Source organism: Glutamicibacter sp. MCAF14, from assembly GCF_052114325.1.
In the GTDB taxonomy this organism is placed as follows: Bacteria; Actinomycetota; Actinomycetes; order Actinomycetales; family Micrococcaceae; genus Glutamicibacter; species Glutamicibacter arilaitensis.
In genome coordinates this window covers 167,894-214,270 of the sequence record NZ_JBFREO010000006.1, presented here as the reverse complement: position 1 = coordinate 214,270, position 46,377 = coordinate 167,894, and the positions used below count along the sequence as shown (strand labels likewise).

The 46,377-nt window shown below is 62.2% G+C and carries 39 protein-coding genes and 2 pseudogenes (1 of these 41 running past the window's edge); 26 read left to right on the top strand and 15 right to left on the bottom strand.

Annotated features, from left to right (window positions below; genetic code table 11):
- The first annotated feature begins 250 nt into the window (after positions 1-250).
- Positions 251-1,057 carry an MFS transporter gene (locus AB4Y71_RS14565; RefSeq protein ID WP_441721401.1) on the top strand — a complete coding sequence of 269 codons (807 nt, stop codon included), beginning with the start codon at positions 251-253 and terminating at the stop codon, positions 1,055-1,057.
- Between the two features lie 761 nt (positions 1,058-1,818).
- Here the strand turns inward: AB4Y71_RS14565 and AB4Y71_RS14560 are convergent.
- The 5 genes from AB4Y71_RS14560 to AB4Y71_RS14540 form a co-directional block, all read right to left on the bottom strand.
- The gene (locus AB4Y71_RS14560; protein WP_441721398.1) at positions 1,819-2,052 is read right to left on the bottom strand and encodes a hypothetical protein; all 234 of its coding nucleotides are present in this window, start codon (positions 2,050-2,052) and stop codon (positions 1,819-1,821) included.
- 25 nt (positions 2,053-2,077) lie between these two features.
- Positions 2,078-2,860 carry an HpcH/HpaI aldolase family protein gene (locus tag AB4Y71_RS14555; RefSeq protein WP_441721396.1) on the bottom strand — a complete coding sequence of 261 codons (783 nt, stop codon included), beginning with the start codon at positions 2,858-2,860 and terminating at the stop codon, positions 2,078-2,080.
- A complete protein-coding gene (locus AB4Y71_RS14550) occupies positions 2,853-4,181 on the bottom strand; it encodes an MFS transporter (RefSeq protein ID WP_441721393.1) in 1,329 nt (442 codons plus the stop codon). The genes AB4Y71_RS14555 and AB4Y71_RS14550 overlap by 8 nt, the downstream gene beginning before the upstream one ends.
- Positions 4,178-5,335, bottom strand: coding sequence for a zinc-binding dehydrogenase (locus AB4Y71_RS14545; RefSeq protein ID WP_441721390.1), 1,158 nt, complete (start codon positions 5,333-5,335; stop codon positions 4,178-4,180). Before AB4Y71_RS14545 ends, AB4Y71_RS14550 begins: the two co-directional genes overlap by 4 nt.
- Before the next feature lie 173 nt (positions 5,336-5,508).
- Complete coding sequence (locus AB4Y71_RS14540; protein WP_441721387.1) at positions 5,509-6,285, bottom strand: IclR family transcriptional regulator; 777 nt, start codon at positions 6,283-6,285, stop codon at positions 5,509-5,511.
- 82 nt (positions 6,286-6,367) lie between these two features.
- Here AB4Y71_RS14540 and AB4Y71_RS14535 point away from each other — a divergent pair, with 82 nt between their 5' ends.
- The 6 genes and pseudogenes from AB4Y71_RS14535 (at position 6,368) to AB4Y71_RS14510 (ending at position 11,662) form a co-directional block, all read left to right on the top strand.
- On the top strand, positions 6,368-7,825 hold the full coding sequence (locus AB4Y71_RS14535; RefSeq protein WP_441721384.1) for an aldehyde dehydrogenase family protein: 1,458 nt from the start codon (positions 6,368-6,370) through the stop codon (positions 7,823-7,825).
- 852 nt (positions 7,826-8,677) lie between these two features.
- Positions 8,678-8,980 (top strand): annotated as a pseudogene (locus AB4Y71_RS14530) (IS110 family transposase); the annotation flags it as partial.
- A 75-nt stretch (positions 8,981-9,055) separates the two neighbouring features.
- Entirely contained in the window at positions 9,056-9,922 is an 867-nt protein-coding gene (locus AB4Y71_RS14525; protein ID WP_441721381.1) for a site-specific integrase, read from the top strand.
- A gap of 45 nt (positions 9,923-9,967) precedes the next feature.
- Positions 9,968-10,321, top strand: coding sequence for a site-specific integrase (locus AB4Y71_RS14520; protein ID WP_441721378.1), 354 nt, complete (start codon positions 9,968-9,970; stop codon positions 10,319-10,321).
- The gene (locus AB4Y71_RS14515) at positions 10,318-11,001 is read left to right on the top strand and encodes a hypothetical protein (RefSeq protein ID WP_441721375.1); all 684 of its coding nucleotides are present in this window, start codon (positions 10,318-10,320) and stop codon (positions 10,999-11,001) included. The genes AB4Y71_RS14520 and AB4Y71_RS14515 overlap by 4 nt, the downstream gene beginning before the upstream one ends.
- Before the next feature lie 304 nt (positions 11,002-11,305).
- The gene (locus tag AB4Y71_RS14510) at positions 11,306-11,662 is read left to right on the top strand and encodes a DUF2695 domain-containing protein (protein WP_441721372.1); all 357 of its coding nucleotides are present in this window, start codon (positions 11,306-11,308) and stop codon (positions 11,660-11,662) included.
- A gap of 3 nt (positions 11,663-11,665) precedes the next feature.
- On the opposite strand, the gene AB4Y71_RS14505 is transcribed toward AB4Y71_RS14510, so the two are convergent.
- The gene (locus AB4Y71_RS14505; protein ID WP_441721369.1) at positions 11,666-12,340 is read right to left on the bottom strand and encodes a DedA family protein; all 675 of its coding nucleotides are present in this window, start codon (positions 12,338-12,340) and stop codon (positions 11,666-11,668) included.
- A gap of 347 nt (positions 12,341-12,687) precedes the next feature.
- Here AB4Y71_RS14505 and AB4Y71_RS14500 point away from each other — a divergent pair, with 347 nt between their 5' ends.
- The 4 genes from AB4Y71_RS14500 to AB4Y71_RS14485 are packed head-to-tail and all read left to right on the top strand — an operon-like array spanning position 12,688 to position 16,110.
- Positions 12,688-13,605 (top strand): ABC transporter ATP-binding protein, encoded by a 918-nt coding sequence (locus AB4Y71_RS14500; RefSeq protein ID WP_441721367.1) that lies wholly within the window; start codon positions 12,688-12,690, stop codon positions 13,603-13,605.
- Positions 13,602-14,357, top strand: coding sequence for an ABC transporter permease (locus AB4Y71_RS14495; RefSeq protein ID WP_013350211.1), 756 nt, complete (start codon positions 13,602-13,604; stop codon positions 14,355-14,357). The genes AB4Y71_RS14500 and AB4Y71_RS14495 overlap by 4 nt, the downstream gene beginning before the upstream one ends.
- Positions 14,294-15,508: a sensor histidine kinase gene (locus AB4Y71_RS14490; RefSeq protein WP_441721364.1), complete on the top strand. Its 1,215-nt coding sequence runs from the start codon at positions 14,294-14,296 to the stop codon at positions 15,506-15,508. Before AB4Y71_RS14495 ends, AB4Y71_RS14490 begins: the two co-directional genes overlap by 64 nt.
- Positions 15,505-16,110, top strand: a complete 606-nt coding sequence (locus tag AB4Y71_RS14485) for a response regulator (RefSeq protein ID WP_441721362.1) — start codon at positions 15,505-15,507, stop codon at positions 16,108-16,110. The genes AB4Y71_RS14490 and AB4Y71_RS14485 overlap by 4 nt, the downstream gene beginning before the upstream one ends.
- On the opposite strand, the gene AB4Y71_RS14480 is transcribed toward AB4Y71_RS14485, so the two are convergent.
- Positions 16,107-16,607 (bottom strand): DUF456 domain-containing protein, encoded by a 501-nt coding sequence (locus AB4Y71_RS14480; protein ID WP_441721360.1) that lies wholly within the window; start codon positions 16,605-16,607, stop codon positions 16,107-16,109. The genes AB4Y71_RS14485 and AB4Y71_RS14480 overlap by 4 nt on opposite strands.
- Before the next feature lie 205 nt (positions 16,608-16,812).
- On the opposite strand from AB4Y71_RS14480, the pseudogene AB4Y71_RS14475 reads away from it, so the two are divergent.
- Together AB4Y71_RS14475 and AB4Y71_RS14470 are read left to right on the top strand one after the other, a co-directional pair.
- A pseudogene (locus AB4Y71_RS14475) lies at positions 16,813-17,058 on the top strand (ABC transporter permease subunit); the annotation flags it as partial.
- A 72-nt stretch (positions 17,059-17,130) separates the two neighbouring features.
- The gene (locus tag AB4Y71_RS14470; RefSeq protein ID WP_441721358.1) at positions 17,131-17,925 is read left to right on the top strand and encodes an enoyl-CoA hydratase/isomerase family protein; all 795 of its coding nucleotides are present in this window, start codon (positions 17,131-17,133) and stop codon (positions 17,923-17,925) included.
- Between the two features lie 6 nt (positions 17,926-17,931).
- On the opposite strand, the gene AB4Y71_RS14465 is transcribed toward AB4Y71_RS14470, so the two are convergent.
- Entirely contained in the window at positions 17,932-19,491 is a 1,560-nt protein-coding gene (locus AB4Y71_RS14465; protein ID WP_441721355.1) for a long-chain-fatty-acid--CoA ligase, read from the bottom strand.
- Positions 19,492-19,682: 191 nt separating this feature from the next.
- On the opposite strand from AB4Y71_RS14465, the gene AB4Y71_RS14460 reads away from it, so the two are divergent.
- Positions 19,683-20,453, top strand: coding sequence for a VOC family protein (locus AB4Y71_RS14460; RefSeq protein ID WP_441721353.1), 771 nt, complete (start codon positions 19,683-19,685; stop codon positions 20,451-20,453).
- Between the two features lie 217 nt (positions 20,454-20,670).
- Here AB4Y71_RS14460 and AB4Y71_RS14455 read toward each other — a convergent pair whose 3' ends face one another.
- On the bottom strand, positions 20,671-21,270 hold the full coding sequence (locus AB4Y71_RS14455) for a GNAT family N-acetyltransferase (RefSeq protein WP_441721351.1): 600 nt from the start codon (positions 21,268-21,270) through the stop codon (positions 20,671-20,673).
- A gap of 95 nt (positions 21,271-21,365) precedes the next feature.
- Between AB4Y71_RS14455 and fdhD the strand changes: the two genes are divergently transcribed.
- The 3 genes from fdhD (at position 21,366) to AB4Y71_RS14440 (ending at position 26,208) form a co-directional block, all read left to right on the top strand.
- Positions 21,366-22,196, top strand: a complete 831-nt coding sequence (gene fdhD / locus AB4Y71_RS14450; RefSeq protein ID WP_441687686.1) for a formate dehydrogenase accessory sulfurtransferase FdhD — start codon at positions 21,366-21,368, stop codon at positions 22,194-22,196.
- A 57-nt stretch (positions 22,197-22,253) separates the two neighbouring features.
- Entirely contained in the window at positions 22,254-24,575 is a 2,322-nt protein-coding gene (locus tag AB4Y71_RS14445; protein ID WP_441721348.1) for an FdhF/YdeP family oxidoreductase, read from the top strand.
- Positions 24,576-24,726: 151 nt separating this feature from the next.
- Positions 24,727-26,208: a nucleobase:cation symporter-2 family protein gene (locus tag AB4Y71_RS14440; RefSeq protein WP_441721345.1), complete on the top strand. Its 1,482-nt coding sequence runs from the start codon at positions 24,727-24,729 to the stop codon at positions 26,206-26,208.
- Positions 26,209-26,281: 73 nt separating this feature from the next.
- Here the strand turns inward: AB4Y71_RS14440 and AB4Y71_RS14435 are convergent, their stop codons facing one another.
- The gene (locus AB4Y71_RS14435) at positions 26,282-27,169 is read right to left on the bottom strand and encodes an SPFH domain-containing protein (protein ID WP_013350201.1); all 888 of its coding nucleotides are present in this window, start codon (positions 27,167-27,169) and stop codon (positions 26,282-26,284) included.
- 132 nt (positions 27,170-27,301) lie between these two features.
- Here AB4Y71_RS14435 and AB4Y71_RS14430 point away from each other — a divergent pair, with 132 nt between their 5' ends.
- Positions 27,302-28,291, top strand: coding sequence for an aldo/keto reductase (locus AB4Y71_RS14430; RefSeq protein WP_441721342.1), 990 nt, complete (start codon positions 27,302-27,304; stop codon positions 28,289-28,291).
- Positions 28,292-28,313: 22 nt separating this feature from the next.
- Here the strand turns inward: AB4Y71_RS14430 and nirB are convergent, their stop codons facing one another.
- Positions 28,314-30,929, bottom strand: coding sequence for a nitrite reductase large subunit NirB (gene nirB, locus AB4Y71_RS14425; protein WP_441721340.1), 2,616 nt, complete (start codon positions 30,927-30,929; stop codon positions 28,314-28,316).
- A 358-nt stretch (positions 30,930-31,287) separates the two neighbouring features.
- Between nirB and AB4Y71_RS14420 the strand changes: the two genes are divergently transcribed.
- Positions 31,288-31,665, top strand: coding sequence for a nitrite reductase (NAD(P)H) small subunit (locus AB4Y71_RS14420; RefSeq protein ID WP_013350198.1), 378 nt, complete (start codon positions 31,288-31,290; stop codon positions 31,663-31,665).
- A gap of 323 nt (positions 31,666-31,988) precedes the next feature.
- Positions 31,989-32,432: a hypothetical protein gene (locus AB4Y71_RS14415; RefSeq protein ID WP_013350196.1), complete on the top strand. Its 444-nt coding sequence runs from the start codon at positions 31,989-31,991 to the stop codon at positions 32,430-32,432.
- A 183-nt stretch (positions 32,433-32,615) separates the two neighbouring features.
- Here AB4Y71_RS14415 and AB4Y71_RS14410 read toward each other — a convergent pair whose 3' ends face one another.
- Genes AB4Y71_RS14410 through AB4Y71_RS14400 form a run of 3 tightly spaced genes read right to left on the bottom strand, consistent with a single transcriptional unit; the run spans position 32,616 to position 37,616 of the window.
- Positions 32,616-34,106 carry an FAD-dependent oxidoreductase gene (locus AB4Y71_RS14410; RefSeq protein WP_441721337.1) on the bottom strand — a complete coding sequence of 497 codons (1,491 nt, stop codon included), beginning with the start codon at positions 34,104-34,106 and terminating at the stop codon, positions 32,616-32,618.
- Positions 34,103-36,238 (bottom strand): molybdopterin oxidoreductase family protein, encoded by a 2,136-nt coding sequence (locus tag AB4Y71_RS14405; RefSeq protein WP_441721335.1) that lies wholly within the window; start codon positions 36,236-36,238, stop codon positions 34,103-34,105. Before AB4Y71_RS14405 ends, AB4Y71_RS14410 begins: the two co-directional genes overlap by 4 nt.
- Before the next feature lies 1 nt (position 36,239).
- Complete coding sequence (locus AB4Y71_RS14400; protein WP_441721333.1) at positions 36,240-37,616, bottom strand: MFS transporter; 1,377 nt, start codon at positions 37,614-37,616, stop codon at positions 36,240-36,242.
- A gap of 471 nt (positions 37,617-38,087) precedes the next feature.
- Between AB4Y71_RS14400 and AB4Y71_RS14395 the strand changes: the two genes are divergently transcribed.
- From AB4Y71_RS14395 to AB4Y71_RS14370, 6 genes are all read left to right on the top strand, one after another.
- The gene (locus AB4Y71_RS14395; RefSeq protein WP_441721331.1) at positions 38,088-38,573 is read left to right on the top strand and encodes a nucleoside deaminase; all 486 of its coding nucleotides are present in this window, start codon (positions 38,088-38,090) and stop codon (positions 38,571-38,573) included.
- Positions 38,574-38,625: 52 nt separating this feature from the next.
- Positions 38,626-40,089, top strand: a complete 1,464-nt coding sequence (locus tag AB4Y71_RS14390; RefSeq protein ID WP_441721416.1) for an NCS2 family permease — start codon at positions 38,626-38,628, stop codon at positions 40,087-40,089.
- Positions 40,090-40,360: 271 nt separating this feature from the next.
- Positions 40,361-41,863 carry a xanthine dehydrogenase small subunit gene (locus tag AB4Y71_RS14385; RefSeq protein WP_441721329.1) on the top strand — a complete coding sequence of 501 codons (1,503 nt, stop codon included), beginning with the start codon at positions 40,361-40,363 and terminating at the stop codon, positions 41,861-41,863.
- On the top strand, positions 41,860-44,199 hold the full coding sequence (gene xdhB / locus AB4Y71_RS14380; RefSeq protein ID WP_441721327.1) for a xanthine dehydrogenase molybdopterin binding subunit: 2,340 nt from the start codon (positions 41,860-41,862) through the stop codon (positions 44,197-44,199). The genes AB4Y71_RS14385 and xdhB overlap by 4 nt, the downstream gene beginning before the upstream one ends.
- A complete protein-coding gene (gene xdhC / locus AB4Y71_RS14375) occupies positions 44,196-45,086 on the top strand; it encodes a xanthine dehydrogenase accessory protein XdhC (protein WP_441721324.1) in 891 nt (296 codons plus the stop codon). The genes xdhB and xdhC overlap by 4 nt, the downstream gene beginning before the upstream one ends.
- Positions 45,087-45,177: 91 nt before the next feature.
- Complete coding sequence (locus AB4Y71_RS14370; RefSeq protein WP_441721322.1) at positions 45,178-45,918, top strand: hypothetical protein; 741 nt, start codon at positions 45,178-45,180, stop codon at positions 45,916-45,918.
- Positions 45,919-45,972: 54 nt separating this feature from the next.
- Here the strand turns inward: AB4Y71_RS14370 and AB4Y71_RS14365 are convergent, their stop codons facing one another.
- Positions 45,973-46,377, bottom strand: partial view of an FtsK/SpoIIIE domain-containing protein gene (locus AB4Y71_RS14365; protein ID WP_441721319.1) — the 3' end only. The gene runs 4,050 nt beyond the window's last position; 405 of the gene's 4,455 nt are visible here — the last part of the coding sequence; its start codon lies beyond the right edge, outside the window; it ends in the stop codon at positions 45,973-45,975.

Below are 46,377 nucleotides of genomic sequence, written 5' to 3'. Positions count from 1 at the left end.
ACTGCGGATCGTCCGTGGATGGAGACCAGTCCCATGACGTCATCGAGTCGTTCGTGGGGTTGTGCCAGGACGATGGGCATCCCTTCCCTTCAGCCGTAGGAGGCCAGATGGATGCGGGCTTGGCGGGAGCCAAGGATATGCTTGACGTGTTCAGCGGTGTGGGATCTTAGGCTGTGGATGGACATGGCGGGCCTCCGCTCTTGCGGCTCTTGCGGTATTTCCAGTTAGAGCCCTGCCGCGATGCGTTGTCGTGGATGGTGCAGGTGCCAGGTTTGCCACGGGTACTATCGCGGAGTGTTCTTTCGACGGTACGCGCAATTCCCTCATATGGATACCCGACAGCATTATTGCGATGTTTGTGCTTCCTTCGCGCCCGAAGGACGCGAAGTGGCTTCCGGCAGCCGAGCGTGATTGGCTCGAAAACAAGCTAGCTGAGGAAACCATAGTGGAACAGTCCGAACGTCTACCCCTGATGAAAATCTTGTTGAGCCCTAAGATCCTTATCCTGGCACTCGTATACGCGAGCACTGCTGCTATCAGCCAGGGCCTGTCCCTGTGGCAGCCACAGATGATCAAGTCTTTCGGCCTGACCGATGTACAAGTTGGCTGGATTAACGCTGTTCCGTTTGCTGCGGCCGTGATCGTGATGCTGCTCTGGAGCCGATACTCGGACAAGACACGCAAGCGCGTAATGTCGACGGTCATCCCAATGTGCGTTGCAGCTGTGGGACTGATCTTCATTCCGTGGGCGGTCTCACTGCCATTGTTCATGATTGTTGTTTCTATTGTTCTCATGGGCACGTATGCCTCGAAGGGCCCGTTCTGGAGCCTGTCGACTGAGTGGATGGGTAAACGTGAAGCCGTTGCTGGTGTGGCCATGGTCAACGCTCTCGGTTCGCTGGCAGCCTTTGGAGGAAACTGGGTTATCGGTGCCATTCATGACAATACCGGCAGTTTCGGGCTGTCAATGTTGCCATTGATGATCCTTGGTTTTGTCAGCTCTGCAGTACTGATCATTGCCGCACGAGCTCAAGGTAAGAAGACTCTGAATGTGTAGCGCTAGATATCGTGTTTATGGTGCGACCCCAAAGTCCACAATTAACACCGAGGCCTATACACTGTTCGCCATCTGGGGGCTAAACCAGTCGAATCAAAAATTTGTGTCTCCGAAACTTGACCAGCTCACCTGAAGGCTCGTGCGTCGAGGGACATCTTTGGTTCCGTGGCCTGTAAATAGCTTTTGGGTTGGAGACGTAGGTCTCCGTGTTGTGGACCTTGAAGGGCGTTTTAGAAGCGTGTGGACCGTCGGCCAGATGAGCTGAATTCTTGCGCTATTGCGCTCAGTTATGGAGGCCGTGCATGGGCCACGATCACTCGTCGTAGGCGAACTCAGGTACCGCAGCTTGTGGCTTGTGTGCGGGCGGTCGTTTGGTTCCTGCTGTCCACGTGGGTGCAGGAAAAGCAGCGCAGCGGATAGGGCTTTTGCTGTGCACATGTGGGCAGGAGGCTACCCACGTAACCAGGAATAAATAATGGGTCGGCACTTACCGTGAGGTGAGTGCCGGCCCATTGCTGTGCGCTTGTTTAACTTTCGGCTGCTGGGGTCGTTTCGTTGGCTTTTTTGCGAGCCCGGCGACGGGACGGTGTGCCGATCTTGTTCAACTCGGTTTGCGTCCAGCCCTTCTTGAGTGCAGCGTTGAAAGCTTGCTTTTCCATAATTCTTAACACTCTCCGTCAAACGTTAAAAGGCCTCCTGACCAGATTTTTTGATCTGTTTCAGGAGGTCTTTTGTGTTGGAGTAGTTTAGGACTTACTCATCTAGGTTGTAGGTGCTTTGATCCGGTTGCTCATGGTGATGTGCAGGGTTCCCAGCAGGGGAGCGACGATCACTTTCAAGTCGTGGATGATCAGCACGTGTTCCCGATCGTCGAGATCTATGACGGCACGGATTCGTTCACCGCGCACCGCGAGAGCGACCACTTCGCCGAGATCGACGGGCCACAGAGCATCCCACTGCTGTAGGTGCGGGTGGTCGTCGGCTACGCGGGTCACGGCGTGATCGGCTGAGTTTGGAGGATCAGTACGCCCTGCCCAGATCGGCACCCACGCCGCGCGCGTTCCCCAGCTGCAGTGCCATGTCGGCCCGCAGCGACGAGACATCGGTCGCGGCGGTAATAAAGGTGAACCCCTGCTCGGCGCGCCGAGCGGCCTGCAGTCCGTCGGCGCAGTGTACGCCGGCGATCTTTCCGCGTTCCTTCGCAGCGGCGATCACACGGTCCAGCTCCTCGTCCAGAAGCGGCAGGATCGCGTCCTCGACCGGCACACGTGCGCCGAGCGCCAAGGAGAGGTCGTATGGCCCGACGTAGACGCCGTCGACCCCGTCGACGTCCAGGATGGCCTCAACCTCAGCCAGCCCCGACGCTGTTTCGATCATCGCGAGCACAGTGACCGACGCATCCGTCTCTGCTGGCGTCGCACTGAAGTGCGGCCCGAGTCGCATGGGACCGAAGGAACGAATTCCGCCTGAGGTTGGGTATCGGGCAGCCAATGCCGCCGTGCGAGCCTCGACGGCGGAGTCGATCAACGGGACGATCACGCCTCGCGCGCCCGCATCGAGCACCCGCCCGATCTCGGCGGCGCTGTTGGTCGAGACACGGGCGAACGGCACGGCGCCACCGGCCGCGATCGCGACCAGCGCACGTACCTGGGCGTCATAGCCGAGCAGGCCATGTTGGCCGTCGATGCACACGTAGTCGAAGCCAGCGCGGGAGATCTGCTCGGTCGCGACGATGGAGTCGAGCGTTACCCAGGCGCCCACGCGGGGCGCCTGGGTCAGCGCGGTCGAGAGCTGCTCAGACATCGAGCTCCTCGTTGTGGCGCACCTTCACGAATGCAACCGAGATGAATCCGACGACGGCGCAGAGCGCCACGAAGATCGCCACCGGGACCCAGCTGCCCATGAACGCGGCCAGCAGCGCCGTCGCGATGAGCGGAGCCGGACCACCCACGATCGCGGCGCCAAGCTGGTAGCCCACCGAGGCGCCCGTGTAGCGGATCTCAGGTGCGAAGTTCTCGGCCAGAACCGTGCCGATAAGCGAGCCGTAGGTCGGCCAGATGACCGCGAAGGAGACGATGATCGCGCTGCCCGCGAGCCACAGGTTACCGCTCGAGAGCATGGCGAGGTAGGGGAAGATGAAGATCGCCACGGCGACTGACCCGACCAGGAACACCTTCTTGCGCCCGATGCGGTCGGAGAGCCCACCATAGAAGAGCATGCTGCCGATGCCGAGGACCGAACCGACGAGTATGAACGCCAGGATTGACGCGAAGTCATAGCCGAGACCGATGGTGTAGGAGATCGAGAACGTTGCGAAGATGAAGAACGTGCTCGTCTCGACGAACTTCGCGCCAGTCGAGATCAGCACTTCACGCCAGTAGTGCTTCAGCACGGTCACGATCGGCAGCTTCTGCTTGGTGCCCTCGGCCCGCACCTTGCGGAACGAGGGCGTCTCGTCGATACGCGCGCGGATCCACAGGCCGGTGACGAGTAGCACGCCCGAAAGGAGGAACGGAATGCGCCAGCCGAAGCTTTCGAACGCCTCCTCGGGGAAGACGGCGCGCGCCGCGATCGTGACGATGTTGCCGAGCGCAAGGCCAGCCAGTGCGCCGATCTGCGGAACGGCGCCGTAGAAGCCACGGCGGTTCTTGGGCGCGTACTCGACCGCGAGCAGCAGGCCGCCGCCCCACTCGCCACCGAGCGCTAGGCCCTGCACCAGGCGCAGCAGCGTCAGCAGGATCGGCGCCATCACGCCGATCGCCGCGTACGAGGGCAGCACACCCATAAGCACCGTGGCGACGCCCATCAGGGTCAGGGTGATGACGAGCGTCTTCTTGCGCCCGATGCGGTCGCCGATGTGGCTGAAGATGACGCCGCCGATGGGGCGCACGGCGAAGGCCAGGGCGAACGAGCCGAAGGCCAGTAGCGAGCTGACTACGGGGTCTGCGCTAGGGAAGAATTGGGTGTTGAAGATGACGGTCGCCATCGTTCCGTATAGGAAGTAGTCGTACCACTCGATGGTGGATCCGACGGCACTGCCCCAGAGCGCGCGGCGGCGATCTTTGGCCGTGACGACGATTTCGGGCCTGTCGTTCGGCAGCTTCTCATCTTTAGTGGCGGTCATACTGTTTCCTTTGAAAGCGACGCGGATGCGTAGTTGGGGATGGCGACGAGAGGTTGCGACCCGGGAACGAGGATGGGACGCCCGACGGCACCCGTGCGCAGGTGCTCGATCGCCTCATTGGCGTCTTCGAGCGCGAAGGTCTGGTCGAGCAGGCGGTCGAGCGGAAGACGCCCTGCCTTGTACAGGCGCAGGATCTCTGGGAGCTGCACGGGCGTGTTCGACGATCCGTAGAGCGCGCCGACGATCCGGCGGTCACCCTGCACGAGCATGTTGATCGGGATCGAGAGCTCCTCGCCGGCCGCGCCAAGCCCGACTACGACTTCGGTGCCGCCGGGTCGCAGCGAGTCGAACCCGGCGCGGATCGTGGAGGGGCGGCCGATGGCCTCGAATACGTAGTGGGCGCCGTCTCCGGTGATCTCAAGCACACGCTCGGTAAAGTCCTCCGCGCTTGAGTCGATGGTGTGGGTCGCGCCGAGCTCGCGAGCCTTCTCGAGGCGCGCAGGCACAACATCCGACACGATGATCTTTGCAGCGCCCACCAGCTCGGCGGCGATCACGGCCGAGAGCCCGACGCCGCCAGCGCCGATGATGGCGACGGTCTTGCCTGTCAGGTCGGGCATACGGTTGAGAACGGTGCCCATGCCCGTGATGACGGCGCAGCCGACGATCGCTGCGATCTCCGAGGGGACATCGGCGTCGATTGCTATAAGCGACTCCTGGGAGACGACTGCGTGCTCGGCAAAGACCGAGTCACCCATGAGGTGGTGATAGCGCACGCCGTCCTTGCTGAGGCGAGTGCCACCGCGAAGCAGGCCGTTGGTCTGGCCGTGTACCTTGCCGAGAGTGCACTGCGCGGGCTTGCCCGAGAGGCAGAACTCGCATTCCCCGCAGCGCGGGCGCCACATGAGCACGACCTTGTCGCCCGGGGCGAAGGTGGTCACTCCGTCGCCGACCTGTTCGACGATGCCGGCGCCCTCGTGGCCGAGCACGATCGGGGTGCGAGCGGCGAGGGCGCCAGAGATGTAGTGCACATCGCTGTGGCAGACGCCGGCGGCCTCGATGCGTACGCGAACCTCACCTGGTCCGGGCAAATCGAGCTCCAACTCTTCGAGTACCAGCGGTGAGCCGGTCTCGTACATCACCATCGCCTTCATGCAGGCGCCTCCTTATTTCTTTGATCGGTGGAGCCTCATCGACTTCGATGCTTCGGTGCGAGGCGGGCTGCTTTGCCCGTGGCGCTGCGCGGCGATCGGCTCTCTGAGACGATCATCACAGTAGGCGGAGTGCATCCGTCATGTACAGCTCAAGTTCCGGTCAGCGGAACTGCTCAGAGGGAGTTGAAGGCGGGGTTCGCTCGGATACGACGGTTAAGCCCGAGGGTGGTGATGCGCACTGCGGGGGCGTACTGCAGCATGTCGGCCTGGCCCGCAGGGCCGGAGACCGATATCGCCGCGATCGGGGTGCCATCGCCGCGCAGGATCGGACAAGCGACGCATTCCACGCCGGGGTTCGACTCTTCGATCTCGTGGGCGTAGCCGTTGTTGCGCACGAGGTCCAATTGCCGTCGCAGGCTCGGCTCGTCGGGGACGGTGCCGGGGCCCAGCAGTTCGAAGGTTTCGGGGATAGCCATGTCGACGACCGCCTCGGCAGAATGCGCCAACACTGCCTTGCCACCCGCAGTCGCATAGGCGGGAACGCGCCCACCGACTCGCGAGCGGATCGCCATGTCAGCATCGTGACCGCGCAGGATCTCGACGTAGACCTGGTCGGTGCCCTTTAGCACGCTGAGCTGTACGGTCGTTCCGGTCGCCTGGCGCAGATCTGCCATCGCGGCCAACGCGAGCCGTCGCAACTCCTTCGAGCGCTGCACCAGCTCGCCCAGTTCGAACAGCCGGATGCCGACACGCACACCATTGTCGGCGCGCTCCAGGAAATCGACGGCGACCAGCTCGCTGATGATGCGAGAAGTGACCGACTTGGCGAGCCCGGACCGCCGCGCGATGTCGTTCACGCCCAGCGTCGGAAATTCCCCGCTGAAGGCGCCCAGTACTGCAGCGACACGGCCTATCATGGAGCGCGGTATGTTCCGCTCATTGGAACTCATGATTACAGTCTAGCCGGACATGTGCGTTCAATGGAGGAGTTGCGGTGAGACCGCCGCTTGCATGAACCAACAGGAGGACCAGATGACCGAGACTGACGCGCCCAACCTCACCATCGACCAGGTGGTCACCCGGGTCGCCGCCGCATCCGGCGTTTGGGCCGCGACGGCCTACGCCGAGCGTGCCCGTGTCATGCGTGCCATCGCCGATGCCCTCGACGCGGCGGGCCCCGACCTCATCGCCATTGCCCAGGATGAGACTTCGCTGCCACAGCCGCGCCTGCGGGGCGAGCTGAAGCGCACCACCTTCCAGTTGCGCATCTTCGCCGACGAGGTCGAGCGTGGTGCATTCGTCGACGCCCGCATCGATCGCCCCGACGCCACGTGGCCGATGGGTGCACCGCGACCCGACCTGCGCCGCATGTTGATTCCTATTGGCCCGGTGCTGAACTTCGCTGCCAGCAACTTCCCCTTTGCGTTCTCGGTGCCCGGAGGCGACACGGCAGCAGCGCTTGCGGCCGGCAATGCAGTGCTCGTGAAGGCCCACTCGGGTCATCCGCGCCTGTCGGATACCATGGCTGCGGTTATCGAGGAGGCCGTCGTCCAGGCGGGAGCGCCCGCCGACCTGCTACGCGTCATCCATGGTACGCAGAATGGCGTGGAGGCACTCGAGCACCCGGCGATCAAAGCGGCCTCGTTTACCGGATCGATTTCGGGTGGGCGCGCTTTGTTCGACATCGCGAACGCCCGACCCGAGCCGATCCCGTTCTATGGCGAGCTGGGCAGCGTCAACCCTGCGTTCGTCGCACCCTCCGCAGCGGCAAACCGTGCGACCGAAATTGCCGAGGACTACCTCGCGTCGATCACCGGCAGCCAGGGTCAGTTGTGCACGAAGCCGGGTGTGCTGTTTGTGCCGGCCGAGTCGGGGGTAGTGAATGCGCTGCGGTCGGCCGCCGCACCTGGCCCGGCGCCTCTGCTCAATGATCGGATCTCGCAGGGCTTCGTCGCGAGCCTGGACGCGCTGGCCGGCAATAACGCGGTCTCGGTGCTGCGCGAAGGCAAGGAGAGTCGCTCGGTGGAACCCGAGGCGACGCTGCTGCTCACGACCGTGGATGCCGTTCTGGCCGAGCCTGAGGCGCTGGTTACCGAAGTGTTCGGTCCGGTCGGTCTGATCGTCACGTACACCGACACCGTAGATCTCGAGCTCGTCGCCCGGGCGCTCGACGGCCAGCTGACAGCGACGATCGTCGCCGACGAAGTCGATACTGACCTGGAGCTGGCGCGCACGCTCGTGCCTGCGTTGGCCGATCGGGCCGGCCGCGTACTGTGGAACCAATGGCCCACTGGGGTCTCGGTCACCTACGCGCAGCAGCACGGTGGTCCGTACCCGGCGACCACCGCGTCGACCACGACCGCAGTCGGCACCGCATCCATCGCCCGCTTCTTGCGCCCGGTCGCGTTCCAGAACTTCCCGACGGCGCTGCTGCCGGAGGCTTTGCGTGATGATAACCCGCTGGTTCTGCCACAGAGCATCGATGGGTAACCCGTTTCGCACGCGGGTAGCTGACCCAGAGTTGTAGTCACTGGGGCCTTCCGTTCGAGTTCGACCAAGTTGAACTCGACGAAGGTCGCCAACTGGGTGACCGCGATGCTGGCCGGAATCAGGCGACTGATGGTACCGCTCCTCTGGTCCCAACCAACGCGACTGTAGTACTAGCTGCCGGAACACCGATGGCCGCTGGCCTTCCCAAGCCCCTCACACGGATGAGCCGGTGGCCATCACCTCGTTAACGACGGATCTAGCGGTGTAGCGGGGTCCACGGTCGTCGCCGTGCTTCGGGCCCTGGTCCAGGCTCTGTCGGGTCTGTTCCTCGGCTTCGGCGTCCTTCTTGTGGGTCCTTAGCTTGTTGGCCGTTTCTTCCGCCGAGGTGGTGGTTGTGCGGGCCGGCGTCGTCCTCACCGACCTGCGCCCCGCCGGCCAGGCCGAGACCCTGCCCGGCCTCGGCCCACCCGGTGAGGGACGCAACCTCGGGCCAACCCTGGATGCCGTGGCAGCCCGCTTTGGGGTCGGGAGTATCGGCCTGGGATACGGCGGCATCGGAACGCCCCGTCGTGGCAGATGCGCCTCGCCCTGCTCTCCCGTTACCTTGTTGATAGCTCCTCCATCAGAGGATGATAGGAGTTGTCGGCCAACCAGTCCCGGCATGGTGTCTTGCCCCTGTCTTCAATGATCCGGGGGGGTGTGTTGCCACCGGGGCTGGAAGGCAGCGAGGTGATTGCTAATCAGGGGCACGACGCCAAGCATCTTGGACGTCAGTCGTAACGTGGGTGTAAGACTTCGCTACCGGTCGCTGGCCGACTTTGAACACCGTACTAGTTCAAAGGAGCGCTAGTCATGGAAACTACTGATGTCGAGATCTTCCTCGGTTTGGACGCCGGGAAAACCGATCATTGGGCCTGTGCCCTGGCTGCGGACGGCACCAAAATCTGGAACAAGACACTGCCCAATGACGAAACCAAACTCACCAGCATTTACCACGAGCTCTCCGCACGCGGTGCCGTGCTCGTGGACCAGCCGGCCACCATCGGTGCACTGGCCATAGCAGTAGCCCAAGACCTGCGAATCAGCGTTGCCTACCTGCCCGGGCTGACGATGCGCCGCATCGCAGACATGTATCCGGGCACCGCGAAGACCGACGTGTTAACCGAACTACCCAAACTCCACTGAGAAATCTATAGATCCAGAGGCGGGCATCGGCTAGGTTCTGATCCCATGAACAACAAGGAGAATGCCCCACGGATCCTCTCCGAGCTGGCGGTGCCATTGTCCGGAGCACTGGTAGCGACCGGGGAACCCTTCGAGCCCTTCCGACTGATCGATGATTCCGGGGAAACCATCGAGCCGGCATCGGCCTACTTCGCCGAGTTGCTCGCCTGCGGCCGATCGGCCAAGACTCTGCGCTCCTACGGCATGGACCTGATGAGGTGGTTCAGGTTCCTGTCGGCGCTTCGGGTTCAGTGGGACCAAGCGACGCAGGCCGAAGGGCGTGACTTTTGCCGTTGGCTGCAGATGGTCCGCAAGCCAGTACGCCCGCATTGGCGACATCCCGAGGACGGCGTCATCACGATGCCCGGCCCATCTTCGCCGGCGGAGCCGACGCTTGCCGCTTCGGGAACAACACTGCAGGGCGATCGGTACGCCGCCGTCACGGTGGCGCATTGCGAAAGCGTGCTGCGCAGTTTCTACGATTTTCATCTGGAGGCCGGTACCGGTCCGATGCTCAATCCTTTTCCCCTGGCACGCTCCAGGGCCGGCACCCGGGCGCGGGTACCGCAAGGCCCGACGGAGGCGTTCGGCGGGAAGCGTCACGGCCGTTATCGATCCAAGGTCGTCATTCGGGCGCCCAAGGCGATTCCCGATGAACAATTCGACCGATTGTTTGCGGCGTTGAGCTCCCACCGAGACAGGGCGCTGGTGGCATTCTGGGTATCGACTGGGGCTCGGGCCTCGGAACTGATAGGTGCCACAGTGGCCGACGCCGATCCCGGACAGCAACTGATCACCGTGGTCCGCAAGGGCACCGGTGCATTGCAGCCATTGCCCGCGGCCCCGGACGCCTTTGTCTGGTTGCGCCTCTAACAGGCTCAGGTCCAAGACCTGGTTCCGGCTGGTCAGGACGAACCCTTGTGGTGGACTTTGCGCCGCCCCTTCAGGGCCTTGACCTATGACGCGGCCCGGGCCATGTTCAACCGGGCGAATGAATCATTGGGCGCGCATTGGTCGTTGCACGACCTGCGTCACACGGCTGCCTACCGAATGGCCCGCGATCCGCAGGTTCCATTGACAGACGTGCAATGGGTACTTGGCCACGCGTTTTTATCAACCACCCAACGCTACCTGAACCCCGTGACCGAGGATGTCATTGCCGGGGTGCTGGCCTTCCACTCCCGGCAGCTCAGGCATGGCCAGGGCCCCACCCCGGCCCCGGATTACCGGCCGGAGAGCCTGGAAGTCCTCTTTGGAAAGGACCCCTCATGAGCGGGGACGAGCTGTTGACTAGTGTTCAGTCAGAGAACCAAACGGCCCAGGGCCCAGCCACGGCGGGCAGGACGCCCCCGCGCACAGCGAATCAGCTGAAGGCGGGGTTTCCCGCCCGGGTTCAGCAGACCTCGTGGCCTTCGACCTGCCTGGACCGCACGGCGGTAATTGAGCGAGTCCTCGCTGCCCCGTTCAAGTTGAATAATACGACCAGTCAGAACTACCGAAGGAAAGGGGTGCTGGCAGTGCTGGGATGGCTCTCGACGTTCCCCGGCGAGACATGGCAGCAGCGTTGGGAGGTCAGCGGGGCCGAAGAGGCCAAGGACTGGCGGGAGCTGTTCACGGGCGATTGCGCCGATGGCCCGCACGGTTCGCAGCCACCGCATTTGAGCAGCGGGCTATTGATGTTGATTTGCGCCGACGTCATCCGTCCGAGCCTGCTCTGGCTCCTGAGCTTTCCGCCGGCTCGCCGGAACTTGGCCTTCGAGATGGCCCGCACGCGCGATGCCGTGACTTTTTCGGCCATGAACGACACCTGCACCACTGAGCAGGTGGGACTGCTCGGGCCGTTCACCGCGGTCGAATGCATCGATGGAGTGCACGGCACGGTCGATCATGGAATCGAAGGATTTCAGCAGATCCGCGCGGGTATGGATCAACCGCACTGGCAGGTCCGCTGATGTTGCCGCTTGTGGGGTCCCGGCAAGGTTGCCATCCCGCAGGCCTTCGGCCAGTGCGGCAAGCTGTTGCGAAATGGTGGTGAGCGTCTCGGCGTCCATGGCGCGGCCCTTCCCGGCGTGATCTTGGCCAACGTGGTCAGTTGAATCATCGCACATGTTGCCCCCGGTGCTGGCGGGGACGTTGTCCACACTCCGCCTCTGCGGCCGGGAGCACAGCCGTCAAACGGTCGAAGATCGAAGCAAGCGGCTAGGCGGGCAGGCACCCGCTGAGACCGAAGAACCACGAAATGACGAGGAGTCCACCATGGAAACGATGCCGCAACCGGCCGACCACGAATGCCTTGCCTGCTTCCTCTATCGCGCCCTGAGCACGCATGGATGCGACGGCACCCATCTCTTCTTGCTGGCCTATCGCGATGCGACTGCCCCGCGGGCCACCGCCTTGGAACGGAAGATGCAGCTGCTGGGCGGATACTGCGACTGCGAAGTGCTGGCCAATGCCATCCGACCGATCACGCGCGAGGCGGACAAGGCCTTGGAAGACGACGTGGATCTTGTCTGCCAAGGAGTACGCCGCGGCACAACCCAACCTTGTGAACATTGGTTGATGCGCCGCGGCGTGCAGTGGGGCGGAGGACAGTTCCGCCGGAGAAGTGCTTGAAAATCAGTCTTCGATGGTCTTGCTCTTCGGCTTGCGGGCCTTGAGCAGTTCAACACCGATAGGGATCAACGAGATGAGGACGATCAGGATGAAGATCAGGTCGATGTTCTCTTCGATCCAGGTGAATTGGCCCAGCCAGTAGCCGAGCAGGGTCACGCCAATGCCCCACAGGGCGGCACCAATCAGGTTGAACATCACGAAGGTCTTGTGGTTCATCTTGGCAACGCCGGCAATGACTGGGACGAAGGTGCGAACAACTGGAACGAAGCGTGCCAGGATCACTGCGCGGCCACCGAACTTCTCGAAGAAATCGTGGGCGCGTTCCACATTGGCCTGCGAGAAGAAGCGGGAGTCGGGCTTCTTGAAGATCGCTGGGCCGGTCTTCTTGCCGATCATGTAGCCGGTCTGGTCACCCGCGAAGGCGCAGACGAAGATCGCCAGGCAGAACAGCCACAGCGGAATGTGGATGGTGCCGGTGGCGATGAGCATGCCCACGGTGAACAGCATTGAATCGCCGGGCAGGAAGAATCCAACCAGCAGACCGGTCTCGGCGAAGACGATGCCGCAGACCAGCAGCAGAACCCAAGGGCCGAGCGCAGGGTCGTTCAGGAAGACCGCCGGGTTCAACCAGTCGGGCAGGAACGCCGCGCCCATGGTCGGGGTCGCATAATCGGTCACAAGGGAAAGAAACAAAGAATGATCTAGCACAGCAAAAATCCTACGGGAATACGCTGTGAGTTTCCCAGATTGCTATCCGTAGAGTCTGGTAGGGGATAACCCGATCACAAGGACAGAAATTTCCAATTTGTTCCTTGACCCGGATGGATCATGGCTTTTCGCAGCGAAGGATCGGAGCGGGGATCTAGCATCGAGAAATCCTCAGTTGCCAAGCTCACAACTAGTTCCAGCGCAATAAACGGCATGGTTGTTTCGGTGCAACTAGTTTCCGCCCATGACAACGGTCATGGGCAATACATGACTTTCTGCTCTTCTGAGCACCGGGCAAAGACGGAAGACTATGAGTCATGGAAACGCTGATCAAAACCGACGCAGTTTCGCTGAGCGGATTGAAAAAGACATTCTCTACTCCGCGCAACAAGGTCGAAGCCGTTAAGGGCATTGACCTCCAAATTCAAACGGGGCAAATCGTGGCCTTCCTGGGTCCGAATGGTGCCGGAAAAACTACTACTGTGGACATGATCCTTGGACTGACCCAGCCCACCGCGGGATCGGTGAAGATCCTCGGGCTGGATGCACACCAGGCTGTCTCCTCGGGACGGGTCTCCGCAGTGCTGCAAACCGGTGGCCTGCTTCGAGACATGACGGTCCAAGAAACGGTCAAAGTCATTGCGGCCATGCACCAGCAATCTGACCGAGTCGACGCAGTGATAGAACGAACCGGACTGGCCAAGATCGCCAAACGTCGTGTGGGCAAATGCTCCGGTGGCGAGCAGCAACGCATCAAGTTCGCGCTGGCGCTGCTGCCTGACCCAGACGTACTGATCCTCGATGAGCCCACCGCGGGCATGGATGTGATGGCCCGCCGCGAGTTCTGGTCCACCATGCGAAGTGAAGCGACTAGCGGCCGGACAGTCATTTTTGCAACTCATTATCTGGAAGAAGCACAGAACTTCGCTGAACGTACTGTGCTGATGAGCCAAGGCAAGATCGTCGCGGACGGGGCAACCGAAGAACTGCGCAAGCTGATTTCTGGACGTACAGTCAGCGCCTCCTTCCCCTCGGAAGAAATTGCCGAGCAGGTGGCAAGGGCTCACCCATCAGCAACGATCGCCGAGCGCATGGGGCCGCGGTTCTCCTTCCAATGTCTTGATTCCGACAGTCTTGCCTCCTTCATCCTGCAGGAACATCAAGGCTATGACCTTGAAATTTCTGCACCTAGCCTCGAAGACGCATTTATACAGCTGACCAAGGACGCATCATGATGAGCACCTATATTCGCGTGGAATTCGCCCGGCACTTCCGCGATGGATACAACCTGATTTTTGCCTTACTGCTGCCGGCTGCCATGTATATCCTGTTTGGCAATATCCCCAGCTACACAGAATTTTCTCTGGGCTCCGGAAACGTCAAGTTCTATCTGATGATTTCCATGGCAGCCTATGGTGCTGCGGTCAGTACGGTGGCTATCGCAGGCACCGTGGCAACCGAAACCATGCAGGGATGGGGTCGCCAGATAGCACTGACCAAGATGCCACCAGCGATGTTCGTGGGAAGCAAAATGATTGTCGCTGCCACCGTCGCCGGAATTTCGGCGGCCATCGTCTTCGCCTTGGGTGCGGCTACCGGCGCCGAAGTGGTTGAGGACTGGATCTGGGCTGCAAGCTACTTGATCATCCTGCTCGGAGCAATGATCTTCGCCTGCTACGGCATCGGCGTGGGAATGCTGTTCAAATCCGAATCAGCGTTGGGCTTGGCCTCAGGGCTGATGGTGTTCTTCGCTTTCTTCGGCAATGTCTTCATGCCATTGGAAGGTGCAATGCTGGACGCTGCTCGCTTCACACCGATGTTCGGTTATGTAGCCTTAGCCCGTTACCCGCTGTTGAAAGATATGCCTCAAGGAGTTGAGATGGCGCCGGATCCATTATGGATGCCAGCGACTAACCTAGTGGCATGGGCAATTATCTTCGTCGTGTTCGCGGTGATCGCCACGCGCAAGGCCAAGGCTCGCCAATGAGCCAATGCCCGCCCAATGGCAACGGCGCCAGCCAGGAAGCATGCGGCTTGGATGATGACCAGAAATTCTGGGATCGCCGTGGTTGGCTGGTGGCCGGTGTCTGGGTGATCTTCCTGGTCTTCCCGATCATGGATTTGCTTGTCGAGGACTATCCGTTGTCCACCCGAATTATCGGGCTGGGGCTGGTAGCCCTCTTTGCAGGCGTCTACTTGCAGTCTTATGCGAAGTTCTCCTGGACCATCGGACGCGGAGGAACAAGCACCCGCCGGGCGCACGTGAATTTTTTGATTCTCTGCGTCATTATCCTCGTAGGCATCCCGGTCACCGGGTTGACCGCCATGGGATTGTTCCCGTTCATCACTTCCTATGCGGCGTTCTTGCTGACCAGGAAGTGGTTGATTGGCACGTATGCAATTGTATTGGTACTCAGCTTTGCCTTGCCATTGGCATTTGGACGATTCCTCGATGCAATCTTCCTGATTGGCCTGAACATCGTGCTCATGGTGGTCTATGCGATTACTGTTGCCGCAATTTCCCGCTCAGCGTCGGCCGAGAAGATCCGCAGTGACTACCTGCTGGTGGCAGAACAAGAACGCGTCGCCAGGGATGTCCACGATGGCATTGGGCATTCGCTCACGGCCCTGAACCTCAAAGCGCAGCTGGCCCTGCGATTGCTTGATGAAGAAGACTATGGTCAGGTGCGCGGGGAACTGGAACAGCTTAGCGCCTTGGCGGTGAATGCCCTGGATTCGGTGCGAACTACGGTGCAGGGGTTGAGCCGCCAGGACCTTGCAGCGGAATTGGCCGAACTGCAGCAGGCCTGCACGGATAATAATCTTGAATTCACGGTGGCCGGCACCGCAGAGCAGATTCCCCTGACATTGCGTTCGCATATCGCGTGGATCCTGCGTGAAGCAGTCACCAATGTGCTGCGCCATGCACACGCCAGCACTGTGGTGATCCACATCGGTTCAACTAGAGTCAGCGTGGATGACGACGGGGACGGGCTGCAACCAAATGCTGTGGGACATGGCATTCGCGGGATGCAGGAAAGGGCCCGGCAATTCAATGCCAGCTGCAGCGTCGGGGCTTCTCGACTCGGCGGAACCAGCGTACAGGTCGTCTATGCCGATAAGGGGAAAACACAATGATCCGGGTCCTGATTGCCGATGACCAGCACCTGGTGCGCAGCGCTCTGGCTGCCCTGCTGAATCTTGAAGAAGGCATCCAGGTAGTGGCTGAATGCGCAGATGGGGATGAAGTGTTACCGGCCCTGACCGGCTACCCAGTGGATGTCGCGCTGCTGGATATCCAGATGCCGCGGCAAGATGGCCTGCGCACGGCAGCAGAACTTAAACTCAGCCATCCTGAGGTCAAAGTCCTGATTTTGACGACCTTTGATCGTCCTGGGTATTTCCGCCAGGCCTTTGAATCGGGGGCCCACGGATTTTTGGTCAAGGATTCCCCACCGGCGGAGCTGATCGCTGCCATCCGCAGGGTCCATTCCGGCGACAAAGTAGTGGACCCGCAACGAGCCATGCGCAGCGTAGGCGCCGAAGCAAACCCCTTGACTGAGCGTGAACGCGAAATACTGGGGTTGGCCGCTGCCGGAGCGCCGGTGTCGCAGATCGCCTCAGGCGTGCATCTGTCGGCGGGTACTGTACGCAATCATCTATCTAATGCGATCGGCAAAACCAATACGGCCAATCGGATAGAAGCGGCCCGCCGGGCCCGTGAGATGGGATGGATCTAGCGCGTCACGAAGTGGGTGATCAACCCGATCACCCAGATGGATGAGGCCAGCAGAACGCAGCCGAATTCAACCACGATGCCCAGTCCCATGGCCTTCAACGCAGCCCAGGAAGAGCCGAACGCGCCGGAGAAGTCGCGTCGGCGCACGCTTTCGCCAGCGAACAGTCCCACCGCGAATCCGACGAACATGCCAACGATCGGAATGAGGAACGCGCCGATAATGGCACCGAGGACTGCAAAGAGTATGGAGCCGGTGGGAACCTGATGTTCCTTGAGCTTTTTGCCGGTCAGAATTGCCGAGGCGGACCAACCCAGCAAGGCTACTGCCATGCCCAGTCCGGCTGCCCACCAGGAAGCGGCCGAGCCCAGCAGCCAGCCCCAGCCCAGCAAGGCGCCGATGGCTAATAGCGAGCCGGGCAATACCGGGAAAATGGTGCCCAACGCTGAAACGACCAGCAAGAGCCCAGCGACGATTGTGTAAATGATTTGTGCGTCCACATGCTCAGTTTCGCACATGTAGGTTCGCGCAAACCCATCTTGCAGGTTTCGCCACCGGTTCATGTTCTGCAGATTCAAACTTGTCGGATTTCGCCGGTGCGGTGATCGGCCATGCTGATAGGCAACGGCCAGATCACTACCGTCAACAGCGCGCCATTGAGCAAGCTGGCCTCCGGATTCGTAATGGGGTTGCCACTGGCCGCACTATGCGCTGACCGGTGTGGGCATGGAATTGGATGCAATTGCCGCGGTAGTCATCGGCGGAACACTGCTGATCGGCGGGATGGGCTTCATCCTTGGCTCGGTGGTCGGCGTAATGGTGCTGGGGCTGATCCAAACCATCATCACCTTCGAAGGAACTCTCAGTTCCTGGTGGACCAAGATCGTCATCGGCGTACTGCTGCTGATCTTCGTGGTCCTGCAACGGGTGCTTTCGCTGCGACGCACCTAGCTCCGGAGGTATTGCAAACTCCTTGATTCGCGATAGATTGCCAATGACGCATGAAAATCGGGGAGGATCCGAATGGGCAAGGACCAAGAAGCACAAGTGGGCGTGAGCATTTCCGGATCTGTTGCCACGGTACTGCTGGATAACCCGCGCCAGTTCAACGCGCTGACCAAGGACATGTGCCTGCATCTGGTGGGTGCCTTTGCGGGCTTGGCGACCAACGAAACGGTGCGCACCATCGTGGTTCGCGGTGCCGGGGCGAACTTTTGTGCTGGCATCGCCATTGATGACATGGATCAGGTGCTCTTTGACCGGGATTCTGCAGGGGAGCTGATCAACCATTTCGACCTGCTGGACAAGACCATTTCCAGCTGCGCGAAAACCACCATCGCGGTAGTGGAGGGCAATTGCTTTGGCGGGGCCTGGCAGCTGGCCTCGGCCTGCGACATCCAGCTGGCATCCGATGATGTGCGCATCGCGATCACCCCGGCCAAAATCGGTCTGGTTTTCCCGCGTCCGGGCATCGAGCGCTTGGTGCGTACCGTGGGGGAGCACCGGGCCAAGTACCTGCTGTTCTCCGGAGCGAAGATTTCCATTGCCGAGGCAGAACGCTGGGGCATGTTCACCAAGGTGGTCGGCAGCGGGCAATTGGAAGCGGAGGTTGCTGCCCTTGTCCGGCAGGTCGCCGCGAATTCGCCGTATTCCATTGCCCGCACCAAGGAAGCGATCAACCTGCTCTGCCAGGGTGAAGCAACCGAGAGCTGGTGGGAAGCGATGTGGGAGGAAAACGGGGAGAACGCGGATCTGGCCGAAGGCAGATCCGCGTTCTTGGAACGTCGCGCCCCGAACTACGGCGGTGCGGGCGAATAGCGTTCGCTAGGCATCCTCGGCAGTGAACTGGGCAACCAGTTCGCGCTTGAGGATCTTACCGCTGGGGCCCAGCGGGAATTCCTTCACAATCTCGATGAGCCGCGGGTACTTGTACGCGGCCATCTGCGCGCTGGCCCACGCCACCAGCTCCTGGACTGACAGCGTGGAGCCAGATTCCAGGGTCACCGAAGCGGCAATCTCCTGGCCGTGGGTTTGGTGGGGCACCCCGTACACCGCGGCATTGGAAATCTCCGGATGGGAGACCAGCACCTCTTCGATTTCACGCGGGTACACGTTGTAGCCATTGCGCAGGATCATGTCCTTGGTCCGGTCCAGGATGCGCAGGTAGCCATCCTCGTCCTTGGTCCCCAGATCCCCGGTGCGGAACCAGCCATCAACCACCGCTTCGGCAGTGGCTTCGGGCCGGTTCAGGTACCCGGAGAACAGGTTGTGCCCGCGGATGACCAGCTCGCCGAGCTCCCCGCGCGGCAGCAACCGGATCTCATCGGCGCAGGCTGGGTCAGCGATCTCCACATCCACGCCCCAGACCGGTGTGCCGACGGTGCCCGGCCGCGGGTCGACGCCTACATGGTTGAAGCAGGCTACCGGCGAGGTCTCGGTCAGCCCGTAGCCCTCGTGGATGCGCGCGCCGAAGCGCTGCTCGAACGCGGCGAGGATGGAGACCGGAAGCGAAGCGCCGCCGGAAATGGCGTAGCGCAGCTTTTCTGGCATCCCGTCGCGCTGCTTGCCGGCTTCGAGCAGGGCCACGTACATTGTCGGCACCCCGAAGAAGACATCGATTCCCTCATCCAGCAGGAGCTGGAGGGCACCGGTGGCGGTGAACTTGGGCAGCAGCATGATCTCGGCGCCCACCCGCAGCCCGGTATTGAGCACGCAGGTCTGGCCGAAGGTGTGGAACAGCGGCAGTCCGCCGAAGAGCTTGTCGCCGCGGCGCAATTCCATGGTGTTCAGCAACGTGGTGTGGGTCTGCTCGATCAAGGCCAGGTGCGTGCCCAGGGCCCCCTTGGGCTTGCCGGTGGTGCCCGAGGTGTACAGGATCGTGGCCAGGTCTTCGGGGCGGCGCGGCAGGTAGGTGCCAATCGGCGCGGCGTGCCGGGCGAGGTCTTCGAGCCGGATGGTGCCCGCTTCCTCCGGGGCCAGCACGCTGAGCACCGGAACCCCGGAAGCAGTAGCCCCCGACGCGCCCTCGGCGAGCAGCGGTGCGGCGCAGATCAGCAGCTTGGCTCCGGAATCCTCCAGGATGTAGGAGATCTCGCGCGCCTTGAGCAGCGCGTGGACCGGTACCGCCACGGCGCCCAGGGCCAGAACCGCGTAGTAGGCGCGGGCGAAGTCCGTGACGTTGGGAATGAGCAAGGCCACCCGGTCGCCCGCCTCGATGCCTTGGGCTTGCAGGGCTCCGGCGTATTGCCGGGCTTGCTCCCACAGCTGCTCATAGGTGGTGCTGCGGCCATCGACGGTGATGGCGTTCAGGTCTCCATACCGGGTAGCCCCTTCGGCAAGGATGGCCGCCACTGAAACAGTGAGATTGGATGTGGAAACGCTCATGGGGAACTCCTCGGATGGGCCAGTGGGGATTTGTGTGCTATGTCACATTAAAGCATAATGGAACTACGGTTCATTCCGAGGGATTGAGTTTCGTAATATCTTGGTCAGCAGCAAAATTTCCGTTGCTGATCTGAATAAAAAGGACATAGACTCAGCCCAAACGAGCTGGATGAACTGTGGAATGGGGAGCGATGCCGGCACCAAGGGAGCCACGGGCCGAGCCGTGCTGGGTCGATTTGATCACCAGCGACGTGCAGGGTGCCGCCCGGTTCTACACCAAGCTTTTCGGGTGGGAAGTACGTCAAGAGGCGCCAAGCGACGACGAGGGATTCGCCGAGGTCTACCTTGACGGGGCAATGGTCACGGACTTCATCGCCAATGACCCGGATTCCGAGGTGGATGACGCCTGGACCACCTACCTGAATGTGACCGATGTGCACGCTGCCGCCTACGCGACCAAGCTGCACGGCGGCAAGGTCTACCTCAAGCCCATCGAGATTCCCGGCCAGGGAACCATGGCGATCATCGGGGATCCAGCGGGTACCGGAGTCGGGCTCTTCCAAGCATTCCAATCAGCGGACACCGCCGCAACCCTGGCACTTGGCACGCGCATCTGGAGCGAGCTGCATACCAAGCACTTCGAGGCTGTGGCCCGCTTTTACCGGATAGCCTTGGGCTGGTGCCTGTCCCCGGTCTCGGACACCGACGAATTCCGCTACCATACCTACGGCCAGGGATCCGAGGCGGTGGCTGGAATCTTCGACATCTCCAGCTATCCGGATTCCAAGTCCGGATGGCGCGCCTACTTCGCGGTTCAGGACGCCGATGCAACTGTGGCGCTCGCCGAAAAGCTCGGGGGCACGGTCATCCACGAAGCCCATGATTCCTACTTTGGCCGCATGGCCGTGCTCGGCGACCTGACAGGCGCCGAATTCGCCATTATCCAGCCTTCGCAGAAGTAGCTGGCGACAGCGCGGTTCGGGTTGCAGTGCGCTTCCACAGATACGGGGTGGTGGAGGAAACCTTTACCAGTCCTTGGCGCTCCAGTATCGGACGGGAATACTCGGTGCTGTCGCTGTGCACATACCGGATGCCCCTAGCCTCCGCGCTACGTGCCCGGGCATCGACCAGAGCCCGGTAGATGCCGCGGCCGCGGTATTCGGGCAGTACCCCGCCTCCTCAGAGGCCTGCGAATTCGGTTTCTGCGACGGGTTCCAGGCGGCCCGCGCCGGCCATCTGCCCATCGGCCCACGCAACCCACAGTTCCATGCCGTCATTTCTCGCCATGCGCGAAACCAGCGCTTGGGTTGTCGCCGGATCGTAGGGTTCGCCGAATGCCCGGTCGACCACGCGGCACATTTCTTCAATCTCATCCGCACTGCTCGAACGCCGCAATTCCACACCTGCAGGAGTGATTCCATCGCTGAACAACGCCTGCAGCGGCCCGATCATGATCGATTCGGTCTCCTGGGCAACGAAGCCCAGCGAGTGCAAGCGCTCGGCCAGCCCGGGTGCGTAGTCGTGTCCACGGGTTTTGAATTCCACCTTGGAGATCTGCGGTTGCGCCGCGAAACGCTCCAGCGCCGGACCGGCCAGCTGGGCTAGCGTCTGCGGTTCGCGCCCGGTGAACCGCGGGTAGGTGATGAAGCCACGCCCATTGGCAAAGTTTGCCAAGCGCAGCGGACCCAGCTTGCAAACGGATAGGGCGCCGGAAGTCTCGGCCTCGGTCCGCAGCTGTTCATCGTAGAGCCGCAGATAGCGCTCGAGAGTGGTGTCCATCTGGATAGTTTGCGGTTGCTACCCCGCCCGCGTTGCCAGCGGGGCGGCAACGGTGCCACACTCAGGGGAGTTGAGTAGCTGTCGAGGAGTAGTACATGGGCCGTAAGATCATCCGCCGCCGGGTAATTCGCGCAACGCGCGATGGCGGCTGGCGCCCGCGCGAGGAGAGGCTGGCCGGCGAGGAGCCATTGGAGATCCGCTTCGGGTACACCTCGTACACCACCTCGATGCGCACCCCGGGCGACGACTTCGACATGGTGGCGGGATTCCTGGTAGGCGAGGGAGTGATCCGGCAGGCCGACCAGCTGGTCTCCATGCGCTACTGCGCGGGCACCGACGAGGAGGGCAACCAGACTTTCAACGTCATCGAGGTGCAGCTCGGGCCCGGAGCCACGCCACCGGATCTGGCCGCCGCGCGCAATGTGGTGACCAGCTCGGCCTGCGGTATCTGCGGTACCAATTCAATCGACGAGGTGCGCAAGAAGGCCGGATTCGAACTGGATTCCGGCACCGGCATCATCGAGCTGGGAACCCTGCTGGATTTGCCCGATACCCTGCGCGAATCGCAGCAGCTGTTCTCCTCCACCGGGGGAGTGCATGCGGCGGGGCTGTTTTCGGCCACCGGCGAATTGCTGATCCTGCGCGAGGACGTGGGGCGTCATAATGCGGTCGACAAGGTGATCGGCGCGGCCTTGCGCGCCGGGATGCTGCCACTGCATGATGCCGTGCTCCAGGTTTCCGGGCGGGCCTCCTTCGAGCTGGTGCAGAAGGCGGCCATGGCCGGAATCGGGCTGCTGACCGCGGTCAGCGCGCCCTCTTCGCTGGCCGTGGATTTGGCCGAGGAAGCGGGCCTGACACTGGCAGCATTTTCTCGCAACCACAGCGTGAATATTTATACGCATGCACATCGCGTGATCAAGGCGTAGCCTAGTAATATGTGAGCTGGATATCAGTACCAGCCGCGCAACCCAGAGGAGGGTCTCATGCATCGTTCGGCACCTAAGAAAGACATCAACGAAGATGATCTGAAAGTCAGCGAGCCAGCCCATGCCGCTGCGGGCCTGAAAGCCGTCATGGTTTCGATGGAGCGCGGCTTCAGCCAGGCAGGGGCGTCGCGCACCCTGCGCTCAATGCTTCGCGTCAACCAGCATGACGGCTTCGACTGCCCGGGCTGCGCGTGGCCCGAATCCATTACCGAGCGGCGCAAGCCTGCCGAATTCTGCGAGAACGGTGCCAAGGCCATCGCTGAGGAAGCCAGCGCACGCACCGTGACCCCGGAATGGTTCGCGCAGCACTCCATCGCGGACCTGCAGGACAAGACCGAATACTGGCTGGGATCCCAAGGCCGGATCACCTCGCCGATGATCATCCGTGAAGGCGAAACCCACTACACCCCGATCAGCTGGGCGCAGGCTTTCTCCACCATCGGCGAGCACGTCAACGCCACCACCCCGGACAAGTGCGTGTTCTACACCTCCGGGCGCACCGCCAATGAGACCGCGTTCATGTACCAGCTGCTGGCCCGGTCCCTGGGCACCAACAACCTGCCGGACTGCTCGAACATGTGCCACGAATCCTCGGGCACGGCACTGAACCCGACCATCGGCATCGGCAAGGGCACCGTCTCGCTGGAAGACTTCGAGCACACTGATTTGATCTTCGTCATCGGGCAGAACCCGGGCACCAACCACCCGCGCATGCTCTCGGCATTGGCCGATGCGCGCAAGCGCGGCGCCCGTGTGGTCGCGGTGAACCCACTGCCCGAGGCCGGTTTCTTCGGCTTCAAGGACCCGCAGACCGTGGGCGGCATGCTGGGCAAGGCCGATCCGATTTCCAGCGACTTCCTGCAGATCAAGGTCGGCGGAGACCTGGCCCTGTTCCAGGCCTTCGGGCACCTGCTGCTCGAGGAAGAGAAGAAGCATCCGGGAACCGTGGTGGATCATGAATTCATCGCCCAGGTCACCGACGGCTTCGATGCCTACAAGGACGCCCGTGCCACCTTGGACTGGGAAGCAACCGAAGAAGCCACCGGGCTGACCCGCACCCAGATCACCGAGATCGCGATGCTGCTGGCCAAGTCCAAGGCCACCATCATCTGCTGGGCGCTGGGACTGACCCAGCAGCCGCACTCGGTGCCAACGCTCAAGGAAATCATCAACCTGCTCTTGCTGCAGGGCAACTTCGGCAAGCCAGGCGCCGGTGCCTGCCCGGTGCGCGGGCACTCCAATGTGCAGGGCGACCGCACCATGGGCATCTGGGAGAAGCCAACCGAGAAGCTGCTTTCGGCGCTGGATGCCGAATTCGGCATCGACTCCCCGCGCGCCCACGGCTACGACTCCACCGAAGCGCTGCACGCCTTCGAAAAGGATGAAGTGGATGTCTTCGTCTCCATGGGCGGAAACTTCGCGCTGGCCAACTCGGACACCGAAGCGCTGGAGGCGGGCATGCAGCGCACCAAGCTGACCGTGCACATCTCCACCAAGCCCAACCGCTCGCATGTGGTGCACGGCAAGACCTCGCTGATCCTGCCGACCCTGGGCCGCACCGACAAGGATGACAAGCATCCTGGCGGTGCCCAGTTCCTCTCGGTGGAGGACTCGATGTCGGTCATCAAGTCCACCCGCGGCCGGCTCACCCCGGTCTCCGAGCACCTGCTGGCCGAGCCGGTCATCGTCGCACGCATGGCCCAGGCGATCCTGGGCGATGGGCATCCGGTGGATTGGCGGGCGATGGCCGAGGACTACGACGTGATCCGCGACCACATCGAGCGCGTACTGCCCGGCTTCGAGAACTTCAATAAGAGGGTGCGCGACAAGAACGGCTTCGTGCTGCCCAACCCGCCGCGCGATACCCGCTCATTTGCCACCGATATCGGCAAGGGCCGCTTCACTGTCTCCGAGTTCGAGGCGCTGGAGGCTCCCGAGGGCCACCTGATCCTGCAGACCATGCGTTCCCACGACCAGTACAACACCACGTTCTACGGGCTTGATGACCGCTACCGCGGGATCAAGGACGGACGCCGGGTCATCCTGATCAACCCTGAGGACCTGGCCGATACCGGCTTCGCGGACCGCGAGCTGGTGGATGTGATCTCGACCTTTGCCGGAACCGAGCGTCGGGCCAACCGCTTCCGCCTGGTCTCCTACCCGACGGCGAAAGGCTGCGTAGCGGCCTACTATCCGGAGGCCAACGCGCTGGTGCACCGCGACCTTGTGGCCCGCGAATCGAATACCCCGGGCTTCAAGGCCATGATGGTCCGCTTCGTGGAACACACCCAGCAGCCGGGACGGACCCTGGATAGCTAAGGAAGGCAAGCGCTTGACGTAATGCAAGTCGCAGCGGCAACCGCTCAACCTGTTGTTCACCAGGCGTACTCTTGCGAGAGAATTGTCAGTGGCGCGCTCCACCACACCTTGTGGAGCGCCGATCTGCAGTCCACCGAAGAGGAAATTCCCCATGAGTGCTGCCCGCAGCCAACCCGCTGAGAGCATCAGACCCGAGGACGAACGCCTGTCCGCGCCGAAAACCGTCGCCTATGGTTTCCAGCATGTGCTGACCATGTACGGCGGAATCATCGCCCCGCCGCTGGTAATGGGAGGCGCCGCGGGCATGGACACCGCCCAGATCGGCGTGCTCGTAGCCAGCTGCCTGTTCATCGGCGGCTTGGCCACTATCCTGCAGACCCTGGGCATCCCGTTCTTCGGAGCCCAGCTGCCACTGGTCCAGGGCACCTCCTTCTCCGGGGTAGCCACTATGATCGCGATCCTCAACGGCGGCGGCGGCATGCCTGCGGTCTTCGGTGCGGTGCTGGCCTCCGGAGCCATCGGCATCGTGATCGCCCCGTTCTTCGCCAAGCTGCTGCGCTTCTTCCCGCCGGTGGTTACCGGCGTGGTGATCACCATCATCGGCGTCTCGCTCTTCCCGGTCACCGCTGACTGGGCCATGGGCGGCGCGGCTGCCGGAGATTCCTACGGTTCGCTGAAGAATATTGCGCTGGCCGCCATGACCTTGCTGATCCTGCTGGCCCTGTCCAAATCCGGCATCCCGGCGCTTTCGCGCCTATCGATTCTGCTGTCCATTGCGCTGGGCACCGCGGTGGCCGTCTTCATGGGCATGGCGGACTTCTCCCAGGTGCTCACCGGCGACATTTTCGCCGTGCCGACCCCGTTCGCCTTCGGCGTCCCGGTCTTCGAGCTCGGCGCCATCATCTCGATGATGATCGTCATCCTGGTGACCTATACCGAAACCACTGCAGACATGCTTGCGGTCGCCGAGGTCACCGGTTCCAAGGTGGACTCGCGCCGCATCGCCAATGGCTTGCGTGCTGACATGCTTTCCTCCACTGTGGCTCCGATCTTCAATACCTTTACCCAGTCCGCGTTCGCGCAGAACGTGGGCCTGGTGGCCATTACCGGTGTGAAGAGCCGCTTCGTGGTTGCCGCCGGCGGCGGCATCCTGGTCATCCTGGGCCTGCTGCCAGTGCTTGGCCGCGTGGTCGCTTCCATCCCATCCCCAGTGCTCGGTGGCGCCGGAGTGGTGCTGTTCGGCTCGGTAGCCGCTGCGGGCATCCGCACTTTGGCCAAGGCCAAGGATGACAACATGAACATGCTGATCATCGCGACCTCGCTGGCCTTTGGCTGCATTCCGATGGTGAAGCCTGACTTCTACGCCCAATTCCCGACCTGGTTCGGCACCATCTTCCAGTCGTCCATCTCCTCGGCCACCATCATGGCGGTCCTGCTGAACATCATCTTCAATGAGCTGAACTGGGGCAAGAAGGAGACATCGCTGCGCAGCGTCTACAAGTACCAGCTGGCTGGCTTGGAAGACGGCGACCGCCTGATCGACGGCAAGCTGTACGACTCGAAGGGCCTGGAAATCCAGGTGATTTCCGAGCAGCAAGGGCATGCCGGAGACCGTCCGATGCCGCAGGGCTAGCATCCTGGATGCGCTCTGAATAGCCAAACGCCCCCGTTCAATGAACTGGGGTGTTTGGCGTTGAGCGCTAAGGCTAGTTGGATTCTTTTTGCTTATCACCGGTCATGGTGATCGGCTGGACTCCGGAATTCGGGAAGCAACCGATGGGGCTCTGGCCGGACTCGGCAACGATATCCAAGCATTTGGAAGTCAAGGTCTCGTTGGTCAGCGAGCGTTCCAGGATCTTGTTGGCTTCGGCTTCCGCCGTGCTGGTCTGCTTGCGCTGCTGGGCCACGCGGGTCTTGGCCGTTTCTGCCTGCAATTCATTGATGCGGTTCTGCGTAGGCTCATCGAAGTTGATGATCGGCAAGGTGACCGAGCGGATCTCGATCTGGGTCTTGACCTTGGCCTGCATCTTCTCCTGGACAGACTTCGCCAGTCCTTCAAGATCCTGCCCGCCGCTGGCTGAATCGCCGTATTCCAGCGGATCATAGGTGGCCATGACTTCGTTCAGCGAGGCGCGGAAGTTGCGGTCAACCAGGTTCGACTGGATACCCTCAAAGGTGCGGTAGTCCAAGAATACGTCCATGGCATCGTCGGTCTTCAGCTGCCACTGGATCGAGGCGTCAACGTCAGCTCGTCCGTTGTTCCCCAGGCGAACCGGGATGGCGCTATCACCGGTGTAGACGTCGTTCTGCACCGAGCCGTCTAGTTTCTCGACCTTTTCCCATGGCCATTTCAGGTGGAATCCGTTGCTCACCACGGACGTCGGCTTGCCCAGGGCAACCTTCACGCCGACGGTACGCGGCTGAACGATGGTGGTGCATGCGATGGCCAGCACAATCAGTGAAACGATGAAGATGCTGATGCCGGTGAAGCGCGTGGAACTGCGGTTCTTGTTTTCTGGCTTCATGGCTTTGCCTGCGGCCATGACGATCAGTCCGATGATGGCGCAAAGAACTGCAACGATGGTGAGAAACATGATCTCCTCGATAGTGTGATGGTATCCGATATTCTATCGTTTGGATAATAGATAACCAACTTGGGCTGCCAATGCGTTGAGTTGATTAGCCATCACGCGGTTTATCGCGTCGCGGGTACTAGACTCATGGGTATGGAATACACAGAACTTGGACGTACCCACCGCAATGTGTCGGCCATCGGTCTGGGTACCTGGCAGCTCGGCGCTGACTGGGGCTCGGTTGATGAAGCAGCCGCACTTGCAGTGCTGGATGCCGCTTATGAATCCGGCGTGACCTTCTTCGATACCGCGGATGTCTATGGTGATGGCCGCAGCGAGCAGCTGATCGGCAAATGGCTGCAAGCCAACCCGGATGCCGGGGTCACCGTGGCCACCAAGATGGGCCGCCGCGTGGAGCAGCTGCCGGAAAACTACAACATGGATGCATTCCGCGCCTGGAATGACCGTTCCCGCAAGAACCTGGGAGTCGACACCCTGGACCTGGTCCAGCTGCACTGCCCTCCGACCCCAGTGTATTCCACCGATGCGATCTACGACGCGCTGGACACCATGGTTGAGGAAGGCCGCATGGCCAACTACGGCGTCTCGGTGGAAAAGGTAGACGAGGCCCTGGCCGCGATTGCCCGCCCGAACATCGCCACCGTGCAGATCATCATCAATGCCTTCCGCCACAAGCCGCTGGAAACCGTGCTTCCGGCAGCCCGCGAGGCAGGGGTGGGCATCATTGCGCGTGTACCGCTGGCCAGCGGCCTGCTGACCAACCGCTACACCTTGGACACCGAGTTCGCCAAGGACGACCACCGCAACTACAACCGCGACGGCTCGGCCTTCGACGTGGGCGAGACCTTCTCCGGGGTGGACTACGCCACCGGACTGGAAGCGGCCGGCGAATTCGCCAAGCTGGCTGCCGCTGAAGCGAACGATGCAACCAGCGCCCAGGTGGCCTTGGCTTGGCTGGCTGCCCAGGACGGGGTGAGCACCATCATCCCTGGAGCCCGCAACGCACAGCAGGCCCGCTCCAACGCGGCCGCCGGTTCGCTGAAGATCAGCGAGGGCTTCAACAAGTCCGTGCGCGATCTCTACGACGCCAAGCTGCGCGAACAGATCCACCCACGCTGGTAGCAGCGCGGGTGGGAATCCGTTCCTAGCTTTGCGGCGCCCCGACTGGGATGCTGGCACCTAGTGCCACTGGCTCGGCGGGGCGCTGCTGTCCGCGTTCGGAAACATATTCCAGCTCGGTGTCCGGCGCCGCCGTATTCACGAACGAGCGGAAACGCTTGAGCTTCACCGGGTCAGCCAAAGTTGCGGCCCACTCATCCTGGTAGTTGGCCACGTGGGCTTCCATGGCCGCCTCCAGTTCTTCGGCCAGCCCGAGGGAATCCTCGATAACCACCTGCTTGGCCCGCTCCAATCCGCCATCCAGATCCTGCAGCCAATGCGCGGTACGCTGCAGCTTGTCGGCGGTGCGGATGTAGTACATCAGGTAGCGGTCAATGTACTTGAACAGCGTCTGCTCATCCAGACCGCCCGCGAGCAGCTGGGCATGGGCGGGGTTGGCGCCGCCATTGCCTCCCACATAAAGGTTCCAGCCATCGGTCGTGGCGATCACGCCAATGTCCTTGGCCCGGGCTTCGGCGCACTCGCGAGCACAGCCCGAAACACCCATCTTCAGTTTGTGCGGTGCACGCAACCCCCGGTAGCGCAGCTCCATCTCGATGCCCAAGGCAGTGGAATCGAGCATGCCGTAGCGGCACCAGGATGAACCGACACAGGTCTTCACATTGCGCAGCGACTTGCCGTAGGCCTGTCCGGACTCGAATCCTGCGTCCACCAGTTCCCGCCAGATCTGCGGCAACTGCTCCAGCCGTGCACCGAACATGTCGATGCGCAGGCCGCCGGTGAGTTTGGTGTACAGCCCGTACTTCTGCGCCACCGCGGCAATCACGCCGAGCTTTTCCGGGGTGATTTCGCCGCCGGGGATGCGCGGAACCACCGAGTAGGTGCCATCCTTTTGCATATTGGCCAGCACGCGGTCATTGGTATCCTGCGCGCCGGCCAGTCCTGCATCCATCGGGTGCACACTGGTCTGGGAGGAGAGGATGTTGGCGATGACCGGCTTGCAGATATCGCAGCCCTTGCCCGTGCCAAAGCGCTCCATCACCTCGCCGAAGGTCTGCAGTCCGCCCACGCGGATGGCTTCGTAGAGTTCCGGGCGGGAGAAGGAGATGTGCTCGCACAGAGCAGTGGAAACCTCTGCACCGTCCTTGAGCATCTGCGCTTCCATGAGCTTCTTGATCATCGGCACGCACGAGCCGCACTGGGTGCCAGCCCGGGTGCAGGCTTTCAGGCCGGAGACAGTGGTCACCGGCGCTTCGTCCTCGAAGCAGCCGCATCCGGAGACCGCATCGCGGATTGTTCCGGCGGTCACTGAATTGCAAGAACACAGCACCGCGTCATCGGGCAGTTCGCCCTCGGGTGCTTCGCCGCCCAACGCGCTGAGGTAGGCGCCGGGTTCGCCTGGCAGTTCGCGACCGAGCAGTGGACGCAAGGACTGGTACGGGGTGGCATCGCCAACGAAGATGCCGCCGAGCAGGGTCTTGGCATCGGCAGAAACCACAAGCTTCTGGTACAGGCCGCGCGGAGCATCGGCGTAGACCACTTCCAGCGCGCCTTCGGAGCGGGCAAAGCCATCGCCGAAGCTGGCTACATCCACGCCGGAGAGCTTGAGTTTGGTAGCGGTATCGAAACCGGCGAATTCGGCCTGTCCGCCAGCCAGCTGCTCGGCGACGATTTCCGCCATGGCATTGGCCGGGGCCACCAGGCCGATGCAGAATCCGTCGTAGTTCGCGACTTCGCCGATCGCCCAGATGTGATCGATGTCCGTGGCACAATGCGAGTCGATGACCACGCCGCCGCGAGGCCCCATGCCGAAGCGCGGTGCCTGGCTGCCGGCCTCGTCGAGGGCCGCGTTGTAGTTCCGGATCAGCTCATCGCGAGGACGCACGCCGATCGAGACGACCACCATATCCGCATCGATGGTGCGTTCATCAGCCATCAGCACGCCGGTGACCGCGGTGCCGCCATTGTCCTGGCTGGTGAGGATTTCCTGCGGGAAAACACCGTTGTGGACGGTGAACCCGGTTCGCTCGATGAGCCGGCCCATGGCCTGGCCGGCCCCTTCATCCAGCTGGGTGCCCATCAGCCATTTGCCGCCATCAATGACGACTGCTTCTGCACCCAATGCCTGCGCCCCAGCGGCCGCTTCCAGCCCGAGCAGCCCGCCACCGATGGTAGCCACCACCGGGGTACGGCCCAAGGAAGCTGAAAGTTCCTTGACCTTCTGCGCGATGGACCAGACGTCTTCCAGCGTGCGGTACACGAAGGTATGTTCGTTGCCGGCAATCGGCAGCGTGGCCGCGTTGGAACCGGTGGCGAGCACCAATTCGTCATAGTTGAAGATGCGTCCATCAGCAGTGGTAACCGTGCGCTTGGCACTGTCGATAGCCACGGCCTTGGCGTTGGTCTCCAAGGTGACGTGCTCCGCTTCCCACAGCTTCGGATCGCCAAGGGTCAGGTCGACCCCGGGGTTAGTCAACGCCCGGGAGAGCGCCACGCGGTCATAGGGAAGATGAGTTTCCTCGGTCAGGACCGTAATGCGCAAATCTTGAGGAGCGCGGCTGGCCAAGGCTTCGGTGAAACGGTGAGCTGCGGGGCCGCCGCCGATAACCAGGATGTTGCGTGCATTGTGTGGAGTACCCATGATCAATTTCGACTTTCGCTGGGAAACGGTGAGTTTCAGGCTGATGAGACCACTGTAGAAAGTGCGTTTTGCGCAGCAATTACCCTTGTGTTTCGACCTGAGCAATTCTCTCCACCACCGGCTGAAGGCCAAGTGAAGCGACTGAAACATTCTCGAATTATTTGGAAGGAAAGCGCGTTGCAAAGAGCCAAATGGCCAACGAAAAACATTGGAATTTCGGTTGGATCACGGGCTCACCATGCTCAATTTTGCTGTTAGACATGCTTTACGGACTGGCAACCGCCAGAAGCATTCGGCGAAACATGGCGCTTCTAAGCTCGATATATCAGCAAACACCAACCACGAAGGACTTACGGTCATGAGCACGCAAATTGCAGAAATAACTCGTGAAGCGACTTTGAGCCTGGCTCCGCTTTGCCGCAGCGCAGAGCTGGAACGCGGATGGGGAGAGGCCCTTTGGCTTGAAGGCACCCAGCTGGCACTGTTCCGCACCGAGGAAGACGCGTTCTACGCAACCTCGCACCGCTGCCCCAGCACCGGGGCGAAAGTCATGGCCCGAGGCATCCTGGGGGACACCGTGGTCGAGTCGGTCCACGTGGCCACCGTTGCCTGCCCGCTGCACAAGGAAGTGTATCGACTGGACACCGGGGAATGCCTGAACGCCGATTCGCTGCCGTTGCCCGTGCAGCGGCTCATGGAAATTGAAGGACAGCTATGGATGGAGCAGACCAAATGAGCCTGAAAACAGATCAAGCCATCGACGTTGAACATTCGGCCTGGCAGGGCTGGTACGAGCTCCAAGAGGAGACGGAACTGCTTGCTGCGAGCTAGAGCCGGTTACCGCATTTTCCAGCGTTGGCGTGCAAGAATAATAGAACTCGCATCATCAATTCATCGTAGGGACGAAAGCACATGGCTTTCGTCCCTACGATTTTGCGTTTCAGACGCAATCGCGCAGAAAAGCGGTGCCGACGGTGGATTGGAAATGCAAAAAGGGAAAAGGTCGTCATCACCTACGATGTAAGTACTGGAAAAATTGCGGATGAGTAGGTCAAAACGATGACAGACGAAGAATTCCTAGCAGTGCTAGCTGCGCATAAAGACTCGACTTCCGAGCAGGTATGGAACGCCGTAGTTGCCCGCACCGAAAATGATTGGGTTGGCGATCTGAATTGGGAAGCGAAGTCAGATAACGCACAAGATTTTGACAACTTCTTGCAGAAAGCATTTGCGGGTATGCCTACGCCACCCCGGCTCGAATATGTAGAGACTCTGGTAACGAACTACTCATTTTCAATTGCCGATGTTCCTGGCTCCGAGAACAAAGCCATTCGCGCGATCGAAATTTGCTATGAAAAGATGATCGCGGCAATTTCGAAATCCATCGGCGAATGCGTCATTCCGCTAGCTGAATCACCTGATACAGATGTCGAAGTTTCAGAAGTCGAACACGAGTTGACTCGTTTCCAGCGCTGGACCAAAACGCCGAAATTCCTTAAATAGAGTTGGCTGGGCAACTGGCTCGAGGCTAGTTGCTTACCAGCAGGCTTATACGCAGCTCCGATAATTCTGCTCTCCATGATCGCGGCACTGGCCAACGTTTGATGCCACCTACGATTTTGCGTTTCAGGCGCGATCGCGCAGAAAGGCCGCCAGCTCGCTAGGAGCCGGCCGCCAGCAGAACCATTACGCCAGGGCAGGAGCCTTGGCCAGCAGCTCCTCAATCTTTGATTTGCACCCGCCGCAACCGGTGCCCGCACGGCAATTTTCGCCTACCTGCGCTACGGTTGCGCATCCAGCGCCCACCGCGTGGGCCACCTCGCCGTAGGTGGCACCGGAACACCGGCACAGCTGGTCTTCATCACTGGGGATCGCCGAGATTTGCTCTGTTGCCGGATCATCCAACCGCAACAGGCTGGAGCGGTCTTCAGGCAAGGCGGTGGCCCGTTCATAAGCCAGCACAAGTTCGGCACTGGTTTGCGGCAGTCCCATGGCAAGGAATCCGGTGACCGCATCCTGCCGGGTGACGATCTTCAGATACCGTCCGCGCGCAGGATCCGCATAGATTGTTGCCTGCAGATCGGTATCGTCCCAATAACCGGCGCTGATATCGCCGGCAGCGGTCAGCTCGATGCCTTGGCCCTTGAGCATCAATACATTAGAAGCAGAGAAGTCCGGGGCAGCAAGCGGTTCGGATGCCCCGGAACCAGTAAGCTGCAACAGTTGCTGGGACAACCATGCGGCCTGAGCCCATCCCGGGGCCAGCAGTCCAACCGGCGGCTGTCCGGCAACTTCGGCACAGTCGCCGAGGGCGAAAATTCGCTGCTCGGTATCGGCGCAGAGGAATTCATCGGTCTTAATACCGCGGCCCACCGGCAATCCGCAGCCCGAGGCCAGCTCTGTTCTGGCTCTCACGCCCGTGGAAATGAGCAGGGCATCTGCCTGGATCAGTCCGTGGGTGGAAGTCATCAGGCCAGTGAAACCTTGTGCATCTTTTTGAATGCCACTGGCCTTCGCACCCGGGATCACCTCGACACCTGCTTCACGCAGATTACGGGACAGCAACGCCCCTCCATCTGCATCCACGACGCGTCCCAGCGGGGCCGGACCATGATGCACCAGCACCGCCTGCGCCCCAGTACGCGCAATGGCCAAGGCCGCCTCGATGCCCAGAACACCGCCGCCGAGAATCAAAATGCGCTGGCCCAGCTCGATCGATTTGCGCAGCTGGTGGGCGTCATCCACCGTACGCAGGGCAAAGACTCCGGCTGGCAGTGAAGCATCAGCATGCGGATCGAAGTTCAGGCCGTTGAGCGTGGGGATCACGGTTCGGGCGCCGGTGGCGAAAACAAGCCGGTCGTAGGACACATAGTCGTTGCCGCCCAGATGGATCCGGCGCCGTGAGCGATCGATGCCGGTAGCCTGCACGCCCAAGCGTACTTGGACCCCGGCATCGGCCAAGCGCTGCGGATCCACCATGCTAAGGTGTTCGAACTCGGCGGCTCCGGCTGCCAGTTCAGCGAGCAGCACGCGGTTGTAGGCCAGGTGGTTTTCGGCGCTGATCACCGTTATTTCGCAGTGGCCTGCTGCTGCCGCGGGCAGCAGCCCTTCAATGAGGGAAGCGGCGACGGGGCCGAATCCGATGATGGCGATGCGTTGCGGGCGTTGCTCGTTCATTGTTCCTCTTTCACAGCGCTCAGCGAAACATGGGCGTGCTTGAATTCCGGCATCTTGCTGTGCGGATCGACCTTCGCCTCGGTCAGCAGGTTTGCGGTACCTGAATCCGGGTAGTGGAAGGGCAGGAAGACTGTGTCCAGCCGGGCATCGGAGCTCAGCAGTGCGCGGGCGGTGACTTCACCGCGTTCATTGCTGATCACGACCTTTTGCCCTTGGGCAATCTGGTGGGCCAAGGCTGTGGCTGGATGGATTTCCAGCAGTGCTTCCGGTGCCGCCTTAGCCAGCTCCGGAACCCGGCGCGTCTGGGCGCCGGATTGGTAGTGCTCAAGCAGGCGGCCGGTCACCAGCGACACCGAGGACTTGTCCATCCGGGGTGCTGGTTGGAAATAGACAGGTACCAGCACGGCACGCTGGTCTTCATGGGCAAAACCCTCAAGGAACAATCTCGGGGTGCCATTGCGGATACCTGGCTGGGCCTTCACGTCGGTGCCTGCAGGACATGGCCAGTAGATCGCTGCCCCGGCATCAAGGTCATCCCAGTTCACCCCCGAGTAGTCGGAGAGTCCGCCGGCCGAAGCTAATTTGAGTTCTTCAAAGACTTCTTGGGCATCGGGGGAGAAGCAGCCTGGGGCATCCAGACGCTGGGCGAGCTGGGAGAAGATCCATAGTTCACTGCGCGCATTTTCCGGTGCCGTCAAGGCTGCGCGGCGGCGCAGGATCCGTCCCTCCAAATTGGTCATGGTGCCTTCTTCTTCAGCCCATTGCAGTACCGGCAAGACCAGATCTGCTTGGGCTGCAGTCTCTGAGAGGAAGAAGTCGCAGACCACCAGGAAATCCAGTTTGGTCAGGGAGCTGGCCACGCGTGAGGCATCGGGTGCGGAGATCACCGGGTTAGCCCCGTGGATCAGCATCATGCGCGGACCGCGAGGGGTGCCGAGCGCATCGAAGAGTTCAACGGCTGGAAGCCCGGGACCGGGGATGGCCTCGGGCTCAACACCCCAGACACGGGCTACATGCGCGCGGTGTCCTAGGTCGGTGATCTTGCGGTAGCCCGGAAGCTGGTCGCACTTTTGCCCGTGCTCCCGTCCGCCTTGCCCGTTGCCCTGGCCGGTGATGGTGCCGTAGCCGCCGGCCAGGGTGCCAGGCAGGCCCAGCAGCAGCGCGAGGTTGATGGCGGCGGTGACCGTATCGGTGCCGTTGGAATGCTGCTCGATGCCGCGGCCGGTGAGTATGTAGACCGGTTTGCCGCCGGCCTTCGCTTCGCTGGCCGCTTGGGCCAGAGCCCTGGCGGTGTGCCGGATCTGCTCGGCAGGAACACCGGTGATGCGGGCCGTTCGCTCCGGCCACCAGCTGGCCAGTGAAGCTTTCAAGGAGCCGAAACCATTGGTGCGGGCGGCCAGATAACTGGTGTCGGCCAGGGATTCGGCCACCAGTACGTGAGCCAAGCCCAGCAGCAGCGGAAGATCGGTGGCCGGGGTCGGCTGCAAGTGCCAGCCGGCATTATCGGCACAGAGCTTGGCTGTGGCAGAACGCCGCGGATCAACCACGATCAAGCCGCCGTTTTCCCGGGCCCCGGTTAGATGCCGGACAAAAGGAGGCATCGTATCGGCCACGTTGGAACCGAGCATCAGGATCATCCCGGCCCCATCCAGATCGGCCAGCGGGAAGGGCAATCCCCGGTCCAAGCCAAAAGCTCGGTTGGTGCCGGCAGCGGCCGAGGACATGCAGAACCGGCCGTTATAGTCGATGCGCGAGGTGCCCAGGGCCAGCCGTGCGAACTTGCCCAGCTGGTAGGCCTTTTCATTGGTCAGCGAGCCGGAGCCGAAGACCGCTAGCGCGTCGGCTCCGGATTCAGCGCGGATGCCCAATGCCTTGCTGGCCACCAGATCCAGCGCTTGCTCCCAATCAATCGGTGCAAGGCTTCCGTCGGGTTGGCGAAGCAGCGGTGTTTGCAGGCGTTCTGGGTGATCCAGCAGTTTGGCAGCGCTATAGCCTTTTCGGCACAGCGCCCCGCCATTGGTCTCGAAGTCCCGTCCCTTCAAGCTCACCGGTTCGGTGCTGTGCTCTGGCTGGTTGGGTTCCAAGGTGATGCCGCACTGCAAGGCGCAATATGGACAGTGTGTGTCGGTCATGTCAGACTCCGTGCTGGGCGAAGCGGGTGCCTGGGCGTGCGTAGGTGAACCACGCGGTGGCCATGAGCATCAGGTAGGCAGCGATGAAGATGATGAATGCGGTGGTGTAGGCGCCAGTGCTGGAGATGGACAGGCCCAAGGCCTGGGGAATCAGGAAGCCGCCGTAGGCTCCGATGGCCGAGATCAAGCCCAAGGCCGCGGCCGCCTTGCGTGAAGAATCCACCTGGCCCGCCGGTTTCCCTTCGCCGCTCAGGGCAAAGACTACCGGGATCATCCGGTAGGTCGAGCCATTGCCGATGCCGCTTGCGGTGAAGAGCAACAAAAACAAGAGCAGGAAGCCCCAGAAGCTCGCCCGAGGCAGGCTGAGCACCAGCGCACCGGTAATCAAGGCCATGGCTGCAAAGGTGGCCACGGTAACGCGTGCTCCACCGAGCTTGTCAGCGATTTTGCCGCCGTAGGGGCGGGCCAGGGACGCGACCAATGGGCCGAGGAAGGCCAGGGTGATGGTTGCCGTTCCCAGTGGCAGGGCTGCGTACTCGGGGAAGGTGTCAACGATCAGCTTGGGGAATACTGCCGAGAATCCAATGAAGGATCCAAAGGTTCCCACATAAAGTGCGGAGATGATCCACAGGTGCTTTACCTTCAGGCAGGCAATGGCGCCGCGGATATCGGAGCGCGCCGAACTCAGATTGTGCATGTACTTCCAGGCACCCCATGCGGAGAGGAAGATCAGCGGGATCCAGAGCATTCCTGCCAGCGGAAGCTGCAGGGCCCCGGCGGCGAAGACCGTGACAATGACCGGGACGAGCAGCTGGGCGACCGCCGCGCCAAGGTTGCCGCCGGCTGCGTTCAGCCCTAGTGCCCAACCCTTGCGCGAGGCAGGGTAGAAGTAGGTGATATTGGCCATCGAGGAGGCGAAGTTTCCGCCGCCGAATCCGGTCAGTGCCGCAAGGGTCAGCATGACCCAGAACGGGGTGGCCGGATCGGACAGTGCCATGGAAATGCCGCCGGCTGGTATCAGCAGGAGCAAAGCGGAAATCACTGTCCAGTTGCGTCCGCCGAAACGGGCAACCATGAATGTATAGGGGATGCGCAGAGTTGCCCCGACCAGGCTTGGGATGGAGATGAGCCAGAATAATTCGGTGGTGCTGTAGTTGAATCCGGCTACCGGAAGATAGACCACGACGATGGCGAATAGCTGCCAAATACTGAATCCGAGAAACTCGGCGAAGATGGACCATTTGAGGTTTTGGCTGGCTACCGCCGAACCGGTCTGCTTCCAGAATTCCGGATCCTCAGGAGTCCAGTTGCTGACCCAGCGTCCGGGCTGGACCTCCAGCGCCTGCGATGTTGAAGATGTTTTTAGCTGTGCGCTCACGTGATCCGATCCCTTCTCTAGCACTTGATGCTTCTGAGCTTCTCAAATGGGTATTTCGCTCAGGTGCTCAGGTTGTTGCGCCGAAGGGAACTTAAATTCACCCGGGGGATCGGTGCGCCGATAGGCATCCGTAACGTGTTGGAAACCGGCGCGCGGAGAGCGGGTATGCGGTTCGGGGATTTCGAAGGTGCGGCGGGGGATCGACTACCGTGCCGATCGCCGCTGGTGGGAGGTCGAATTAGCGAAAACACGCCATTTTCATATTCATGATGCAAAAAAGAGATTTCAAAAGAAGTGTTACGTGCGTCACAATCCACTGATAATCTCGTAGCTGTCTATGGCGGGCACCCACCTAATGGGTCGCTATCTACCGGGCATGCAACTGATCGATTTCAGGTGACAAGTGCAACCGGTATCTAGCGCCAAGCAGTGCGCTGCGGAGTTCATGTCCAAAGCATGAGGAGCCACGCGATGAGCGTTACTACCACTGGCCAAGACTATCTTTCGATGGCCATCGATATTGCCACCACAAATGTCCACAACGCCGGCGGGTCATTTGGCGCCGTGGTGGTCACGGCCGACGGCCAGATCTTCGAAGGAGTCAACCGCGTCACGGCCAACAACGACCCATCGACGCACGCCGAGGTGGTCGCCATCCGCACGGCAGCGGCTGCGCTGGGGACCTTTGATTTGAGCGGCTGCGTGCTCTACAGCAGTTGCGAACCCTGCCCGATGTGCCTGGCCACCTCATTATGGGCCCGTATCGGCAAGGTTTTCTTCGCGGCCAACAGGCGTGATGCGGCAGCTGCCGGATTTGATGATGCGGTGTTCTATGGATACTTCGAATCAAAGTCCAACCGCTCGCTGATGCCGGTGAACTGCTTCCAATCGGAAAGCGGAGAGCACCTGTTGCCGTTCAAGGCATGGGATTCCCAAGAATCCCGGACCGACTACTAGAGGGTCCAGGACCATGACCACGACAAGTCGCTTGCCAGCTAGCCCCAAGGACATGCGGCGCGGTAGCAAGCCGCGCCGTCCAGGCGGGCCGGGCAGCATCCTGGACGCATTCTTCAGCATCACCGAACGCGGGTCCACTCTGGCGCGGGAAATGCGCGGTGGAGTCGTCACCTTCTTCACGATGGCCTATATCGTGATCCTCAACCCGCTGATCCTCGGAGGATTCAGCGCCGACGCCGCACCCATGGATGTGGCCGGCAACTGGCTCCCGGCCGCGCAGGTCGGTGCCATGACCGGCCTGACCGCCGGACTGATGACCATCCTGTTCGGACTGGTCGCCAACCTGCCCTTCGGCCTGGCCGCAGGGCTGGGCATCAACTCCTTCCTCGCCGTCTCGGTCATCCAGGACGTCACCTGGCCCGAGGCCATGGGCCTGGTGGTAATCAACGGACTGCTGATCGTGCTGTTCGGAATGACCGGGGTGCGTACCGCGATCTTCCGGGCCATCCCCAAGGACCTGAAAGCCGCGATCACCGTGGGCATCGGGCTGTTCATCACCTTCATCGGGTTCGTGGACTCCGGATTCGTCACCCGCACTGCCGCCGGGCCTCCAGTGCAGCTCGGCGACAGCGGATCGATCGTATCGATCCCCACCATGATCTTCGTGGTGGGCCTGCTGATCATGGGCGCACTGGTGGCCCGCGGGGTGCAAGGCGCGATCCTGATCGGCATCGTGATCTCCACCGTGCTGGCGGTGATAGCCGAAGTGGTCTTCAAGATCGGGCCGGGCGGGGCGGATAATCCGCATGGCTGGCACCTGAACATGCCGGTGCTGCAGGGCAATATCGTCTCGTTGCCGGATCTGTCGCTGGCCGGTGACTTCGACCTGATCGGCTCCTTCAGCCGGATCGGCGCGCTGGCCGCGACCATGCTGGTGTTCACCTTGGTGTTCACGAACTTCTTCGACGCCATGGGCACGATGACCGGCCTGGCGAAGAATGCCGGGCTGGCCCGCAAGGACGGCACCTTCCCGCGGCTGAAGGCGGCGTTTGTGGTCGAGGGCCTGGGCGCGGTGGCCGGAGGCATGGGCTCGTCTTCCTCGAATACCGTCTATGTGGATTCGGCTGCCGGCATCGGGGAAGGGGCGCGCACCGGGCTGGCCTCGGTGATCACCGGGGTGCTGTTCCTCGGCTCGATGTTCTTCACGCCGCTGACCTCCGTGGTTCCCATCGAGGTGGCCGCCGCGGCACTGGTTCTGGTGGGCACCTTGATGTGCGCGCAGATCCGCGAGATCAACTTCAAGCGGTTCTCCAGCGCCATGCCGGCGTTCCTCACCCTGATCACCATGCCGCTGACCTATTCCATAGCCAACGGCATCGGTGCCGGGTTCATCGCCTGGGTGGTGGTGAATACCGCGGCGGGGGGCCACGCAAAGATCCATCCGCTGCTGTGGGTGGTGGCGCTGGGGTTCCTGGTGTACTTCGCCCGAGGGCCCATCACAGCCCTACTGGCCTGAGCCGATACGGGCTATAGTAAGGATCCATCGAGGTGGGCTGGCTCACTTCGACGGGTTGGATGCATGTCGAAAATCCGAATTCTGGAGGGCAATCATGGGCGGATGCCTCGCCTGGTCCAAGGGCCAGATCGCGCACGGAGACTGATCGCGCCGCAGCACGCGGCGGCACCTTGCCGAGCCTTGAATCCCCGGCAGGGAGCCAGATCCCGACCATCATCCAATTCATACATGGTGCGTCCGGCGATACCCGGGCGCAGGAGGTGTCAGCGGCATGAGCGCCGAGGCAACGCAAGAGACAAAGTGCCTGGTTACCGTCAACGGGACGGTCCGGGAATTCGACGGACCGCCCCATGCCAACGCGCTGGATTTCCTGCGCGGGCAGCGGCTGATTGGATGCAAGGAAGGCTGCGCCGAAGGCGAATGCGGCGCCTGCTCCATCCTGGTGGCGCGCGGCGACGGGGAGGGCAGCAGGTGGACCGCGGTCAACGCCTGCCTGCTGCCGGCCGCGTCCCTGGACGGCCAAGAAGTGATCACCTCCGAAGGGCTGGGCAGCGTCGCGGACCTGCATCCGGTGCAAGAAGAGATGGCCAACCGCGGAGGATCCCAGTGCGGTTATTGCACCCCCGGATTCATCTGCTCCATGGCCGCCGAATACTACCGTCCCGAGCGGACCGCCAATCCCGCAGTCAGCGCGGAGGACGGCGGCGAGCACGAGTGCGGACCCAATGGCTTCGATTTGCACGCACTGTCGGGCAATCTCTGCCGCTGCACCGGATACCGTCCGATCCGCGACGCCGCCTACGCGCTGGGCGAGCCCGAGGAAGATGACCCGCTGGCCGTCCGGGCACGGCGCACCGCACCGGCCCCGGCAGCCACGGATATCCAGCGCGCCGACACCCCCACCGGGGAAATCGGCCGTTACCGCCGGGCCACCGACCTGGACCAGGCACTGCAGATCCTGGCCGCCGAACCGCGGACCGTGCTGGTGGCCGGTGCCACCGACTGGGGTATGGAAGTCAACATCAAGGGCGCCCGCGCCCGTTCGGTGCTGGCCATCGACCGGCTGCCCGAGCTGCGCCAGATCCAGTTCAATGAGCAGTACCTGGAACTCGGTGCAGGCTGCACGCTCAGCGAGCTGGAACGGAACCTCGCCGGACGGGTCCCGCTGCTGGGAAAGCTCTTCGGTCAATTCGCCTCCCGGCTGATCCGCAATAGTGCCACCCTGGGCGGGAACCTGGGCACCGGCTCGCCCATCGGCGACACCCCTCCGGCGCTGCTGGCGCTGGACGCCGAACTGGTGCTCTCCAGCATCAGGGGCAACCGGGTAGTGGCGCTCGCCGAGTACTTCACCGGCTACCGGCAGACCGTGCGGGAACCGGGGGAGATGATCACCGCGATCCGCATCCCGCTGCCGCTGGCCGAGCTGACCAGCTTCCAGAAGATCTCCAAGCGTCGCTTCGACGATATTTCCTCGGTGGCCGTCGGCTACGCGGTGACGGTCACCGACGGCGTGATCTCCAAGGTGCGGATCGGGTTGGGCGGCGTGGCAGCCACCCCGCTGCGTGCCAAGGCTACCGAAGAGATGCTGGAAGGCAAGGAATGGAACCTGGACACCATCCGGGCCGCCGCGCACACCATGGGCCAAGAAGGAACCCCGATGGATGACCACCGGGCCAGCGCGGATTACCGCAAGGCCATGCTGGCCTCCTCGCTGGAACGGTTCTACGCCGAGCAGCTGACGCGCTCGGGTGCAGGACAGGAGCAGAACTCATGAGCCAGCTATCCCAACGCCCCGATAACGCAGTGGTCGGCCAGCGCCACCGCCACGAATCCGCCGCCGCGCACGTCACCGGCACCGCACTGTATACCGATGACCTCGCGCAGCGCCTGGCCGGGGTGCTGCATGCCTACCCGGTGCAGTCCACCTGCGCCCACGCGAAAATCTTGGGCCTGGATGCCAGTGCGGCGCTGGAAGTGCCCGGAGTCGTCAGAGTGATTACCGCGGCAGATATTCCCGGAGTCAATGACCAGGGTGCCAAGCATGACGAGCCGCTGCTGCCGGTGGACGAGGTGATGTTCTTCGGGCAACCCGTTGCATGGGTCTTGGGCGAAGACTTGGAAGCGGCGAAGGCCGGAGCCAAGGCGGTGAACGTCGACTATGAGCAGCTGGATTCGCTGATCACCATCAAGGAAGCCATCGCGGCCGGCAGCTTCCACGGCATCCAGCCCGAGATCGCCAAGGGGGACCCGGAGGCAGGCTTCGCGCAGTCGGCCCATGTTTTCGAGGGCGAGTTCGAGTTCGCCGGACAGGAGCACTTCTACCTGGAAACGCAGAATTCGCTGGCCATGGTGGATGAGAGCGGGCAGATCATGATCCACTGCTCCACCCAGCATCCCACCGAAACCCAGGACATCGTCTCGCATGTGCTGGGCATCAGCGCCCATGAGGTGACCGTGCAGGTGCTGCGCATGGGTGGCGGATTCGGTGGCAAGGAAATGCAGCCCCACGGCTATGCCGCACTGGCGGCCCTCGGCTCGGTGCTCACCGGGCGTCCGGTGCGGGTGCGGCTGGACCGCACCCTGGACATGACCATGACCGGCAAGCGACACGGATTCCATGCCAGCTGGAAGATCGGTTTCGACGAGCAGGGCAAGATCCTCGCGCTGCAGGCGCAGCTGACCGCTGACGGCGGGTGGAGCCTGGACCTGTCCGAACCGGTGCTGACCCGGGCAATGTGCCATATCGACAATTCCTACTGGATCCCGAACATCAAGGTCTCGGGGCGCATCGCCAAATGCCATAAGACCTCGCAAACTGCGTTCCGCGGTTTCGGCGGTCCGCAGGGCATGCTGGTCATGGAAGACATCCTGGGCCGGGTGGCCCCGCAGCTGGGATTGGACGCCAGGGAACTGCGCCGGCGCAACTTCTACACCGAAGGCCAGGACACCCCGTACTACCAGCCGGTGAGGCATCCCGAGCGGCTGGAAGCCGCCTGGAACCAGATGCTCAATTCGGCAGGCATCGCCGCGCGAGAACAGCAGATTGCGCAGTTCAACGCATCCCATGAGCATGTTAAGCGGGGGTTGGCCTTGACCCCGGTGAAATTCGGCATCTCCTTCAACCTCACCGCCTTCAACCAGGGCGGAGCGCTGGTGCTGGTCTACAAGGATGGTTCGGTGCTGGTCAACCACGGTGGGACCGAAATGGGCCAGGGCCTGCACACCAAGATGCTGCAGGTGGCCGCCACCGCCCTGGGCGTGCCGCTGTCCATGGTACGCAACGCACCGACGCGCACCGACAAGGTGCCCAACACCTCGGCCACCGCGGCCAGCTCGGGCAGCGACCTGAACGGCGGCGCGGTCAAGGATGCATGCGAGCAGATCCGGGACCGGCTGGCGCAGGTGGCTGCCGGCATGCTCGGGGTTCCGGCCCAGGATGTCCGCTTCGGCGGCGGCCGGGTCACCGCGCTGGGCAAGAGCGAATCCCTGGATTGGGCGGATGTGGTCAGTGCCGCGTACTTCCAGCGGATCCAGCTCTCGGCCGCAGGTTTCTACCGGACGGAGGGGCTGCATTGGGATCTGTCGCGGATGACCGGCAGCCCGTTCAAGTACTTCGCCTACGGGGTGGCGGCCAGCGAGGTGGAAGTCAGCGGATTTGACGGCTCCCATGTGCTGCGCCGCGTGGATATCGTCCATGACGTCGGGGACTCACTCTCGCCGCTGGTGGACTTGGGGCAGATCGAGGGCGGGTTTGTGCAGGGTACCGGCTGGCTGACCCTGGAGGACCTGCGCTGGGACACCTCCGATGGCCCGAACCGCGGACGGGTCGCCACCCAGGCCGCGAGCACCTACAAGATCCCGAGCTTCTCCGAGATGCCCGAGGTCTTCAACGTCAGCCTGCTGGAGAAGGCGCATGAGGAAGGCGCAGTCTACGGTTCCAAGGCCGTGGGTGAACCTCCGCTGATGCTCGCCTTCTCGGTGCGCGAGGCGATCCGGCAGGCTGTAGCAGCCTTCGGCCCCGCCGGATGCTCCGTGCATCTGGCGTCCCCGGCCACACCGGAAGCGGTGTTCTGGGCGATTGAATCGGTGCGGAAGGGGCAGCAGCCATGAGCTCGTGGATTGAAACGGTCACCGCGCTGCGCAATGAGCGGCGTCCGGGTGTGCTGGCCACCATTACCGCGGTGCGCGGGCATGCCCCGCGCGAGCCGGGCGCGAAGATGGTGATTGCCAGCCAGGAAATCTTCGGGACCATCGGCGGGGGAAACCTGGAGATGGCGGTGATGGAACGGGCCCGGCAGATGATCGCCCAGGGCGAGAGCCGGCCGCAGAGCATCAGCATGAAACTCAGCGACAAGGCTCCGGCCACGTTCGGGCGCCAATGCTGCGGCGGCGAAATCACGGTGCTGCTTGAACCGCTGCCGGTTCCCGCCACCGTGGCGATTTTCGGGGTGGGGCATGTGGGCATGGAATTGGCCCGGATCCTCTCCCGCCATGACCTGGTCTTGCACCTGGTGGATTCGCGCGCGGAATTCCTGGAGGAACTTCCCGCCCTGGAACCCAGTGTGGCGCAGATCCATCCGGCGGTGGCGGTGATCGGGGAGCAGGTGCTCAGCTGCCTGCCCACGGGGACCCATGTGCTGATCATGACGCATGATCATGCCGAGGATTTCCACCTGTGCGATGCCGCCCTGCGCCACCCGGGACTGGGCTCCATCGGCCTGATCGGGTCCAGCGCCAAGTGGGCACGCTTCCAGAAGAATCTGGGCGCCAGCGGTTTCAGCGATCAGCAGATCGCCGCGATCCGGTGCCCCATCGGGATCGAGCAGGTGCGCGGCAAGCAGCCGGCGGTGATTGCGGTGTCCGTGGCCGCCGAGCTGCTGGCGCGGATTACGGATGCCGCGAAGCAGCCGGTGCCCAGCCCAGAGCCTGCGCTGAATGCAGAGCCTGCGCTGAACCCAGAGCCTGCGCTGAGCGAAGCGAAGATGAGAATCGTCTAATGCGGGGAACAAGGAGCACTGCTGGGGAGTTTAATGATGTGAGAGCGGTGCCCCTGCGTACCGCGCCCGCAATGCCTAGGAGGCCGATTTCATGTCCATGTTCGACAAGCTGCTGCGCAAGGGCAAGCAAATGGCTGGCCAGTACGTCCGTGAACAGCTTAGCCAGCGCAGCTCCACCAGCAATCAGCGCGGTTATGATCGCGACCAGCGCGGCTACCAGCAGAACCCTGGCGGCTACCAGCAGCCGCAGCGACAGGACTACGGCAACCGCGGCTATGACAACCCGCAGGCCGCAGCGCCTTCGCGCGAGGACCAGGCGGCCATCGAGAAGTACCGCTACATGCTGCGCACCGCTCCGCCGCAGGATATGGAACGCGCCCACGCCGAGGCCTTCGCCCGGCTGACCCCGCAGCAGCGAGAACTGCTGCACCACGAGCTGAACGAGCAGCTGCCGCCGGCAGAACGCCCGAGGACCCAGGACCCGCGGGATCTGGCCCGTTCGGCCACGCGTGCGGAAATATCGCGTCCCGGATTCATGGACAAGCTCCTGGGCTCCGGCGGCAAGGGGCGGAATCTGGGCATGGCTGCCGGTGCGGCCGGCGGGCTCGGGGTTGGCCTGCTTGGCGGCGTGGCGGGTGCGTTCATCGGCACCGCCATTGCCGGGCCGCTGCTTGACGGCTTCGCCGGCATTGGCGAAGAGTTCGGTTCCATGGCAGATGGCCTGGGCGAAACCGTGGCCGGTGCCGGGGAACAGCTCGGCGGCCAGGCCGAGGGAATGTTCGGCGACTTCCTCGGTGGCGCCGGCGGGGATTTCGGCGACTTCGAGTTCTAGCCCCAGCACAGCGAAGCCGGCAGCAACTGCATGTTGCTGCCGGCTTTTTCGCGCCTACTGCTCCACGAGCGGCAGATGCACCAGGGTGCGTTGGCCGTTTTGCACCATGAACCCGCGGCCTGGCGGGAATTCGTGGCGCTTGACGCGCGGGAACGGCACCTTGAACAGCGAGTCCCCGTCATAGGCGTCGGGCTTGAGTGCGATGCCGTGGCGGTTGGACTTCAGCTCGCCGAGCAGCCCGAAGCTGGAGGAGAACGAGTTGATGTCCCCATCGGCGATCAGGAAATGATCCGAGCGGTTGATGGCCTTGAGCAGTTCCTTCATCGGACGCTCGGCATCCGAATCGGCGAACTCGGTGAAGTTCTCCACGACGAACACCATCTTGCCCGGCATGGAGTCGTCCGAGACCAGGTCCAGCATGTCCTTGGCGAACTGCCGGGTCTCGGCCGGGCCTGAAGC

Bases quoted from the DNA above. Each gene is read 5' to 3' on its own strand.
- AB4Y71_RS14555 (WP_441721396.1), bottom strand. From the start codon at position 2,860: ATGTCTGAGCAGCTCTCGACCGCGCTGACCCAGGCGCCCCGCGTGGGC.
- AB4Y71_RS14550 (WP_441721393.1), bottom strand. From the start codon at position 4,181: ATGACCGCCACTAAAGATGAGAAGCTGCCGAACGACAGGCCCGAAATC.
- AB4Y71_RS14545 (WP_441721390.1), bottom strand. From the start codon at position 5,335: ATGAAGGCGATGGTGATGTACGAGACCGGCTCACCGCTGGTACTCGAA.
- AB4Y71_RS14540 (WP_441721387.1), bottom strand. From the start codon at position 6,285: ATGAGTTCCAATGAGCGGAACATACCGCGCTCCATGATAGGCCGTGTC.
- AB4Y71_RS14535 (WP_441721384.1), top strand. From the start codon at position 6,368: ATGACCGAGACTGACGCGCCCAACCTCACCATCGACCAGGTGGTCACC.
- AB4Y71_RS14525 (WP_441721381.1), top strand. From the start codon at position 9,056: ATGAACAACAAGGAGAATGCCCCACGGATCCTCTCCGAGCTGGCGGTG.
- AB4Y71_RS14515 (WP_441721375.1), top strand. From the start codon at position 10,318: ATGAGCGGGGACGAGCTGTTGACTAGTGTTCAGTCAGAGAACCAAACG.
- AB4Y71_RS14510 (WP_441721372.1), top strand. From the start codon at position 11,306: ATGGAAACGATGCCGCAACCGGCCGACCACGAATGCCTTGCCTGCTTC.
- AB4Y71_RS14500 (WP_441721367.1), top strand. From the start codon at position 12,688: ATGGAAACGCTGATCAAAACCGACGCAGTTTCGCTGAGCGGATTGAAA.
- AB4Y71_RS14495 (WP_013350211.1), top strand. From the start codon at position 13,602: ATGATGAGCACCTATATTCGCGTGGAATTCGCCCGGCACTTCCGCGAT.
- AB4Y71_RS14490 (WP_441721364.1), top strand. From the start codon at position 14,294: ATGGGCAATTATCTTCGTCGTGTTCGCGGTGATCGCCACGCGCAAGGC.
- AB4Y71_RS14485 (WP_441721362.1), top strand. From the start codon at position 15,505: ATGATCCGGGTCCTGATTGCCGATGACCAGCACCTGGTGCGCAGCGCT.
- AB4Y71_RS14470 (WP_441721358.1), top strand. From the start codon at position 17,131: ATGGGCAAGGACCAAGAAGCACAAGTGGGCGTGAGCATTTCCGGATCT.
- AB4Y71_RS14465 (WP_441721355.1), bottom strand. From the start codon at position 19,491: ATGAGCGTTTCCACATCCAATCTCACTGTTTCAGTGGCGGCCATCCTT.
- AB4Y71_RS14460 (WP_441721353.1), top strand. From the start codon at position 19,683: ATGCCGGCACCAAGGGAGCCACGGGCCGAGCCGTGCTGGGTCGATTTG.
- AB4Y71_RS14455 (WP_441721351.1), bottom strand. From the start codon at position 21,270: ATGGACACCACTCTCGAGCGCTATCTGCGGCTCTACGATGAACAGCTG.
- fdhD (WP_441687686.1), top strand. From the start codon at position 21,366: ATGGGCCGTAAGATCATCCGCCGCCGGGTAATTCGCGCAACGCGCGAT.
- AB4Y71_RS14445 (WP_441721348.1), top strand. From the start codon at position 22,254: ATGCATCGTTCGGCACCTAAGAAAGACATCAACGAAGATGATCTGAAA.
- AB4Y71_RS14440 (WP_441721345.1), top strand. From the start codon at position 24,727: ATGAGTGCTGCCCGCAGCCAACCCGCTGAGAGCATCAGACCCGAGGAC.
- AB4Y71_RS14435 (WP_013350201.1), bottom strand. From the start codon at position 27,169: ATGTTTCTCACCATCGTTGCAGTTCTTTGCGCCATCATCGGACTGATC.
- AB4Y71_RS14430 (WP_441721342.1), top strand. From the start codon at position 27,302: ATGGAATACACAGAACTTGGACGTACCCACCGCAATGTGTCGGCCATC.
- nirB (WP_441721340.1), bottom strand. From the start codon at position 30,929: ATGGGTACTCCACACAATGCACGCAACATCCTGGTTATCGGCGGCGGC.
- AB4Y71_RS14420 (WP_013350198.1), top strand. From the start codon at position 31,288: ATGAGCACGCAAATTGCAGAAATAACTCGTGAAGCGACTTTGAGCCTG.
- AB4Y71_RS14415 (WP_013350196.1), top strand. From the start codon at position 31,989: ATGACAGACGAAGAATTCCTAGCAGTGCTAGCTGCGCATAAAGACTCG.
- AB4Y71_RS14410 (WP_441721337.1), bottom strand. From the start codon at position 34,106: ATGAACGAGCAACGCCCGCAACGCATCGCCATCATCGGATTCGGCCCC.
- AB4Y71_RS14405 (WP_441721335.1), bottom strand. From the start codon at position 36,238: ATGACCGACACACACTGTCCATATTGCGCCTTGCAGTGCGGCATCACC.
- AB4Y71_RS14395 (WP_441721331.1), top strand. From the start codon at position 38,088: ATGAGCGTTACTACCACTGGCCAAGACTATCTTTCGATGGCCATCGAT.
- AB4Y71_RS14390 (WP_441721416.1), top strand. From the start codon at position 38,626: ATGCGGCGCGGTAGCAAGCCGCGCCGTCCAGGCGGGCCGGGCAGCATC.
- AB4Y71_RS14385 (WP_441721329.1), top strand. From the start codon at position 40,361: ATGAGCGCCGAGGCAACGCAAGAGACAAAGTGCCTGGTTACCGTCAAC.
- xdhB (WP_441721327.1), top strand. From the start codon at position 41,860: ATGAGCCAGCTATCCCAACGCCCCGATAACGCAGTGGTCGGCCAGCGC.
- xdhC (WP_441721324.1), top strand. From the start codon at position 44,196: ATGAGCTCGTGGATTGAAACGGTCACCGCGCTGCGCAATGAGCGGCGT.
- AB4Y71_RS14370 (WP_441721322.1), top strand. From the start codon at position 45,178: ATGTCCATGTTCGACAAGCTGCTGCGCAAGGGCAAGCAAATGGCTGGC.